The following is a 57,671-nucleotide window of genomic DNA, read 5'->3' on the forward strand; positions in this document are numbered from 1 at the left end:
CCCCCCCCCCCCCCCCCCCCCCCCCCGCCCCCTTCGGCGGCGAGGTCATGCTGAGATTTCTGACACGACGGCTGGGCGACGGGTTGCTGACGCTGGCGGCGCTTGTCACGCTGACCTTCTTCGTCATGCGGCTGACGCCGGGTGGGCCGTTCTCGTCGAACCGCAAGATCTCGCCCGACATCCTTGCCAACATCGAGGCGACCTATCACCTCGACGAACCGCTTCTCCAGCAGTTCCTGCGCTATGTCTGGGGGGTGGTGCGGTTCGATTTCGGCCCGTCGATCCGGTTTCGCGACTACTCGGTGGCCGACATCCTGATCACCGGCTTGCCCTATTCCCTGACCATCGGCTTCTGGGCTGTAGCGGTGGCGACCGTGACCGGCGTGACGCTGGGAATCCTGGGCGCGCTCAAGCGGAATTCCGTCATCGACTATTCGGCCGGGGTCATCGCGGTCATCGGGATCGCCGTGCCGATCTTCGTGCTCGCCCCGCTCATGCAGGTCTATTTCGCACTGACCCTGCGGTGGTTCCCGGTGGGCGGGTGGAGCGAGGGCTGGCGCAGCCTCGTGCTGCCGGTCGTGGCGCTTGCGCTGCCCAACATCGCCTATATCTCGCGCCTGACACGCACCGCGATGATCGAGACCCTGCGCGAGAATTACGTGCGCACCGCCCGCGCCAAGGGGATCGGCAACCGGCGCGTGATCTGGCGCCATGCCCTGACCGGGGCAATCCTGCCGGTGGTGGCCTATCTCGGCCCGGCGACGGCGGCGATCATCACCGGCTCGATCGTGATCGAGACGATCTTCGCCTTGCCCGGCATCGGCCGGCATTTCGTGGACGCAGCGCTGAACCGCGACTACCCGCTGGTGATGGGCATCACCATCCTCTACGGCGGGTTCCTGATCGTGTTCAACATCCTGGCCGATATCCTGCGCGGCTGGCTCGATCCGCGGGTGCGGCATGAGTGACGCGACGCTTGCCGCCGCGCCGCAAAGCGAGCTGTCGCTGAAGCTGCGCCGCTTCCGGCAGAACCGTCTGGCGATGGCCAGCGTCGTCGTGCTGACGTTCATCGTTCTGGCCTGCTTCGTCGGTCCATTCTTCTTTCCCTTTACCGGCGAGGACGCGAACTTCGACGCGATCAACCAGGGCGTCGACTTCACGTCGATCCATCTATTCGGAACCGACGACTTCGGGCGCGATCTTCTGGTGCGCACGCTCGAGGGCGGCCGGGTGTCTTTGACCATCGGCTTTCTGGGGGCGCTGGTGGCCGGGATCATCGGCGTCCTTTACGGCGCCATCGCGGGTTTCGTCGGCGGCAGGCTCGACCGGGTCATGATGCGTCTGGTCGAGGTGCTGTACGGCTTTCCCTACGTGATCCTGGTGATCCTGCTGTCGATGCTGTTCGGGGGCGGCAACATCGCGCTGTTCGCGGCCATCGTTTTCACGCTGTGGCTGACGCCGGCCGTGATCGTGCGCGCGCAGGCCCAGTCGCTGGCGCGGCGCGAATTCGTCGAGGCCGCACGGGCAAGCGGCATGACGAACCGCCAGATCATCGTCACCCACATCGTGCCCAACACCGTGTCGACCGTCATCGTCTACGGCAGCCTTCTGGTGCCCGAGGTGATCCTGTCGGAAAGCTTCCTGTCCTTCCTCGGTATCGGCATCAAGGAGCCGCAGGCAAGCTGGGGCAACCTCATCCAGGCCGGCACGGCGACGATGAGCACCGATATCCGGCTGCTGCTGCTTCCCGCAGGTATGCTGGCCACGGTGCTGTTCTGCCTGAACTTCATCGCCGATGGCCTTCGCGACGCCTTCGATCCCAATGACCGATAGCCTGCTCTCTGTCCGTGACCTCAGCGTCACCTTCCGCCTGCCCGAGGGCGCCGTCACCGCCGTCGACCGCGTCAGCTTCGACGTGGCCCCGGGCGAGGTGCTGGGCATCGTCGGCGAAAGCGGATCGGGGAAAAGCCAGATCCTGTTCAGCCTGATGGGCCTGCTTGCCGGAAACGGCACCGTGACCGGGCAGGCGCGGTTCGAAGGGCAGGATCTTCTGGCGATGGACCCGCGCGCGCTGGACCGCGTCCGGGGTGTGTCGATGTCGATGATCTTTCAGGACCCGATGACGTCGCTCAACCCTTACCAGCGGGTGGGCGACCAGCTGGCCGAGGGGCTTGTGGTTCACGAAGGACTGTCGCGGCGCGACGCCCTGCGCGAGGCGGTGCGGATGCTCGACCGCGTGCGCATTCCCGACGCGGCCAGCCGCGCGCGGCGCTATCCACACGAGTTCTCGGGCGGCATGCGGCAACGCGTGATGATCGCGATGGCGCTGCTGGTGAAGCCCAAGCTTCTGCTGGCGGATGAACCCACCACGGCGCTCGACGTCACGATCCAGGCGCAGATCCTCGACATTCTTGCCGAACTGGCCCGCGACATGGGCACCACGATCGTCTTCGTCACGCACGATCTGGGCGTCGTCGCCCGCCTCTGCGACCGGGTCATCGTGCTTTACGGCGGGCGCATCATGGAGGAAGGCCCGGCCGAGCCGCTATTCCAGACGCCGGCGCATCCCTATGCCGCCGGCCTGCTGCACACCACGCCCCGGATCGCCGCGCCGCTTGCGCAGCGGCTCGACACGATCCCGGGCACGCCGCGCTCGGGCGGCGCGATGCTGCCCGGCTGCCCCTTCGCCCCGCGCTGCGAGCGGCGGATCGGCGCGTGCGACACGACCGAACCTCCGCTTGTCCCCTTCGCCCCGGGGCGCCGGGCGGCCTGTCACCTGGTGGAGGGGCTGTCATGACCCCGCTTCTTCAGGTGCGCCACCTGAACGCCGGCTACCCGGTCGCCGGTGGGTTCTTTTCCCGCGCGGGGACGCTGCCCGTGGTGCGGGACGTGTCCTTCACGCTTCAGGCCGGCCGCACCCTGGGCGTCGTGGGCGAATCCGGTTGCGGCAAGTCCACGCTGGGTCGCGCGATCCTGCACCTGATCCCGCCCATTTCAGGCGAGGTTCTCTGGCAGGGACAGGACCTTGGCGCCCTGTCGCCCGAGGCACTGCGTCGCCGCCGGTCGGAGTTCCAGATCATCTTCCAGGACGCCTTTGCCGCCCTCGACCCGCGCATGACGCTGGGCCGCATCGTCAGCCAGCCGCTTGTCACCTTCGAGCCAGGGCTTACGCGCGGCGACCTGCACGAGCGCGCCGTCGAGGCGCTGCGCCTTGTCGGGCTGTCGCCCGACTTCGCCGCGCGCTATCCGCACGAGTTGTCCGGCGGGCAGGCGCAGCGTGTGGGCATCGCGCGGGCGATCGTCGGGCGGCCCAGCCTCGTGGTCTGCGACGAGCCGGTGTCGGCGCTCGACGTCTCGATCCAGGCGCAGGTCGTCAACCTTCTGATGGACCTGCAGGACAGGCTGGGGCTTGCGCTGATCTTCATCTCGCACAACCTGTCGGTGGTGCGGCACATCAGCCACGACGTGATGGTCATGTGCCTTGGCCGTACGGTCGAGGTCGCCCCGCGCGACGACTTCTATGCCGGGCCCCGGCATCCCTATTCGCGCGCGCTGATGGACGCGGTGCCCGAACCCGATCCCCTGCGCGAACGGGGGCGTCTTGGCCTGTCGTTGCCGGGCGAACTGCCCTCGGCGCTGGTGCCGCCGCCCGGCTGCGTCTTCGCCAGCCGGTGCCCCCGCGCCGAGGCGCGCTGCCGGGGCGAGCGGCCCGAATTGCGTGAGGTGGCCGCCGGGCACCTTGCTGCCTGCCATTTCGAGGAGTCCGACCGATGAGCGTGACCGAGCTTGCCCGCGCCTGGGCGGCGGTGCCCCAGATCGAGACGCTGCGCGCCTCGGGCGACGGGCGTTGGGCCTTCTGGTCATGGTCAGGTTTGGGTGAGGTGGCCGAAATCTGGGCCGCGCCCACAGATGCCTCGGCCCCGCCGCAGCCGCTGACCACGCGCAGCCGCGACCACCTGACGATCCGCGATGTCGATCAAGAAGGGCGGCGCCTGATCCTGGCCCATTCGCCCGACAGCTGCGAACACGACCAACTGCTTCTGCTCGACCGCGACAGGGGCAACGCGCTGACCCCGCTGACGGCCCTGCAGCGCGATCACTACGTCTACGGCGGGCGCTTCTCGCCCGATGGGGCGGCGATCAGCTATATCAGCGACTTCGACGACGAAAGCGGCACGGTCATCGCGGGTGCGATCCTCTATCGCCACGACCTTGCGACCGGCGCGCGGACGATCCTGTTCCGCACGCCCGATCCTTTCGGCGCGGGCACGGAATGGAGCCCCGATGGCCGCCACCTGCTGTGGCACCGCCACAGGCTTGCGCCGGGGGCCACCCAGATCTGGGTGATCGGCGCCGACGGCAGCGCCCCGCGTGAGCTTGTGTGCCTGGGCGAAAAGGCGGTGGCCGTGGGCTGGTGGCTGGACTCCGACCGTGTCGCACTGGTGGCCGACGGGCCTGATGGCGACCGCGTCGGCATCGCGGCGCTTGGCGGCGGCGGCATCGACTGGCTGGCGGGCGAGCCCGACCTGAACCCGCAGTCGCTGGTCATCGGTGCCGCAGGCCGCTTCGCCTGCCTCGCCTACGACGACAGCGTCCTGGGCGCGGTGGTCTTCGACGGGCGCGCCCACAGCCCGCTTCCCAACCTCTCGGGCCGGGGGGCGCTGCTGCCGCTTGACGGTCTGCCGGACGGTGGCTGGCTGGCCGAAGCCTATGACGCCAGCGCCCCGCACGAGGTCGTCCGTGTCGCGCCGGACGGCACCTGCACGCGGCTGGCCTCGGTCCCGAAGGGCGACCGCCGCTTCGTCGTCCCGCAATCCGTCCACTGGACCGCCCCTGACGGCGAGAGGGTGCAGGGCTGGCTCTATCGCCCCGAAGGCCCGGCGCGGGGCCATGTGACCTATGTCCACGGCGGCCCGACCTGGCATTCCGAGGACTGGGTGAACCCCAAGATCCAGTTCTGGGTCGGCCTTGGATACACGGTGCTCGACCCCAACTATCGGGGATCGACGGGGCGCGGGATGCGCTGGCGCGAGAAGGTCAAGGAAGACGGCTGGGGCGGGCGTGAACAGGCCGACATCCGCGCCGGGACCGAGGCGGTGATCGCCCTCGGGCTGGCCCGGCCCGGGCGGATCGCGGTCGCGGGCAATTCCTATGGCGGGTTTTCCAGCTGGTTCGCGATCACGCGGCACGCCGACCTTGTCACAGCGGCGATCCCGATGTGCGGGATGTACAAGCTCGACATCGACTACGACGCGACCGAGATGCCGTGGGGCCGCGCCTACAGCGAAGAGATGATGGGCGGCAGCCCCGACGAAGTGCCCGAGCGCTATGCCAACGCAAGCCCCGGCAACTTCATCGCCGACATCCGGGGTCATGTCATGGTCGTTCACGGCCTGGCCGACAGCAACGTCGGCCCCGAGAACACCCACGCCGCGATCCGCGACCTTACCGCCGCCGGCATCCCGCACGAGGCGATGCTGTTCGAGGACGAGGGCCACGGCGTGACCCGGCGCGGCAACCTCGAAGCCTATCTGGTCCGCACGGCCGTGTTCCTCGATCGCGCCTTCGACGGGGGGCAGGGGTGAGGGGGTTCTTCGTCCCCGGTCCCGCCGACGACGGCGACCCCGTTAACGGACATTACTACGAAGCCGCCTCGGACGACCCGGCGCGCCCGCAGGTCTGGGGCTATTCCGACCGGCTGAGCTATGCCCCGGGCGATGTCCTGCGCCTTCACGCCATGTCGAATGCCCCCGAGATCGCGCTGACGATTTTGCGCGACGGCCTGACGCCGCAGGAAATGCTGCACGCCACTATTCCAGGCGGCTTCGCGTCCACGCCGCCCGACTGCTCGGTCCGGGGCTGCGGCTGGCCCGAACGCGCGGCGATCGCCATTCCCGAAGACTGGCCGTCGGGTCTGTATCGCCTGCGCCTCGAGGTGCCGGGCCACGCGTCCGAGCACATGATCGTCCTGCGCGCGGGCGCGGCCACGGCCCCGCTGGTCATGGTGCTGTGCACCGGCACCTGGTGCGCCTACAACGACTGGGGCGGGTCGAACCATTATCAGGGCCTCTCCGGGCCTTCGGGGCGCGACTACGCGGCCGAGGTCTCGGTCCACCGCCCGTGGGCCACGGGCTTCGTCGCCTGGCCCGAAGGTGCGCCGCGCATTCCCCATGCCTCGCCCCTGCGCACGCGCCCGCGCTATCCGCACATGGACTTCGCGCGCGCCAACGGGGTTTCGAAGAAATACGCCTCGTCGGGGTGGGCCGCCTTCGAACGGCCTTTCGCGCTGTGGTGCGAGGCGGACGGCATCGCGGTCGACGTGATCACCCAGCACGACCTGCACCGGGACCCCGGCGCGCTTGATCGCTACCGACGGGCCGTGATCGTCGGCCACGACGAATACTGGACCTGGGAGATGCGCGACCACCTTGACGCCTGGATCGACGCGGGCGGGGAACTGGCGCGCTTTGCCGGGAACTTCTTCTGGCAGACCCGGCTGTCCGACGACCTGTCGGTGCAGACCTGCCACAAGTCGCGGGCCGAGGCCGAAGACCCGGTGACCGACCCCCAACGGCTCACGTCTTACTGGGATCATCCACAGGTCGCGCGGCCCGCCGTCGCGACCATGGGCCTGACCGGGGCGGCCGGGGTCTATGCCGGGTGGAGCCGCTGCGCCGCCCATGGCGCGGGCGGCTTCACGATCTACCGGCCGGACCACTGGTGCTTGCGCGACACGGGCCTTGGCTATGGCGACGTGCTGGGCGCCTCGTCGCGCATCTTCGGCTACGAGGTCGACGGGATCGACTACACCATGACCCATGGCCTGCCGTTCCCTGCGCCGGACACGGGGTTGAAGGGCGACCTGACCATCGTCGCGCTGTCGCCCGCGACGACACTTGCGCATGCCACCGGGCGAGAGGACGCAGATGCCTTCATCGGCACCGCGGATGCCGAAGAGGTCGCCGCCAAGATCCATGGCGGCACCGACGCCGAGGCGCTGGGCCGGGCGTCGCGCGGCAACGGCTGCATGGCGGAATACCGACGGGGCAGGGGCGCGGTCTTCAATGCCGCGTCGTGCGAATGGGTCGCGGGCCTGATCGCGCGTGATCCGGTGGTCGAGGACGTGACCCGGCGTGTCCTGACCGGGCGCTGGTCGTAGGCCGCGCCGTCAGACGAAGGCGCGCAACACCGCCTCGAGGTTGTCGCCAAGCTCGGGGCAGAGGTATCCCCCTTCCTGCACGATCACCGTGGGCAGGCCGAGGCCCGCGATGGCCGCGCCGATCCGGGTGAATCCCGGGGTGGTGACTGCCAGGCCCGCGAAGGGGTCGCCCTCGAACGCGTCGAGGCCCAGTGCCAGAACCAGCGCCGTGGGCGCGAAGGCCGCCACCCGCGAAAGCGCCGTGTCGAGTGCTGCGAGGAACCCCGCATCCCCCGTCCCGCGCGGCAGGGGCAGGTTGAGGTTGGCGCCTTCGCCCGGACCTTCGCCGATCTCGTCGGCATAGCCCCAGAAGAACGGGTAGTAGCGCACTGGATCGGCATGGATCGATACCGTCAGGACGTCGCCACGCGCGTAGAAGATGCCCTGCGTCCCGTTGCCGTGGTGCAGGTCGACGTCGAGGATCGCCACCCGCGCGCCCTGGCCGGTCAGATAGTCGGCCGCGATGGCGCTGTTGTTGAGATAGCAGAACCCGCCCGCGCTTTCTGCGAAGGCATGGTGTCCCGGCGGCCGGCACAGCGCATAGGCCGCGCGCGCCCCCGCCTGAACTAGTCCTGCGGCTGTCAGCGCCGTCTGCGCGCTGGCATAGGCCGCATCCCATGTCGCCGGTCCGATCGGGCAGGAGGTGTCGGTCATGTGAAAGCCAGCCTGACCGACGGCCGAGGCCGGATAGCCCGCGTTGCGGCTGTCGGGGTGGATGTTCGGGATCACCTCGGCGCTGGCCCCTTCGATCCGCTGCCAGCGGGGGAAGATGCCGCGCAGGAAGGTCAGGTAACGCTCGGGGTGGACGGCGCGGATCGGCGCCTCGCCCAGATCGTCGGGCGCGATCACCTCAAGCCCCATGCGGCGCGTCGCGGCCAGAAGCGCTTCGGCCCGCGCGGGTTTCTCGGGGCAGGGCTGGGGCGCGCCGGACGACAGGAAGAACTGCGGGTCGTGCGCGGCCTGGCGGGGGTCGAAGACGGCCTTCATCGGTCGGGTCCTTCCATCAGCCGGGCAAGCGCGGGCCCGTCCAGGATCAGCAGGTCCCCCCGCTCGCGCAGACCGAAACCCTGCCGTTCGTACCAGGCGCTGGCCGTGTCGTTGCGGTGGTCGACCATCAGCGTGAGGTAGGACGGCGCCCAGTCGGATGCGCTGTCCCACGCAGCCGTCAGAAGCGCCTGCGCAATGCCGCGCCCGCGCGCACCGGGCCGCACATAGAGGTCCTGCACGTAAAGGCCCACTGCGCCGCGCCAGCTTGAATACTCGGGAAAGACAAGGGCCAAACCCAGCACCTCGCCCTCGGCCTCGGCCAGGATCACGCGGAAGCGCGGGTCGGGACCGAAGCCGTGGTCGCGCAGCAATGCCCCGGTCACGGCGATGGCGCGGCCGGCCTCGGCCGCCATCTCGTGCAGAAGCTCTGCCACGGTCGGCGTGTCGTCGGTGGCGGCAAGGCGGTAGACGACCGTCAAAACGCCACCCCCGCCGCGCCCTTGAGGCCCAGCATCGCCCGCGCCCTTGCGGGCGTCGCCACTTCGCGCCCAAGGCCTTCGACGAGTCCGCGGATCAGCGTCACCTGCTCGGCGTTCGACCGTGCGAGGACGCCCTTCGACAGATAGAGATTGTCCTCGAGCCCCACGCGCACATGCCCGCCCATCGCGGCGGCCATCGTGGCCATGGGGATCTGCATCCGCCCGGCGGCAAGGACCGAGAACAGGAAGTCACCGCCGAACAGCCGTTCGGCCGTGCGCACGAGGTGGGTCAGCGTGTCGGGTTCCGCCGCCATTCCGCCCAGCACGCCGAAGACGAACTGGATGAAATAGGGCGGCTCGACCAGGCCGCGGTCGACGAAGTGCCTCAGCATCGTCAGATGCGACAGGTCGTAGCATTCGAATTCGAACCGCGCGCCGCGCTCGCGCCCCATCTCGTCAAGGACGCGGGCGATGTCACGGGGCGTGTTCTTGAAGACAAGATCGTCCGAGCCTTCGAGGAAGGGCCTTTCCCAGTCGTGCAGGAAGGTCTCGATGCGCGCCGCCATGGGATACAGCGCGAAGTTCATGGTGCCCATGTTCAGGCTGCACATCTCGGGCGCCATGGCGCGGGGCGCGGCCAGGCGCTGGTCCAGCGTCATCACCGCCGAACCCCCGGTGGTCATGTTGACCACCGCGTCGGTGCCGGCCTTGATGCGAGGCAGGAAGGCCGCCCAGTGCGCCGGGTCGGACGAGGGGCGGCCGGTCGCCGGGTCGCGGGCATGCAGGTGCAGGATCGCCGCCCCGGCCCGCGCCGCGTCGATCGCTTGCGTCGCGATGTCCTCGGGCGTCACGGGCAGGTAGGGCGATTGTGACGGGACGTGGATCGACCCCGTGATCGCGCAGGTGATGAGGATCTCGCTCATCCCGCGTCGGCAAGTTGCGCGTCGGCGGCGAAGGCGGCCAGCGCGTCGGTCAGCCGGCCCATGATGTCGTCGACCTGGGCTTCGGTGACGATCATCGGCGGGGCGACCAGAACATGGTCGCCGGCGTAGCCGCCGCGCGACCGGCGCGGATAGATGATCAGTCCGCGGGCATAGGCAGCTTCGGTCAGCCGGTCATAGGCCTTTAGATCGGGTGGCAGCGGATCGCGCGTGGCGCGGTCCGCGACAAGCTCCATCGCCAGCAGAAGGCCCATGCCCCGGACATCGCCGATGAAGGGGAAGCGGTCCATCAGCGCGGTCATGCGCGCCTTCAGAACCGCGCCCATGCGCATCGCGTTGCCCATCATGTCCTGCCGCTCGATCTCTTCGATGACGGCAAGGCCGGCGGCGCAGGCCAGCGGGTTGCCGGCATAGGTGAAGCCGTGGGCGAAGGGGCCTTCGCGCAGCACCGCCGCCACGATCTCGCCCCGGGCGACGATCGCCCCAAGGGGCACGTAGCCCGCGCCCAGCCCCTTCGACAGCGCCACGATGTCGGGCGCGGCGTCCCAGTTGCGCGCGCCAAGGAAGTGGCCAAGCCGCCCTCCACCCGACATCACCTCGTCGTGGATCAGGAGAAGCCCGTAGCGGTCGCAAATCTCGCGCACCGCCTCCATGTAGCCCTTCGGCGGGACCAGCGCCCCGGTCGAGGCGCCGCCCACGGGTTCGATCAGCACGGCCAGCACGCTTTCGGGGCCTTCCTCGCGGATCTTCGCCTCGAGAAGCCCGGCGTAATGCAGGCCGGTCGCCGGATCGTCGGGGTCACGCCCGTCGAGCCATGCACGCGGTGCGGGCACCTTGGGCATGACCTGCATCATCGGTAGGTAGGGGTCGGTCAGCGCGTCGTAGCCCGTCACCGCCAGCGCCCCCAGAGTGCAGCCGTGATAGGACGGCCAGCGCGAGATCACCTTCCAGCGCGAGGCCTGGCCAATCGCGACCGCGTGCTGGCGGGCAAGCTTGATCGCCGATTCCACCGCCTCGGACCCGCCCGAGACGAAGAACACCCGGTCCATGCCCGGCCAGGCATGGTCGACCAGCTTCCGCGCAAGGTTCTCGGACGGCTCGGTCACGAAATGCAGCCGGTAGCCGAAGGTCGACTTTTCCATCTGCGCACGCATCGCGGCCAGCACATGGGGGTTCGAATGGCCGATGTTGCAGACCATCGCCCCGGACGACCCGTCGATGAACCGCCGCCCGTCGGTGTCCCACATGTAGATGCCCTCGGCCCGGTCCAGAACGGGGCGCGGGTGGTCGGTCTGGTAGAACAGGCAGGACGGGCTGTTGACCAGCGCGGGGGATGTCATGTCAGGGCTCGCTTGGTTTCTGGCGCAGAGTGCCACGGTCATTGCAGGGTGAACAATGGGCATCGCGGGGCATGGTGGCCGCCTCAGTTCATCGGCGCGCCGCCCTCGGCCTTGCGGCGGGCGACATAGGCATCGAGCGCCTCGACGACCGAAGGGTCGATGGGGGGCTGCTCATAGTCGGCCAGCAGGCGCTTCCACAGCGTGTTGGCACGGTCTCGAGCCGTGATGCCGCCATTCTCGAGCCATTGGCCGTAATTGTCCCAGTTCGAGACAAGCGGCGCGTAGAACGCGGTTTCGTAGCGGCCCATGGTGTGCGCCGCCCCGAAGAAATGGCCCGCCGGCCCGACCTCGCGGATCGCGTCGAGGGCAAGCGTTTCGGGCGTGACGTCGATCGGATCGAAATAGGCGGCCATCATCTGAAGCATCTCGGCGTCGATGACGAGTTTCTCGAAGCTTGCCGTCAGCCCGCCGTGCATCCAGCCCGCCGCATGGTTCACCAGATGCGCGCCGCCCATGCAGGCGCCCCAGAGCGACATCTGGGATTCATAGGCCGCCTGCGCGTCGACCTCGTTCGCGGCGGTCACGTTCGACGACCGGAACGGCACGCCGACATGGCGGGCAAGCTGGCCGCTGGCCTGGGCGGCCTTGGCGTATTCCGGCGTGCCGAAGGCCGGCGCGCCCGAACGCATGTCGACGTTGGAACTGAAGCCGCCATACATCACCGGCACCCCCGGTCGGACGATCTGCGTCAGCGCGATGCCTGCCAGTGCCTCGGCGTGCTGCTGCATCAGCGTGCCGGCCAGCGTCACCGGCGACATGGCCCCGGCAAGGGTGAAGGGGGTGATCGCGTTGACCTGACCGTGTTCGGCCAGGCAGATCAGACCCTCGGCCATGGGAATGTCGAGTTGCAGGGGCGAGTTGGTGTTGATGATCCCCAGAAGGGTCGGCCGATCGCGCAGTCCCTCGAGAGTGGTGCCAAGCGCGATCGCCGCCATCTCGAGCCCGTCGATCGTGCGTGCCCGGCCTAGGGTCTGGGTCTGCCAGTTCTTGTCGAGAAGGGTGATCTGCGCGCGGTAGATGTCGAGGTGCCGGGTGGCCGCGGGCAGGTCCATCGGCTCGAACGGGCCGCCGCCTTCCTGGTGAAGGATATCAAGGTTTTGGACCACGCGCAGGTAGTCGCACATCTCGGCGAAGGTGCCGTCACGCTTGCCGCGGTCGTTGTCCATGACGTAGGCCGGCCCGCCGACCGAGGCGAAGATCAGGTCGCGCCCGCCAAGGCGCAGGGATCGCGCGGGGTTGCGCGCCTCGAGCGTGAAGTGCGCGGGCACCGTGCGCAGCAGGGCGGGGATCATCGCCGGATCGAAGCGCACCATGTCGCCCCGCACCTCGGCGCCGGCCCGGGCAAAAAGGTCACGGGCGGCGGGGTGCAGCACCTTCATCCCGATCTCGGCCAGCAGGCGCAGCGCGCTGTCGTGGATCGCCGCGACCTGGTCGTCGCTCAGCACCCTGATCGGGTCATAGGGGTTCGTCAGCTGCCGGAAGGGCGGCTGCGCCGGACTGCCCGCCGGGCCGGCCGGCTGACGCCCGGCACGCGGACCGCGGCGCGTCACTCTGCGGCCTCTGCGCGATGGGATTGGTCCCGCCGCGCGAGGGGGCCGTCCCGGCGCGCCGCAAGGTCGGCAGGCGCGCGTCCGATGGCGCGGGCGGTTTCGTGGCCACGATAGACCGCATGGACGAGGGCGCCCGGCGCAAGGGCATCGCCAGTCAGATGAAGCGAGGCGGGCGCATCGGGGCCGGCCACCAGCGCCTCGTGAAGCGCGCTTCCGCCGGCGCGCTGGCCGACGATGACAAGGCTTCTTGCCGCAATCGCGGTCGGCGCGCCCGTGAAGATCTGGGCCAGGTCGAGCGTTTCACCGTCAAAGCCCGTCACGATCTCGAGCGTGCGCAGCGCGATGCCCCGGCGCGCCAGCGCCTGGTGCATCCCTGGCTGTTCGTTCGTCATGAGGCCCCAGGCGCCGGCCGCGCCGCCCGTGGTGACGTAGGTGACCGCAAGGCCCAACTCTGCCAGCTGTTCGGCAACCGCGGTTCCCAGGTAGTAGTTGTCGAAGTCGAAGACCGCCACGGGGCCGTCCGGGACCATGCCACGGGCAAGGTCGTCCGGCGTGAAGACCCGCGGCGCCGCGACCCCCGGCATCGGCAACTCGTTGGCGCCGCACAGGTTCGTCGTCCAGCGTGCGCCGGTGGCGATCACCACGTGATCCGCGCCGAAGTCGCGCACCTCGTCCGCGGTCATCGCGCTGCCGGGGTAAAGCGCCACGTTCGGCATCCGGCGCAATTGCCCCAGCCGGTATTCGGCCACCCGCATCCAGGCCCGCAACCCGGGCAGGGCGCCTTCGAACAGAAGCCGCCCGCCGAAATCATCGCGCGCCTCGGCCAGCGCCACGTCATAGCCGCGCCGCCCCAGCGTGAGCGCCGCCTCAAGCCCCGCCGGCCCCCCGCCGACCACAAGCACCTGCCCCGCGCTGTCGCGGGTGACGACCTCGGGGTGCCAGCCGCGCCGCCATTCCTCGCCCGCGGTCGGGTTCTGCGTGCAGCGCACCCAGACGCCGTCGTGCCACTGGGCGATGCACATGTTGCAGCCGATGCATTCGCGGATCTCGTCCTCGCGCCCCTCGGCGATCTTCTGCGGCAGGAAGGGGTCGGCGATGGACGGCCGCGCGCCTCCGATCAGGTCAAGCACACCGCGCCGCACCATTCCGACCATCGTGTCGGGCGAGGTGAAGCGGCCGACGCCGACCACCGGCTTGTCGGTGATCGTCTTCACGAAGTCGATCACCGGCTCGTGGCTGCCTTCGGCGGCGAAGCGCGAGGGCGCACAGTCATAGGCCGAATAGTCCATCTTGACGTCGAAGAGGTCGGGCGCGTCCTTCAGCAGGCCAACCACCTCGTGTGCCTCGCTTTCGGCCACCTCCGAGGGGCGCGTGCGCAGCTCCTGCATCGAGAGCCGCAGCGCGACCGCGGCGCGTCCGTGAGTTGCCTCGCGCACGGCGTCGATCAGTTCCTCGACCAGCCGCACACGGTTGCGCACCGACCCGCCATAGGCGTCGGTCCGGTGATTGTAGTCCGACAGCAGGAACTGATAGGGCAGATAGCCCATGCCGGCATAGACGTAGAGGATGTCGAAACCCGCCCGTTCCGCCCGCACCGCCGCCTCGGCGTGCCAGCGGATCAGGTCACGGATGTCCGAGGCATCCATCACCTTGGGCCGCTGCGCCGACATGAAGCCCACATGCGTGGGCATCCACGGCACGCCCGAGGGGCTGAGCGGCGCGGCGCGGCTGGTGCGGTTCACCGTGGCCGCCCCGCCATGCCATAGCTCGACGCCGGCCAGCGCACCGTGGGCGTGGACGGCCTCGGTCATCAGCGCGTGGGCGCGGACGTCGTCGTCGTCCCACAGCGTCGCGCAGGGAAACGGGCTGTCGTCGGACGAGGGATCGACCGAGCAGGCCCCGGTGCAGACCACGCCCCAGCCGCCTTCGGCCTTCATCCCCCGGAACGCCGCGCGCACCTGCGGCGCGGCATTCGTCATGCCGCTGGCGTGCGGGACCTGGAAGAAGCGGTTCTTCGCGGTCTTGGGCCCGATCTTCACCTCGTCGAACAGCACGTCATAGCGGGGGGTGCGGGCCACGGGCTGCTCCTTGTTGAACGGTTGTATCATAAGGCCCCGGGGACGACGTCGTCAATCGAAAGCCGTCGCTTTCGCCGCCGGAATCGGCGTTGCGCCGCGTGCCGCACGTTGTACAGTCGTCCAACAAGAGGGAGGCCGCCATGTCCGAGGTCAGGACCGAGTTTCCGTATCCCGTGGAGGTGGTCGAGAACCTCTTCGTGCCGATGCCCGACGGGACACACCTTGCCGCGAAGGTCTGGCGGCCGGAGGGCGCCGGTCCGGTGCCGGCGATCCTCGAATACATCCCCTACCGCAAGCGCGACGGAACGCGGTACCGCGACCAGGGGCTGCACGCCTGGCTTGCCGGCCACGGCTATGCCTGCGTCCGGCTCGATATCCGCGGCACTGGCGACAGCGACGGGCTGATCGACGACGAATACACCGTGCAGGAGCAACTTGACGGCTGCGATGCCATCGCTTGGCTGGCGGCGCAGGACTGGTGCGACGGACAGGTCGCGATGATCGGAATCTCCTGGGGCGGGTTCAATGGCCTGCAGATCGCCGCCCGCCGCCCGCCCGCGCTGAAGACGGTCATCACCGTAGGGTCCACCGACGACCGCTATGCCACCGATATCCACTGGATCGGCGGATGCCTGAGCAAGGACAACTTCGACTGGTCGGCCACGATGATGGCGGGCAACGACCTGCCGCCCGACCCCGAGATCGTGGGCGAGCGCTGGCGCGAGATGTGGCAGGCCCGGCTTGAGCACCAGCGTCCCTGGATCGTCGACTGGCTGCGCCACCAGCGCCGCGACGCCTACTGGAAGCAGGGTTCGGTCTGCGAGGATTTCGGCGCGATCGAGGTGCCGGTCTACGCCGTCTCGGGCTGGGCCGACAACTATTCGGAAAGCGTCCCGCGGCTTCTGGCGGGCCTGTCGGTGCCGCGCCGGGGGCTTGTCGGGCCCTGGGCGCATTCCTATCCCCATGACGTCACGGTCGAACCCGCGATCGGCTGGCTGCAGGAAGTGCTGCGCTGGTGCGACCACTGGATGAAGGGCCGCGACACCGGCATCATGGACGAGCCGATGTACCGCGTCTGGATGCAGGACAGCCTTCCGCCCGCGACCTGCTACCGCGTCCGGCCCGGGCGCTGGGTCGGCGAGGAGGTCTGGCCCTCGCCCCGGATCGAGGCGCGTCGGATGCCGCTTGGCGCGGACGGGCGATTCACCAAGGCCGAAGGCGAGCGCAGCGTGTGCTCGCCTCTGTGGGTCGGGCTTTCGGCGGGCGAAGTGGGCCGCTACGGCGACGATGCCGACTGGCCCGGCGACCAGCGCGAGGACGACGGGGGAAGCCTGGTGTTCCTGTCGGATCCGCTGCCCGAGACGGTGGAGATTCTCGGCGCGCCCCTGGTCGAGTTGCGGTTTCACGCCGACAGGCCGCAGGCGCTGGTCGCCGCCCGTCTGAACGAAGTCTGGCCCGACGGACGCTCGACCCGCGTTGGGCTGGGGCTGCTGAACCTGACCCACCGCGACGGGCACGAGCATCCGGCGCCGCTGGTGCCCGGGCAGGTCTACGACGCGACGGTCGAGATGGACGACATCGCGCACCGCTTTCCGGCGGGACACCGGATCGCCCTGTCGCTGTCCACGGTCTACTACCCGGTTGCCTGGCCATCGCCCGAACTTGCGACGCTGACGGTGATCTGCGGCGCGTCGGCGCTGGTGCTTCCCGTCCGCCCGCCGCGGGACGCCGACGAGGCGCTGCGGCCCTTCGATCCGCCCGAAGCGGCGGAACAGACGCCGGTCATTCACCATCCGGTGCCCGACGCGGCGACGCGGCGCGTCACGCGCGACCTACTGTCGGGCGAGATCGCGGTGGAGTTCCCGCGCTGGCACTACGCGATGGAGATGACCGACATCGGCCAGACCCAGATCTCGAAGGGCACCTGCCGCCACCTGATCACCGACGGCGACCCGTTGTCGGCGGCGACGCTGACCGACAACCGGGTCGAGATCCGGCGCCCGGACACGACCATCGTGCATCATTCCACCGGCAGCCTGACCTGCGACGCCACCCATTTCATCGTGGACGTGCGGCTGCGGGTTTCGGAGAACGGACAGGAGGTCTTCGCGCGCGACTGGCACGAGAGGGTGCCCCGTGACATGGTCTGACGCATGAGCGCGGCGAAGCCGAAGTACCGCCGATACAGCGCCGAGGACCGGCGCGAGATGCTGATCGAGGCGGGGCTGGCCTGCCTTGCCCAGGGCGGGATCACGGGCTTCACCATCGACCGCATCTGCGCGGCCGCGGGCGGGGCCTCGCGCGGGCTGGTGACGCACCACTTCGGCTCGAAGCAGGGGCTTCTTCACGCCTGCTATACCGCCGCCTACGACCGGATGCTCGGGGCGGCGGCGCCGGGCCGGGCGGCCGAGGCCGACCTGACCGAGATGATCGAGGCGCTGCTGTCGGACGATTACACCACGCCCGATACGCTGAAGGCCTGGCTGGCGCTCTGGGGCGAGGTCGCCAACGATCCCGACCTCAGGGCCGAGCACCGCCGCTATTACGACCACTACCGCAACAGCGTCATCGCCGCGGTGCGCAAGGAGGCGCGCGGCAGGGCTTTGCCGATCCCCGAAACGTCGCTTGCGGTGCTGTTCATCTCGCTGATCGACGGGCTCTGGCTGGAGCGCTGCATGGACCCCGAGCGGCTGTCGCGCGAAGACGTGCGGCGCGCCTGCTATGACCTGCTTGAAGCCTTCCTCGGGCCCTTCCGCCCCGCTGTCGACTGAAACCCATGTCGAGGGTCCCGGCGGCTCAGCGCGGGGGCACGACCTCGTAACCCGGTTCCTCGGGCTCGTCGTCGACCATTTCCGAGGGAAAGCCCGGCGCGGTGATCGACAGCCCTGTCGCTTCCTCGAGGCGTTCGATGATGCGGTCGGATTGGGCGCGCTCGCCATAGCGGGCGATGCCGTCGTCGAAGATCGACACCATGAGAGGGCTGATCTCCAGCGGCACGCCCCGGTCCCGGGCGATCTTCTGGAACAGGCCGATGTCCTTCTTCACGAGGTCCATGGTGAAGTTGATGTCGCGGCATCCGTTCAGGATCATCTGGCTTTCGGTCTCGTGCACGAAGGACGTGCCCGACGAGATGCGGATCGCCTCGTATGTGGTCGACAGGTCCATGCCCGCGGCCTTCATCGTCACCAGCGCCTCGCAGCAGGTCAGCAGGTTGGCGGTGGCGAGGTAGTTCGTCATCACCTTCAGCGTGCTCGCCGTCCCAAGGGGGCCGGTGTGCAGGATCCGCCGCCCAAGGATGCGCAGAAGCGGGAAGACCCGGTCGAAGGTGGCGCGCTCGCCGCCCATGAAGATCGAGATATTGCCGGTGTCCGCGCGGTGGCAACCGCCCGAGACGGGGCATTCGGCCGCCTCGCCGCCGCGGGCTGTGACTTCGCCCCCAAGGCGGACCATCTCGCCCGCGTCGGTGGTCGACATCTCCATCCAGATCTTGCCGGCGCCGACCTCGGGCAGCATCTCTTCCACCACGGCGCGGCAGGCCGCGGGCGAGGGCAGACAGGTGATGACCACGTCGCAATCGCGCATCATCGCGGCGGGGCCGCCGCCGTCGCGCGCGCCCCGCGCGACGAACTCCGCGACCGCCGCGGGGTCGAGGTCGTGAACCCGCAGGTCGATCCCGTTGCGCAGAAGCGATCCGGCAAGCTTTCCGCCGACGCTGCCCAGACCTATGAACCCGACCTTCATCTCGTCTTTCTCCCTGTTCCGTGATCCATGTCAGAAATCCGTGGGCGCCCCGCCTTCGGCCTTGCGACGCTTGACGAAATCGCCAAGCTCGTCGCGGATCGCCGCGTCCATCGGTGGCGGCGTGAAGCCTTCGACGATCTGGCGATAGATGCCGTGGGCGCGCGCGATCGTGTCGACCGCGCCGTCGCGTTCCCACGCCTCGAAGTTGCGCCAGTCGGACACGAAAGGCGCGTAGAAGGCGTGCTCATAGCGGGCCTGGGTGTGGGCGATCCCGAAGAAATGCCCGCCCGCGCCGACCTCGCGGATGGCCTCGAGCGCAAGGTCATCGGGGCCGGTCGCGGTCACGACCGGGTCGAAGTAGCGCTGGATCATCTGCAGCATCTCGCAGTCCATCACGAACTTCTCGGGGCTGGCGATCAGGCCGCCCTCAAGCCAGCCGGCCGCGTGATAGACAAGGTTGCTGCCCGATTGCACCGCCGCCCACAGGCTGTTGCAGGTCTCCCACATGGCCTGGGCGTCGGGAATGTTCGCCGTGCAGACCCCCGACGAGCGCAGCGGCAGGCCATAGCGCCGCGCAAGCTGCCCGGTCATCTGGGTGGCGCGCATGTATTCCGGCGTTCCGAAGGCCGGCGCGCCCGAACGCATGTCGACGTTCGAGGTGAAGGTGCCGATCGCCACCGGCGCGCCGGGGGCGGCGTATTGCAGAAGCGCGATCGCCGACAGCGCCTCGGCGATGGACAGCGCCACGGCGCCGGCCATCGTGACCGGGGCCATCGCGCCGGCCAGGGTGAAGGGCGTCACCACCACTGGCTGACCGCGCCGCGCCAGACGAAGCGCGCCGTCGATCATCGGGAAATCGTGGCGCAGCGGCGAGACCGAGTTGATGTTGGTGAACATGCGCGGGGCGGCATCGAAGTCCGCGTGGCTGAGGCCGGCGGCGATCCGCACCATCTCCATCGCGTCCTCGACCCGCTCGCGGCCAAGGCTGTAGGCGTGGCAGACCTTGTCGGTCAGCACGAGCTTCTGCTCGATGCAGTCCAGATGCCGGACCGAGGCGTGGATATCCACCGGCTCGACAGGATAGCCGCCCGCGACGTGGATGCAGTTGAACGCCTGCGTCAGCATCAGGAATTCGCGGAAGGTCTCGAAATCGCCGGTGCGCTTGCCGCGCACCATGTCCCAGGCGCTGGGCGGGGACGAGACGTTGACGAAAGCCAGGTGACCGTCGCCGATCGGGACCGCGCGTTCGGGGTTGCGGGGCGTGATGGTGAAGGCGCCCGGCGCACGGGCCAGCATCTCGGTCACGAAATCCGAGTCCATCCGCACGTTCTGCCCCTCGACGCGGCAGCCTGCGGTACGGAAAAGGCCAAGCGCCTCGTCGTTCAGGAACTCGATCCCGATCTCAGACAGGATGCGCATCGCCGTAAGGTGCAGCGCCTCGACGCCCTCGTCGTCCAGTGGTTCGGTGGGCCGGTCGGTGTTGAGCGGCACACGCCAGGGCATCTGGTCAAGCCGGAAGACGTCGGTCCGCCGCTGGTTGCCGCCGCGACCCCCGCCCCGGCGGCGGCGCTCCGGCGCGGATCCGGACGTCGGCTCAAACGTGGGCTCGGGCACAGCCTCCGGTACGGGCTCCGGCAAGGACCCGGGGGCAGAGATGTCCTGAGGCTGCATCGTCGGGCCCTTCTGGCGTCTTTCCGGACGAAGGCTAGGGGCGTGCGCGGGGCGGGGGCAAGGTGACTGTAGACAACAGTGCGCGGCGTGGAGGGGGCAGGAACTCAGTCGTCGCGGACCTTGACCTTGCGGACGAACGCGGCCGCCTCGTGGGCGTGGACTTCGGCCGCCCGGATGTGGCCGTCGAAGCTTTGCGCGATCTCGCGGATTAGCCGCTTGGAGCGGACCAGCAAATACACCTCGCCCGCATAGATCGCCGCGCGGTGATAGCCGAACAGTGTCATCGGCGGCGCGAAGCGGCTGCGCCCGTCGAAAAGATACATTCGGAAGGCGGGGTAAAGCTCGTCCACCGTGTCGGCGATATGCGCAAGCTGCGCCGCACGCGCCCGCGCGCCAAGCCCGCGCCAGACGCCCCGGCCTTCGGCGAAGATCTCGAAGGTCTGGAAGGGCATGCACATCTCGATGTCGGCCTCCGGCGCGCGCGAATAGCTCAGCCGGCTGCGCGTCTGCGCCTGGAGCCTGCGGTGTTCCTGTTCGGAGGCGCGCGCCTGGAAGGCGATGATCTCGGGCGTGCGCATCAGGTCGGGCAGTTGCGCGGGGACATAGCGGATCTTGTGGCCCATCGCCTCGCGGTGCCAGCGCTCCATCGCGGTGCGGCTTTCCTCGTCAAGCGCGGCCTCGGTCTCGACCGCGTCAAGCATCTGGGTCACCGACCCGGTGTCCTCGCTGAGGCCCAGCAGCCAGTCGGTCGAGATCTGGAAGCGGTGCGACAGGGCAAGCAGCGTCTCGGCGCGCGGCAGACGCGGCGACTGGCCCGACATCAGTTGCGACAGAGCCGACCGATCGACCCCGATCGCCGCGGCGAAGGCCGAGCGGCTGAGACCCGACTGTTCCTGAAGCCGGGTCAGGCGGGCGCGGAACAGGGCCGAGGCGTCACGTTTTCCCATGCGGACCTTCCTTCCAGATTGTAGAGTTCAGTAAACGAAATTCATTGAACTCTGCAAATGTTCCGTGAAGTGGTGAGAACACTCGTGTTGTCGCGCGATGGGAAAGGCGTAACAGTTTCGTCATGTTTCCGGACCTGAAGGTGCCGCGTGCCGCGCGTTGAGTGGCTGACCCTTGCGATGCTGCTGCTCTGCTATGGTCTGTGGACTGTCGCCGGGCTGGCGATCTGGCCCGTCGCGCCTGTGGCGGCTCTGGCGCTGATGGCGGTGATGGCGGCACTGCATTCGTCGCTGACGCACGAATGTCTGCACGGGCATCCGACCCGAAGCCGGCGCGCGAACGAGCTTCTTGCCAGCCTGCCGCTGACGATCTTCTATCCCTACCGCCGTTACCAGGCGCTGCATCTTGCGCATCACAACGACGAACGCATCACCGATCCCTTCGAGGATCCCGAAAGCTACTACGTCGCAAGGTGGCGGCACGCGCGGATGCCGGGCTGGCTGCGGGCGGTTCTGGTGGTCAACAACACCTTTGTCGGCCGCGTCGTCCTTGGCCCCGTCCTTGGCGCAGCGGGCTTCCTGCGCGACGAGGCGCGACTTCTGGCGGATGGGCGTCGTGATGTGCGGCGGGCCTGGCTTCTGCACCTTGCCGGGCTTCTGCCAGTGCTGGCGCTGGTCCAGGCCTTCGGCATCCCGATCTGGGTTTACGTGGTGGGCGTGGCCTGGCCCGCGCTGTCGCTGATCTCGATCCGCACCTTCGCCGAACACCGCTGGCACGAGGCGCCCGAAGGCCGGACGATCATCGTTGAACGCTCACCCCTGTCGTGGATTTTTCTCAACAACAACCTCCACATCGTGCATCACCAGATCCCCTCGGCGCCCTGGTATGCCTTGCCCGCGCTGTACGCGGCCCGCGCGGCGCACTGGCGCGACCTCAACCGGGGCTACGTCTATCCGGGCTACGGCGCGCTGTTCCTGGCCCATGCCCTGCGCCCGAAAGAGCCCGTGGTGCATCCCGCGTTGCAACGCGAGGCCCCCGTGACCGACATTGGGCCCGAGACGCTTCTGGCCCCGGCGCAGGATCTGATCTCAGGCCTGTCGCCCGACAACGACCCCGGCGCACCGCGTCCGGGCGGCGAGCGGGCGGCATGAGCGTCGTTGCCACTCTGCCGATGTATGACTGGCCCGAGACACGAGGGGCGGTCGAGGCCTTCTATGCCGCGCTGCGCGCGCAGGTGCCCGAGCTACCGCCACAGATCAGCCGTCCCGACAGCGAGGCGGCGCTCAACGCGCTCTGGCGCGACCCGGCCCTGCTTCTGGGCCAGACCTGCTGGGGGCCGCTCCGGCACGGCCTGTCCGACCATGTCGAGGTACTGGCGCAGCCGACCTACGACGACGTGCCGGGCGGACGCGGGATCTTCTACCGGTCGGCCATCGTGATGCGCGAGGGTCCGGAGCGGCATCCGCCAGTGGCCGCCGGGGCCGTGCTGCCCCAGGGCCTTGCCGCGCTGCGCCCGGCGATCAACGGGCCGCGATCCCTGTCGGGCGCGATCGCCCTGTCCGAGGACCTGTCCGATCCCGGGCTTGCGGCGCGGGCGCTGGTCACGGGAAGCCACCGCGCTTCGGTCCGGGCCGTGGCCGATGGCCTGGCCGACTTCGCGGCGATCGACTGCCGCAGCTGGGCCCTGGCGCTGGCGCACGAGCCCGCGGCCCGGGGCCTGACCGTCGCGGGCTGGACTGCGCTGCGTCCGGGACTGCCCTTCATCACCAGTCGCCGGACGCCACCGGCGCTTCGCGTGCGCCTTGCCGCCGCTCTTGTCGGGCTTGGCGCCGAACGACCGGCCTTAGCGGCCTGACCACGCCCCGGCCCACCGGCCGGAAGGAGAGAGACGACCATGACACGAACCTACCGCGCAGTGGTCATCGGTGGCGGCGTCGTCGGATGCTCGGTCCTGTACCATCTTGCGAAGGCCGGCTGGACGGACGTGCTGCTGATCGAGCGGTCGGAACTGACCTCGGGGTCGACCTGGCACGCGGCGGGGGGCTTTCACACGCTGAACGGCGACCCGAACGTGGCCCGCCTTCAGGCCTACACGATCTCGCTTTACGAGGAGCTCGAGCGGATCTCGGGGCAGTCCTGCGGCCTGCACCTTGTCGGCGGCGTGCAGATGGCCGACAGCCCCGAGCGCATGGACTTCCTGCGCATGGCCCATGCGCGTGGCCGCTACCTGGGCATGGAGACCGAACTCATCACCCCGTCCGATGCGAAGGCGATGTTCCCGCTGATGGACGAACGGCACTTCGTCGGCGCGCTCTGGGATCCGGTCGAAGGGCACCTTGATCCCTCGGGCACGACGCAGGCCTACGCGAAGTCCGCCCGCATCCTTGGCGCCGAGATCGAACTGCGCAACCCGGTGGTCGAGCTGACGCAGGACGCCGACGGCATGTGGAACGTCGTCACCCGGAACGGCACGATCCGGGCCGAGCACGTGGTGAACGCGGGCGGTCTCTGGGCGCGCGAGGTCGGTCGGATGGCCGGGCTCGAACTGCCGGTCCTGGCCATGGAACACATGTACCTGCTGACCGAACCGATGCCCGAGGTGATCGAATTCAACCAGTCCACGGGGCGCGAACTTGTCCACGTGATCGACTTCAAGGGCGAGATCTACACCCGCCAGGAAGGGCAGGGGATCCTGCTTGGCACTTACGAAAAGGCCTGCAAGCCCTGGTCGCCGGTGCAGACGCCCTGGGAGTTCGGGCACGAGCTTCTTCAGCCCGACCTCGACCGGCTTGCGCCCTCGCTCGAGATCGGGTTCCGCCACTTCCCGCCCTACGAGAAGGCCGGCATCAAGCAGATCATCAACGGCCCCTTCACCTTCGCGCCCGACGGCAACCCGCTGGTCGGGCCGGTGCCGGGCCTGACGAACTACTGGTCGGCCTGCGCGGTCATGGCGGGCTTCAGCCAGGGCGGGGGCGTGGGGCTGGTGCTCGCCAACTGGATGACCACGGGCGACCCCGGCCACGACGTGTTCGGGATGGACGTGGCCCGGTTCGGAGACTGGGCGACGCTGCGCTATACCAACGCCAAGGTGCGCGAGAACTATTCGCGCCGCTTCTCGATCCGGTTCCCGAACGAGGAACTGCCCGCGGGCCGGCCGCACCGCACGACGCCGATCTACGATCTTCTGGTGCGCGACGCCCATGCGGTGATGGGCGACAGCTGGGGGCTCGAGGCGCCCTTGTGGTTCGCGCCCAGCGCCGACGAGGCGCATGACGTGCCCAGCTTTCACCGGTCGAACGACTTCGCCCATGTCGGCGCCGAGGTGCGCGCGGTGCGCGAGGGCGTCGGCGTGACCGAGATCGCCAACTTCGCGAAATATGAGGTCACGGGGCCGGGGGCCGAGGCTTTCCTCGACCGGCTGATGACGAACCGCCTGCCCAAGCCCGGGCGGCTTGTCCTGACCCCGATGCTCAACCCGCAGGGCAAGCTCATCGGCGATTTCACCATCGCCCGCGCGGGGGACGAGCGGTTCCTGATCTGGGGCTCTCTCGCCGCCACGAAGTATCACTTGCGCTGGTTCGGGGCGCATCTGCCGAAGGACGGATCGGTCCGGGTGACAGCGCTGGAGACCGATCTTGTCGGCCTGTCGATCGCCGGGCCGAAATCGCGCGAGGTGCTGGCCGCGCTGGTCGATGGCGATGTTTCCAACGGCGCGTTCCGTTTCCTCGATTTCCGCGAGATGGACGTGGCCGGGGCCCCCGCCATGGTCAACCGGATCACCTATACCGGCGATCTCGGCTACGAGATCTGGATGAAGCCCGCCTTCGAGCGGCGGATCTATACCGCGATCAAGACGGCCGGCGCCCCGCACGGCATCCGCGATTTCGGGCTGCGCGCGCTTCTGTCGATGCGCTTCGAAAGGAACTTCCCGACGTGGTTCGCCGAGCTTCGCCCGATCTACGGGCCGATGGAGGGGGCGATGGAGCGTTTCGTGGCCTACGACAAGCCGGGCTTCGTCGGACGTGAGGCCGCCCTGGCCGAGCGCGACGCCGGCCCCCGCCTGCGACGGGTGACGCTGGTCGTGGACGCCGACGGGGCAGACGCGATCCACGACGAGCCGATCTGGGCGCGCGTGGGCGACCGGGACTTCGGCACCATCGCCGCGCCCCATGGCCACGGCGCCCCGCGCTTCGACGCCACCGGAAAGACGTTGCCCGCCCCGATCCCCGCCCGCGACGGCGACTGGCGCGTCGTCGGCTGGGTCACCTCGGGCGGATACGGCCATTCGGTGGCGCTTTCGCTGGCCCAGGGCTATGTGCCCTCTGCCCTCGCCACCCGGACCGAGGCGGGGGTCTTCGAAGTCGAGATCCTTGGCCAGCGCCGCGCTGCCCGGATCATGCCCCAGCCCCCCTTCGACCCGACCGGCGCACGGATGCGCAGCTGACACGCCCACACTTACCCCTGGACCGGACACATATCCCCATGAAAGCCGCCCTCTGCCTCGCCTTCAACCAGCCCCTCAGCATCGAGACCGTCACACTTGCCCCGCCCCGGCCGGGCGAGGTCGAGGTCACGCTTGGCGCCTGCGCGATCTGCCATTCGGACATCCATTACATGGACGGCGCCTGGGGCGGCAGGCTGCCGGCGGTCTATGGGCACGAGGCTGCGGGCTGGGTCACGGCGCTTGGCGACGGGGTCACCGCCTATGCGAAGGGCCAGCGCGTGCTGGTCACGCTGATCCGGGCCTGCGGCCACTGCGCGTGCTGCGCCTCGGGGCGGCCGACGGTCTGCGAGGACCCGCACTACCGTGACACGCCGGTCAGCCTGCCGGACGGCACGCCGGTGACGCAGGGCATGGCGACCGGCGCCTTCGCCGAGAAGGTCGTGGTGCACACAAGCCAGCTTGCGCCCCTGCCCGACGACATGCCGCTGGACGTCGCCTCGCTTCTGTCCTGCGGGGTCATCACCGGGACGGGCGCGGTCTTCAACAGCGCGAAGATGCCGGCCGGCGTGACTGCGCTGGTCATCGGCGCGGGCGGGGTCGGGCTGAACGCCGTCCAGGGTGCGCGGATCGCCGGGGCGCGGCGGGTCATCGCCATGGACGTGGCCCCCGAGAAGCTGGCCGCGGCCGCCGAATTCGGCGCGACCGACGGCGTGCTGGCGACCGCCGGCGACGCGCGCGATCAGGTGCGTGCGCTGACCGGCGGACGGGGCGCCGACTACGTCTATGTCACCGTGGGCGCGGTTCGCGCCTACGAGCAGGCGCTGGGCTTCTGCGCACCGGGTGGTTCGGTGGTGATGGCCGGGATGACGGCAAACGACGAGGTGATGCACCTCAACCCCGGCAACACCGCCTATCTCGAGCAAAGCCTGGTGGGGTCGCGCATGGGCTCGACCGTGCTGGCCCGGGACATCCCGCGGCTGATCGAGCATTACCGCCAGGGCCGGCTGAAACTCGACGAGCTGATCTCGAACCGCTATCCGCTCGAGCGGATCAACGAGGCGATCGAGGACGCGCGCAAGGGCGTGTCGCGGCGCAACGTGATCCTGTTCGACGCCTTCGGGAAGGGCGCGCCGTGAAGCTCGACACGCTCGAAATCTTCGTGATCGGCACCCCGCCCCCTGGGTGGGGCGGGCGCTACTGGATCGTGGTGAAGCTTTCCACGGCCTGCGGCATCCATGGCTACGGCGAGGTCTATGCCGCCGCAGTCGGGCCGGCCGCGATGAAGGCGGTGATCGGCGACGTCTTCGCGCGCCACATGGCGGGCGAGGACCCCGAGAACGTCGAACTGATGTTCCGCCGCGCCTATTCGTCGGGCTTCACCCAGCGTCCCGATCCCACGGTCATCGGCGCCTTTTCGGGGCTTGAGATGGCCTGCTGGGACATCCTCGGCAAGGCGCGGGACCGCCCTGTGTGGGCGCTGCTGGGCGGACGCATGAACGACCGGTTGCGCGCCTATACCTACCTCTATCCGCTGGCCCACCACGATCCCAAGGCGTTCTGGACCAGCCCAAAGATGAACGCCGAGTCGGCCTATGCGGCGGTCAAGCAGGGGTTCACGGCGATCAAGCTTGATCCGGCGGGGCCCTACACGATCCGCGGCGGGCACCAGCCCGGGATGCGCGACATCGCGCAGTGCGAGGCCATGCTTGGCGCCGTGCGCGACGCGGTGGGCGACCGGGCCGACATCCTTCTGGGCACCCACGGCCAGTTCACCGCCGCCGGCGCGATCCGCCTGGGCGCGGCCGTCGAACGGTTCCGCCCGCTCTGGTTCGAAGAGCCGGTCCCCCCCGACGACATCGCAGCCATGGCCGAGGTCGCCCGGGCCAGCCGCATTCCCGTCGCCGCTGGCGAGCGTCTGACCACCAAGGCCGAGTTCACCGCGGTTCTGCGCGCCGGCGCCGCGGCGATCCTTCAGCCCGCGCTGGGCCGTTCCGGCGGGATCTGGGAGACAAAGAAGATCGCCGCCATCGCCGAGGGCTTCGGCGCGCAGGTCGCGCCGCATCTCTATGCCGGCCCGGTCGAGTGGGCGGCCAACATCCATCTGGCCGCGACACTTCCCAACCTTCTGATGATCGAATGCATCGGGACGGGCGGCGACTTCCACCGCCCGCTCATCGGGCAGACCCTGAGCGTCGAGGAGGGCTTCCTCACGCCGCCCGACGCCCCGGGTCTGGGGATCGACTTCGACGAGGCGCTGGCCCGGGCCAACGGGTACGACGACTCTGCCCTGCATCTTCAGATGCAGGAGGCGCCGTGTGACTACGTGAACGGCAATTCTTTCGGGGGAGGTGCGCAAAGAGACTGAAATATCAGTGACTTGCGCTAAAGCGGTTGAATGCTGGCCGCAAGTCGGATTTGTTGAACACGATGCAAACGCCCATCCGCCGGTTCATCCGAAAGCGGCAACAGCCAAGAAACGGCGCAGAAGCGACAGCTTCCGCAAGCGCCGAGACACACACAAGGGGAGATGCCATGACCAAACCAACCAAGAACGGGCCGCGCGTGCACGACGCCGCGCGGATGTACGCGGACGAGTGCAAGGGCGGCAAGCTGAGCCGTCGGGAATTCCTGACCCGCGCCACGGCGCTGGGGGTCGCGGCGCCGACGGCCTACGGGCTTCTGGGGCTTGCCGCGCCGCGCGCCTTCGCGCAGACCCCGCAGATGGGCGGCACGCTGCGGATGCAGATGGACATCAAGGCGCAGCGCGACCCGCGGACCTGGGACTGGTCGGAACACTCCAACGTCTGCCGCGGCTGGCTTGAGTACCTCGTCCATTACGAGCGCGACGGCTCGGTTCAGCCGGTCCTGCTGGAAGGCTGGGAAGCCAACGAAGACGCCACCGTCTATACGCTGAGGGTGCGTCCGGGGGTGACCTGGAACAACGGCGATCCCTTCACGGCGGCGGATGTCGCCCACAACCTCGAGCGGTGGTGCGACGCCTCGGTCGAAGGCAACTCGATGGCTTCGCGGATGGCCGCGATCTCGCAGGACGGAAAGCTGCGCGAAGGCGCGGTCGAAGTGGTCGACGACCTGACCCTTCGGGTGATCCTGTCGAGCCCGGACATCGCCTTCATCGTCAGCACGGCCGACTACCCGGCCGCCGTGGTGCACCCCTCCTTCACCGGCGACGATCCGGTCGCCAACCCGATCGGCACCGGCGCCTATCGCCCGGTCAGCCACGAGCCGGGCATCGGCGCGGTGATCGAGCGCAACCCCGATCACACCTGGTGGAACGAGGGCAACGGCGCCTGGCTTGACCGGATCGAGTTCGTCGATCTGGGCACCGATCCCGCGGCCTGGCTGGCCGCCGCGGAAGGCGGCGAGATCGACATCCTGTACCAGACCACGGGCGACTTCGTGGACATCTTCGAGTCGATCGGCATGCCGTCGACCTCGGCGGTGACGGCCTCGACGCTGGCGGTGCGCTTCAACCAGACCCAGCCGCCCTATGACAACGTCAACGTCCGCCGCGCCCTTCAGATGGCGGTGGACAACACGATCGTGCTTCAGCTTGGCTACAACGACCGCGGCACGGTGGCCGAGAACCACCATGTCTGCCCGATCCACCCCGAATACGCCGAGCTTCCGCCGCCGGTGTTCGATCCGGCCAAGGCCGTCGAGATGATCGCCGCAGAAGGGCTTGCCGATCACGAGTTCGAACTGATCTCGATCGACGACAGCTGGCAGGCCGCGACCTGCGACAACGTCGCCGCACAGATCCGTGCGGCCGGGATCAACATCAAGCGGACGATCCTGCCGGGCGCGACGTTCTGGAACGACTGGCTGGTCTATCCGTTCTCGTCGACGGAATGGAACATGCGCCCGCTCGGGGTGCAGATCCTGAACCTCGCCTACCGCTCGGGCGTGGCCTGGAACGAGGCCGGCTATGCAAATGCGGAGTTCGACGCGCTTCTCGATCAGGCAAACGGCATCGCCGATGCCGATGCCCGCAGAGAGGTCATGGCGAAGATCCAGACGTTGATGCAGGAAGATGGCGTGCTGATCCAGCCGTACTGGCGGTCGCTCTACCGCAATGCGCGGCCCGAAGTGCAGGGGGCGGAAATGCACCCGACGTTCGAGGTCCGCTACCAGTCCTACTGGATGTCCTGAGGCGACGGGCGCGCGGGGCCGGGTCCCCGCGCGCCTCTCCGGATGCCGGAGAATCCGATCCGTCGCACCGCCTGGTCCGGGGGAAAGACCCGTCCGCCCGGACCGCGCCACCGAAGACAGGAGTCAGGATGATCTTCTTCCTTGCCCGGCGCGTCGGCGTCATGATCGTTTCGGCGATCTGCCTGACCTTCGTGGTCTTCTACCTGACGAACCTTCCCGCCAAGCTCGAGACCCTTGCAAAGACCCAGGCAGGCTCGCGGATCAGCGATGCCGAGGTCGCAAGCTGGCTTCAGGCCAATGGCTATGGCGCGCCGATGCTGGTCCGCTATGGCGAATGGCTGGGCGTCATGCCGGGCTGGGTCGTCGAGGCGGAAGACGGCACGCTGCGCGGGCGCTGCATCGACCCCGCCGAGGCGGACGCGGCCGCGCCGGCGCGCTGCGGCGTTCTTCAAGGCTACTGGGGGCATTCGACCCGCTTCCGGGCCGATGTCAGCGAGGTTCTGGGCAACCGGTTGGGCGCCACGGGCATGCTGATGCTTTGGGTTCTCATCGTCATGGTCCCGATGGCGCTGATCGTGGGGGTGCTCGCCGGCATGCGTGAAGGCTCGAAGCTTGACCGCAGCCTGTCCACCTTCGCGATCATCACCACCGCCACCCCCGAATACGTCTCGGGCGTCGTTCTCATCGCGCTTTTCGCGTCGTCGACGGTGGGCCTTTCGCCGCTTCTGGTGACGTGGGGCGTGATCGAGGGGCCGGTCCTTTTCCAAGGCAACGCGCGCTCGGCGCTGGAGCAGATCACCTTCTGGAATTTCACGCTGCCGGTGATGACGGTGGCGCTTTACGGCATGGGCTATGTGGCCCGCATTACCCGCGCCTCGATGACCGAAGTGATGACGCAGCAGTACATCCGCACCGCGCGGCTCAAGGGCGTGAGCTTTCCCAACATCGTCCTGCGCCACGCGCTGCGCAACGCGCTGATCGCGCCCTTCACGGTCATCATGCTTCAGATCCCCTGGCTTCTGAACGGCGTCGTGATCGTCGAGGTGCTGTTCAGTTACCCGGGCTTCGGGTGGACGCTGTACGAGGCCGCGGTGAACAACGACATCGACCTGCTTCTGGCCTGCTCGGTCGTCGCCGTGATCGTCGTGCTGGTGACGCAGCTGATTTCGGACATCGGCTATGTCTATCTCAATCCACGCATCCGGATTTCTTGAGGAGTCCCCGGAATGACTGAGCCTCTGGGCTGGTTCGAGATCCTGGCGGGAATGGCGGTGCGGCTCTGGCCGGTGTGGGTCGCCATGGCGCTGGTCTTCGCAGGGTCGCTGGGCTTCAGGCGGCACCTTGGGCTTTACGGCAAGCTCTTCGATTCCACCGTCGGCATGATCGGCTATGCGATCGTGCTGTTCTGGCTGTTCACAGCGCTCTTTGCGGGCGTGATCATCACCCACGATCCGCTGGTCCAGCTCAGCGGGATGCGCAACGCGGTGCCGGGCGCGGCGGTCGCGATGCCCGCAGAGGGGGTCTATCCGCATTACCTTCTGGGCGGCGACGCCCTGGCGCGGGACGTCTTCTCGCGCATGGTCATGGGCGCGCGCGAAGTGCTGCGCATCGCCCCCTTCGCCGCCATCATCTCGTTCATGATCGGGATCTCGCTGGGGCTTCCGGCGGGCTATTTCGGCGGGCGGCTCGACACGGTGCTGACCTTCGTCGCGAACCTCGTGCTGGCCTTCCCGGTGATCCTTCTGTTCTTCCTGCTGGTCGCGCCCGAGATCCAGTCGACGCCGATCCCCGGCGTGATGGCCGCGATCCTGTTCCTTGTGCCGATCCTCTTCGTGATGGTCCTGCTGAACGCACGGTTCTTCACGCAGCCGGCCAAGCGGAACCTCTACCTTGGGCTTGTGGCCGTGGTCGGGCTCTGGGCGTATTCGGGGCTCGCGTTCAACGCCGATCCGCTGGGCGTCTGGGGCATGTCGCCGAACCTTCTGAACGTCTTCGTGGCGGTCGTCTTCGTGAACGCGCCCACGGTGTTCCGGATCGTGCGGGGGATCACGCTGGACATCAAGACGCGCGACTACGTCGCCGCGGCGCAGACCCGGGGCGAGGGGCCGTGGTACATCATGATGTGGGAAATGCTGCCCAACGCGCGCGGGCCGCTTATCGTCGATTTCTGCCTGCGCATCGGCTACACGACCATTCTGCTGGGCACGCTTGGCTTCTTCGGTCTGGGGGTCACGCCGGAAAGCCCCGACTGGGGCTCGACCATCAATGCCGGGCGCAGGCTGCTGACCGTCTATCCCCATGCCGCGGTGGTGCCCGCGGTGGCGCTGATGTCACTGGTTCTTGGCCTCAACCTGCTGGCTGACGGCCTGCGCGAAGAAAGCCTGAAGGACTGACGATGCCCCTCAGCCAACCCGGCCGCCACCGCTGCCGCGCCCCCCGTAAGGAGACCCGCCGATGACCGACTGGGACCCCTCGACCCCGATCCTCGAGATCGACCGGCTGTCGATCTCGTTCTTCACGCGCGGGGGCGAGATCCCGGCGGTGATGGACTTCTCCTGCACCGTCATGGCCGGCGAGGCGATGGGCCTGGTGGGCGAATCCGGCTGCGGAAAGTCGACCGTCGCGCTGGGGGTGATGCAGGACCTTGGCGTCAACGGCCGGATCGTCGGCGGGTCGATCCGCTTCAAGGGGCGGGATCTGACCACCATGACCGCGGGCGAACTGCGCGCCCTGCGCGGATCGCAGATCGCCATGATCTATCAGGAGCCGATGGCCAGCCTGAACCCCGCCATGCGGGTTGGGCGACAACTGATGGAAGTGCCGATGATCCATCAGGGCATGTCGGCCGAGGAGGCGCGCGCCCGGGCGCGCCAGCTTGTCGTCGACGTGCGCCTGCCCGATCCCGACCGTATCCTCGACGCCTATCCGCACCAGCTGTCCGGGGGCCAGCAACAGCGCATCGTCATCGCCATGGCTTTGATGGCGAACCCCGCGCTTCTGATCCTTGACGAACCGACGACCGCGCTCGACGTCACCGTCGAGGCCGGGATCGTCGAGTTGGTCCGCGAACTGGGCGAGAAGTACGGCACCTCGATGCTGTTCATCAGCCACAACCTTGGCCTGGTGATGGAGGTCTGCGACCGGCTGTGCGTGATGTATTCCGGCGAAGCGGTCGAAACCGGCGACATCCGCGACGTCTTCAACCGGATGCGCCATCCCTATACCCAGGCGTTGTTCCGGGCGATCCCGCTGCCCAGCGCCGACAAGCGCGTGCGCCCGCTGCGGGCCATCCCGGGAAGCTTCCCGCTGCCGCATGAACGCCCGCCCGGCTGCAACTTCGGGCCGCGCTGCGACTACTTCGCGGCGGGGCGCTGCGACGGCGCCGACATTCCCATGGCGACCGTGGAAGGGGGCGAACGCCACCAGAGCCGGTGCCTGCGCTTCGCCGAGATCGACTGGGACGCGCCCTGGACCGCGGACAAGGACGTGCCGGCCTCGGAGATCGGCGAAGTCGTGCTGCGCATGGACGACGTGCGCAAGTACTACGAGGTCGCCTCGTCCGCGCTGTTCGCGGGCGGCGCGACCAAGGTGGTGAAGGCCAACGAGACGCTGTCCTTCGACGCCCGCGAGGGCGAGACGCTGGCGATCGTGGGCGAATCCGGCTGCGGCAAGTCGACCTTCGCGAAGGTGCTCATGGGGCTTGAGACGGCCACGGCCGGCAAGATCATGCTCTTTGACGAGAACGTGCAATCGACCCCGATCCAGCAGCGCAACATGGACACTGTCTCGTCCCTGCAGATGGTGTTCCAGAACCCCTTCGACACCTTGAACCCGTCGATGACGGTGGGGGCGCAGATCATGCGGGCGCTGGAGATCTTTCGGGTCGGCAATTCGCAGGAAGAACGGCGGGCGCGGATGCTCGAGCTTCTTGACCTTGTCAAGCTGCCGCGCGCCTTCGCGACGCGGATGCCCCGGCAGCTGTCGGGCGGTCAGAAGCAGCGCGTGGGCATCGCCCGCGCCTTCGCTGGTGATGCCAAGGTCGTGGTCGCGGACGAACCCGTGTCGGCACTGGACGTGTCGGTCCAGGCGGCCGTGACCGAATTGCTGATGGACATCCAGCGCAAGAACCACACCACGCTTCTGTTCATCAGCCACGACCTGTCGATCGTGCGCTATCTCGCGGACCGGGTGATGGTGATGTACCTTGGACATGTGGTCGAGTTGGGCACCACCGAACAGGTCTTCGCGCCGCCCTATCACCCCTATACCGAGGCGCTGCTGTCGGCGGTTCCCGTTGCCGACACCTCGATCGAGAAGCAACGGATCGTGCTTGAGGGGGATATCCCCTCGGCGATGAACCCGCCCCCGGGCTGCCCGTTCCAGACGCGGTGCCGCTGGAAGGGGCAGGTGCCCGAAAACCTCTGCGACCGCGAGATGCCGCCGATGCGGACGCTTGACGGCGGTCACCAGATCAAGTGCCATCTGACGGAAGACCAGATGGCCGGCATGGCCCCGGTGTTCCGCCTTGCGGCCGAGTGACCGATCCCGCCGGCCGATGCCCCTGCAGGAGTAGCGGATGCGATTTTCGGGGATGCGCGTGCTGGCGGAAGGTCTGCGCGGCAACCGCGGCTGGCGGCCGCACTGGCGCCGGCCCGACCCGAAACCTGCCTATGACATGGTGATCATCGGCGGCGGCGGGCACGGCCTTTCGACGGCCTACTACCTGGCGAAGAACCACGGCGTCACCGACATAGCGGTGCTCGAGAAGGGTTATCTTGGCGGCGGCAACGTCGGGCGCAACACCACGATCGTGCGCGCCAACTACATCCTGCCGGGCAATTCCGAATTCTACAGCCACTCGCTGAGGCTGTGGGAAGGGCTCGAGGACGACCTGAACTTCAACGTGATGCATTCGCAGCGCGGGCTGATCAACCTGTTCCATTCCGACGGGCAGCGCGACGCCTTCGTGCGGCGCGGCAACGCGATGCTGGCACAGGGCGACGACGCGATCCTTCTTGGGCGCGACGACTTGCGCGAAATCCTGCCCTATCTCGACTACGACCAGGGCCGGTTCCCGATCTACGGCGGGCTTTACCACAAGCGGGGGGGGACCGCGCGGCACGACGCGGTGGCCTGGGGCTATGCCCGGGGGGCCGACCGGCAGGGCGTCGACCTGATCGAGAACTGTGAGGTCACGGGCATCCGGATCGAGGGCGGGAAGGTCATGGGCGTCTCGACCACGCGGGGCGAGATCGCCGCGCGGAAGGTGGGCATCGTCGCGGCCGGACGGTCGGGTCAGGTGGCGGCGCTGGCTGGGCTGCGCCTGCCGATCGAAAGCCACGTCCTTCAGGCCTTCGTGACCGAGGGGCTGAAGCCCGCGATCGACCATGTGATCAGCTTCGGCATGGGGCATTTCTATATCAGCCAGTCCGACAAGGGCGGCCTCGTCTTCGGCGGCGACCTTGATTTCTATGCCTCCTATGCCGCGCGCGGGAACCTGCCCATGGCCGAGCACGTGATGGAGGCCGGCATGACGCTGATGCCGATGATCGGCCGCGCGAAGGTGCTGCGGTCCTGGGGCGGAATCATGGACATGACGCCGGACGGATCGCCCATCATCGACCACATGCCGGTCGAAGGGCTCTATCTTGACGCGGGCTGGTGCTATGGCGGGTTCAAGGCCGTTCCGGCATCGGGGTGGTGCATGGCGCACCTGATGGCTACCGACGTGCCGCACCCCGTCGCCCGCCGCTTCCGGCTTGACCGCTTCGCGACCGGCCATCTTCTTGACGAAGAAGGCACCGGCAGCCAGCACAACCTGCATTGACCTGAGCCATGCGCATTCCTTGTCCCTGCTGCGGCCCCCGCGATCTGCGCGAGTTCACCTACCTCGGCGCGGCGACATACCTCGACCGACCGGCAGCAGATGCCCCGGACGGCGCCTGGGACGCCTACCTCCACCTGCGCGACAACCCTGCCGGGCCCACGCGCGACCTGTGGTACCACGAGCCCTGCGGCACCTGGGCCTGCGTGAGCCGCGACACCGTCACCCATGCCGTCACGGGCGCCGTCCCGCTGGAGCGCGCGCGATGAGGCGCCGCGATGGCAAGGGGCATTCGATCGACCGGGGCAACGCCGTCGGCTTTCGCTTCGAGGGCCGCGCCTACCTTGGCTTTGAAGGCGACACGCTGGCCTCGGCGCTTCTTGCGAACGGGGTGCGGGTGGTGGGGCGGTCCTTCAAGTATCACCGCCCGCGCGGCGTGATGACCGCCGGCTCGGAAGAGCCGAACGCCCTGGTCGAAGTGCGCCGCGACGGCGCCTTCCATCCCAACATCCGCGCCACCCTCCAGGAACTACACCGCGGCCTCGAGGCACGGGCGCAGAACTGCTGGCCCGCGCTGCGCTTCGACGTCATGGCGCTGAACGATTGGGCGGCCCCCTTCATCGGCGCAGGCTTCTACTACAAGACCTTCATGTGGCCGCGCGCCTTCTGGGAAAGGCTTTACGAGCCCGTGATCCGGCGGGCGGCCGGGCTGGGCCGGCTTCCTGCCACGCCCGAGGCGGGCGTTTACGAAAAGGCCTTCGCCTTCTGCGACCTCCTGGTGATCGGCGCCGGGCCCACAGGGCTAATGGCCGCGATGACTGCCGGCCGTGCGGGACTTCGCGTCATCCTTGCCGAGGAAGACCGCGAGCCGGGCGGGCAGCTGCACACGGCCACCGGCGCAATTGGCGGCCTGCCCGCGCGCGACTGGGCCGCGGGCGTCCTGGCCGAGCTTGCCGCGCTTCCCAACGTCCGGCTGATGACGCGCACCACGGTGACCGGGGCCTATGACGGCGGGGTCTTCGGCGCGCTCGAACGCGTTGGCCAACATGTGGCCCGACCGGGCGATTTGCCGCGCGAGTGCTTCTGGCGGATCACCGCGCGCCGCGCGATCCTGGCCGCCGGCGCGCTTGAACGTCCCTTGGCCCATCCAGGCAATGACCGGCCGGGCGTGATGCTTCTGGGCGCGGTCGCCGCCTACTGGCACCGCTGGGGCGTCGATCCCGGGCGGGTCGTGGTCTTCGGCAACACCGATGCCGCTTTCGAGACGGCGCGGGCGCTGGCCGGGCAGGGGGTGCAGATCGCGGCTTACGTCGACCCGCGGCCCGAGATCGGCGGGACGGCGCCCTTCGAGGTACGCACCGGGGCCGAGGTCGTGGACACCGCCGGGCGCTTCGGCCTGCGCGAAGTCACGATCCGGCAGCGCTCGCGCGTCTTCAGGATCGAGGCGCGGACCCTTGCGCTGTCGGGCGGCTGGAACCCGACCCTGCACCTGGCCTGCCATATGAACGCACGGCCGGACTGGACCCCCGAGATCGCCGCGTTCGTGCCAAGGGATGGCATGGTTCCGGGTCTGGCGGCGGCGGGCGCGGCGCGCGGGCTGTTTTCGACCGCGGCCTGCCTTGCGAGCGGACGCCGGGCCGCTCTCGAAGCGGCGGCCGAGTTGGGGGTTAGGGCGCAGGCGGCCCCTGTGCCCGAGGCCGAGGACGCGCCCTACCGGATCGCGCCGCTCTGGGAGGTGAAAGGCCACGGACGGCGCGGCACGCGCGCCTGGCTCGACCTTGCCAATGACGTCACAACCAAGGATGTGGCCCTTGCCGCGCAGGAAGGCTATGCCTCGGTCGAGCACATGAAGCGCTATACGACGCAGGGCATGGCGCCCGATCAGGGCAAGTCGTCGAACGTCGCGGCCCTTGCGGTGCTTGCCGACGTCACAGGACGCGGCATCCCCCAGACCGGAACGACGACCTTTCGGCCCCCCTTCGTGCCGGTGACGATCGCCGCGATGGGCGCGGGCGGGCGCGGATGGGGCTTCGCGCCCGAACGCCGCATGACCTCGGACATGGCAACACGCGCCATGGGCGCACCGATGATCGAGGCGGGCCTGTGGTTCCGGCCGTCGTATTTCCCAAGGGCCGGTGAGACGCACTGGCGCCAAAGCTGCGACCGCGAGGTCGCGATGGTGCGCAATGCGGTGGGTGTCTGCGACGTCTCGACCCTGGGCAAGATCGACGTTCAGGGGCCGGACGCGGGGCGCTTTCTCGACTTCGTCTATACCGGCACGATGTCGACGCTGAAGCCGGGGCGCGTGCGCTATGGGCTGATGCTGCGCGAGGACGGCCATGTCCTTGACGACGGCACCTGCGCGCGGCTTTCCGGGGAACGGTTCCTCGTCACCACGACCACCGCCGCCGCCGGACCGGTGATGCGCCATCTCGACTTCGTGCAGCAGGCCTTCTGCGCCGACTGGAAGATGCGCATTGCGTCGGTGACCGAACACTGGGCGCAGTTCGCCGTCGCCGGCCCCCAGGCCCGCGCCGTTCTCGACCAGGTGCTCGATGCCCGGGTCGATCCCGGCGACCCGCCCTTCATGGGCGTCCACGAGGTCACGGTCGGGGGTGTCGTGTGTCGGCTGTTCCGGATCTCGTTCAGCGGCGAACTCGGCTATGAGATCGCCGTTCCGGCAGGGTATGGCGCCGCGCTTTTCGACCGTCTCGTGGCGGCGGCGGCCGACGCCGGCGGCGGCCCCTACGGCATGGAGGCGCTCAACGTGCTTCGGATCGAGAAGGGCTACCTGACGCATGCCGAGATGGATGGGCGCACCACGGCCTTCGACCTTGGGCTCGAGCGGATGCTGGCGACCGGCAAGGACTTCATCGGCAAGGCCGCCAGCCGGAGGCCGGGCCTGACCGGGCCCGAGCGGCTGCAACTGGTCGGCATCCGCGGGCGCGACCCGGCGATCGAGATCACGGCGGGTGCGCATCTTTATGCGCCCGACGCGCCAGCCCGAGCCGATGCGGGGCAGGGCCATGTCAAGTCGGTGTGCCGATCGCCCACCCTCGATGCGTGGATCGGCCTTGCGCTGGTCCGCGACGGGCGCGCCCGGCACGGCGAGACGCTGCGCCTTGACGACGGGCTGCGCGGCATCCGCGCCGAGGTCGAGCTCTGCGATCCCGTCTTCTTCGACCTGGAGGGAGGGCGGATGCGTGGCTGACCTGACCAGGACCCCACCCTTCGACGGCGCGTCCCTGCCGCTTGCGCTGGGTGAAAGCCGGCTCGAGGCGCTGACGGCCGGCATCATCCTGGCGATCGCGCCCTATCCCGGGCACGAGGACGACGCCGCCCGCGCGCTGGGCGCCTTTCCCACGCCAGGCGACTGCCTGACGCTGGGGGGCGGGCGGCTGGTCTGGGCCGGGCGGGCGGTGGCCTTTCTCTTCGATCCCGACGACCCGTCCGAGGAGGTCGTCGCGAGACGGCTGGCCGGTCTGGCCGCAGTGACCGAGCAGTCGGACGGTTGGGTGGGTCTGCGCCTTTCGGGCGCCGATGCGCCTGAAGTGCTGGCGCGTCTCGTGCCGCTCGATCTGGCCGGGATGCCCGACGGAACGTCGGCGCGTTCGGTTCTGAACCATGCGCCGCTTCTTCTGGTCCGCCGCGACGGCGCCTTCGAGATGTGGTCGTTCCGCTCGATGGCGGGAACGATCCTGCACGAGGTCGAAGGCGCGATGCGCGCGGTCGCGGCGCGGCGCGGCAGCAGGCCAGGCACGTAATCGACGTGAAATGACGCAGGCGGACGCGCAACGGCCCTTTCGGCTGCGATCATGGCGGCGGAAGTCTCGAGGTCGTCCCAGTGTTCGAACGCCGCATTCCCGAATGGGTCCGCCATGCTCCGGTGGCGGGGGCGTCGGGCTTCGCGATCCTGTCGGCGCTGGATGCCGGCGCCCGGGCGATCCTCGTGTCGGTCTTTCCGCTGCTGATGTATCGCACGCTGGGCAGCGCCGAGGGCGTGTCCGCCGTCTATCTGGGGGTCGGCGTCATCGCGCTGGCGGCGGCGCTGCTGATCCCCTGGGCGATGCGGCGCCTGCCGCGGCGCTGGATGTTCACGGCCGGCGCGCTGACCTATGCGCTGGGCGCGGCCGTGATCCTTGCCGGCGGTGTCGCCGCCTCGCCGGCGGCTCTGGCCCTTGCCTCGGTCGCGTCGGTGACGGTCTTCGTCTGCCTGAACGCCTACGTGCTCGACTTCATCTCGCAGGCCGAACTGGGCCGGTGCGAGACGATGCGGATGTTCTACTCGGCCCTCGCGTGGAGCCTTGGCCCCTTCATCGGTGTCTGGCTTGTGTCGATCTGGACGCCGTTGCCTTTTCTGGTCTCGGCCGGCTTCGGCGTGGTGCTGTGCCTTGTCTTCTGGAAGATGCGCCTTGGCGACGGCAAGCTGATCCGCCGCAGCCGCGCCCCGGCGGCGAACCCCTTGGCCTATCTTGCGCGCTTCGCGTCGCAGCCCCGTCTGGTGGCCGGCTATCTCTTCGCCATGCTCAGGTCCTGCGGCTGGTGGGTCTATGTCGTCTATCTTCCGATCTTCGCGATCCAGAGCGGTCTGGGCGAGCGCACGGGAGGCATCGCGCTGTCGCTGACGAACAGCATTCTGTTCCTGACACCGCTCATGCTGCGCTGGACGCGACCGCGCCCCGTGCGTGTCGCTGTTCGCGCGGGCTTCCTGTGGAGTGCGATCCTGTTCACCGCCGCGACGGTGCTACATGCCAGCCCCTGGGTTGCGCTGGCGTGCCTGTTTGTCGGATCGGGCTTCCTCGTGCTGCTCGATATTGCGGGCGGGCTGCCCTTCCTGATGGCGGTCAAGCCGTCGGAACGTACCGAGATGTCGGCGGTCTATTCGAGCTTTCGCGACGTGTCGGGGATCTTGACCCCCGGCGTGGCGTTCCTCGTTCTGCTCTTCGTGCCGGTTCAGGGGTTGTTCGCGGCGGCGGGGGCGGGGCTTCTGGTCGGGTGGGGCATCGCCGGGCGAATCCCGCGTCGCCTTGGCGCCGCGCGCCCTCCGCATGGGGCCGCGGCCCAGTGACACCCGTGCGGTTGCCGCCTGTCCTGCCATCGGCATGGCCCTGCCCGTCGCCCTGGGAGCGACATGATATTGCCTAGCAGCGCCAGAAAGGCCAAATCCGGTGTCATCGCGACCGGCTGAAGGTGGTCTTGGGCATCGGGCGATTCGAGACAGGCCGCGGGCCGCGACAAGGTGATCACACCGGCGCCCGCATGATCAAGAAAGTGGAGATCCCGATGCGTTCCGGCTTCCGACTGACCTGCGTTGCTTCCCTTTTGACCGTTGCCGTGGCCGGCGCCGCTGGCGCTCAGGAGTCGGACGCCACGCAACCTCCCGAGTGCGTTGCCGAAGGCGGTGTGGACTGCCCCGAGGTTCTTTTGGAGCCCGCCACGGGCGAGGCTGCCGCAGGAACCGATGCCGACGCCTCGGTCGAGGCCGACGGGGCCGCCGACGTGGCCGGCGACGCCGACGTGGCGGCGGAACCCGCGGTCGTGCCCGAATTGCCCACGGAAGAGCCGATGGCTGAAGATCCGGCGACGGAAGATCCGGTGACGGACGAGGCTGTGACGGACGAGGCCGTGGCGGATGAGCCGGCATCGGACGAGGCCGCGACCGAGGATACCGTCAACGCCACCGATCCCCTTCCTGCCGAAGATACCGGCGCCGAATCGGCCCCGGCAGAGGGTGTGGAAGAAGCCCCGGCCGAGGCCTCCCCTGAGGTCCCGGGCGCGGCGACCTCCGAAAGCAGTGCCGGTGCCGTCGATGACGCCGTGGAGCAGGAGTCGGTCGGCTCGCCGGTCGAAGACACGGCCGACGGGGCAGAGGAAGGCGGGACCGTTCCGACCCCGTCCGCCGAACCGGACACCGCTGCCGCGGAAGACCAGCCATTGCCCGAAGCGCCGGTGTCGGCCGACGCGGACCAGCCCGCCATGGATCAGGGTGCGGCCGAGGACCCCGTGACCCAACTGCCGGTCACGGCCGCGCCTGCCGAACAGGCCGCCGAAGTCGACGAGGCTGTCCGCGCCGAGGTCGCCGAAGATCCCGAGGTGCAGGCGGCCGTGACGGTTCTGGAAGGGGCCCTTTCGGGCGATCCCGAAGCGGCGCAGCCGACCGATACGAACCTGTCGCCCACCCAGACCGTCACCCGCGAGATCGTCGAGACGCGCAGCGCCGCCGAGGAGTTCAGCGGAGCGGTGCTGTCAAGCCCGGCCGGCAATGCCGGCTCTTCGGCACAGGCGCAGGCCGAGGCGCGCGCGCAGGCGGACGAACGGCGTGACCGGCTTGAGGCCGCCGGACTTGGCGCTCTGGCCGGCCTTGCGGTCGGCGCGCTCCTCTTCGATCGGCAGGAGGTGGTCGCAACCACGCCCGAGCGCGTCGTGGTGGTGGATCGCGACACCAACGTCCACCAGGTCTGGCGGGACGACGACGCCGTCCTGCGCCGCCCGGGCACGCGGCAGGAAACGACGACCTACGCCGACGGTTCGACCCGCACGGTGCTGAGCTACCCCGACGGCGTGCGGATCGAGACGCTGCGCGATGCGACCGGACGGGTCCTTCGCCGGGAACGGATCGAGGCCGGTGGGCGGGTGACCCTGCTTGACGATACCCGGCGTTTCGCCCCGGTCGAGGTCAGCCGTCTTCCGCCCGCGCCGACGGTCCCGGTCGTCCGCCTTCGGCCGGGGACCGATCCGGTGTTCGGCGCCGAACTGGTCCGCGCTGCGACCGTGCCGCTTGACCGGACCTTCTCGCTTGCGCAGATCCGCAACATCGTAGAAGTGCGCCGACTTGCACCCGTCCTGTCAAGCGATCCGGTTCTTTTCGACACGGGGTCGGCCGCCCTTGCCCCACAGCAGGCGGCGACGCTTTCGGGCATCGCGGCCGTGATGCTGGAACTTCTGCGCGCCAGCCCGCGTGAGGTCTTCCTGATCGAGGGCCATACCGATGCGACCGGGTCGGCCGCCTTCAACCTTGCCCTGTCCGACCGCCGGGCCGAGACCGTGGCCCAGGCGCTGGTCGACTATTTCGGCGTGCCGCCCGAGAACCTGGTTTTCCAGGGCTATGGCGAGGCGCTTCTGGACATTCCCACGCAGGCGGCCGAACCGCGCAACCGGCGGGTCGAAATTCGAAGGATCTCGACGCTTCTCCACCCGTGGGAAGCCTAAGGCCGTGGCCGTCCGCCACCTGCGCGGGCGGCCACGCCTGATTTCGTGAACCACAAAGCCGTTGTCGATCTCCCCCGGGTCGGGGTAGCCTTCCTTTGAAACCTTCCTTTCCCCGAAAGTCGCCATGTCCAGGTCCCAAGACGCGAAGCCCATCACCCTCGCCCTTCAGGGCGGGGGCTCTCATGGCGCCATGACCTGGGGCGTGCTTGACCGGTTGCTCGAGGACGAGCGTCTGGCGATCCGGGCGATCAGCGGGACAAGCGCGGGGGCGATGAATGCCGTCGTGCTTGCCGACGGGATGGCGAAGGGCGGGCGCAAGGGCGCGCGTGAGGCGCTGGGACGCTTCTGGAAGGCGGTCAGCGATTCGGCGCGCTTCTCGCCCATTCAGCGCAGCCCGCTTGACCGGCTGACGGGGAACTACAGCCTGGACACTTCGCCCAGCTACCTGTTCTTCGAAAGCCTCACGCGGATGTTTTCGCCCTATGACCTGAACCCGATGGGCATCAACCCGCTGCGAGGGCTTCTGGACGAGATGGTCGACTTCGACCTCGTCAACGCGCAGACCGACCTTGCCGTGCATGTCACCGCGACCAACGTGCGGACCGGTCGGTCACGCGTCTTCGGGCCGGGGGAACTGGGGACCGAGGCGGTGCTTGCCTCGGCCTGCCTGCCGCAGATGTTCCCGGCCGTCGAAATCGACGGCGAGGCCTATTGGGACGGCGGCTTCAGCGGCAATCCGGCCCTTTACCCACTGCTGACCAGCACCGAGGCGCCCGACATTCTGGTGGTGCAGATCAACCCGATCGTGCGGGCCGAACTTCCCCGGACGGCGCGCGACATCATGAACAGGGTCAACGAGATCAGCTTCAACTCGAGCCTCGTGAAGGAATTGCGGGCGATCGGCCTGATGCAGCGCATCGCGGCCGAGCGTGGCATCGACCTTGGGGTCTATACCCATACCTACCTGCATCTGATCCATACCGATCTCGAAGTGAAGGACCTTGTCGCCTCGAGCAAGCTGAACGCCGAATGGAGCTATCTGCGCCTGCTGTTCGATCTTGGCCGCGACTGGGCCGATGGCTGGCTGACCGCGAACTTCGATGCGATCGGGAACCGTTCGACGCTTGAACTGGACGAGCTTGACGGCGAGGCCCGGCTGCCGTCGCCCGGACTGACAGCCCGCCCGGCCGCCGAGTAGCCCGGATGCAGGCCGCGCCCGCACCCGGATGCGACGGTCCCGCGGGGGGTCGCGTGCGGGCGCCGGGCGCAGGCGTGCGATGACATGACGCCCGGGGGTCTTGCCGCCTTCGGCGCCTTGGGTCCTGCCGAAGTCACACTGATCGACGGCCTTGGCAATGGCATGCTCGACACCCTTGGCACCAGCGGTCTGCCGGAGGCCGGCGACGACAGCCGGCGGGTGCGGGCCGATCTGATCCGCTTTCTGCTTCTGGGCGGACCCGATGCCCCCCGGATGCACGAGAAGGGCCTGAGACTGGGCGGGGCCTGGATCGTCGGCACGCTCGACCTCGAGGGGTGCAGGGTCCCGCGCGACATCGGTCTGCTCGACTGCCGGTTCGACGCGACGCCGGTCCTGCTGTCGGCGATCATCGACACCCTTGCCTTTGACGGCTCGGACCTTCCCGGGCTGACCGCCAACCGACTGGACGCGCGGGGCGACCTTCTGTTCCGCGCAGCCACGATCCGCGGCCGGATCGAGTTGCGCGGCGCGCGGATCGGCGGCGACATGATCCTCGACGGCGCGCGGCTGGACAGCCCCGGCGACCGGGCGCTGCAGGCCGAGCGGATTTCGGTTCGCGGTGGTGCACTTTTCCGGGGGGCGTCCGTTCGCGGCGGCATCGCCTTGCCCGGTGGACGCATCGGAGGCAACCTCGACCTGATCGGGGCGACGATCGAAAGCCCCGAGGGCCTGGCGATCGAAGCGGACTCGGTGCAGGTCGACGGGGACGTGACCTTGCGCCTTGCGCGCGTGACGGGTGCGGTGTCACTGGTCACGGCCCGGATCGGCGGGGACGTGGACCTGAGCGAAGCGACCCTCGGCGCGTCGCAGGAAGTCACGGTCGACCTTGGCCGAACCACCGTCGCGGGTGCCTTCTTCCTCAGACAGGGGGCGAAGGTGACGGGGACGCTCAGCCTGAACGGCGCGACCCTTGGCGCGATCGTCGATGATCCCGAAAGCTGGCCCGCCAAAGGCGACCTGCGGCTCAACCGCTGTCTTTACGGCGCCATCCTTGGCGGCACGGTGGACGCGCGTGCGCGGCTCGACTGGCTTGCGCGCCAGACGCCGGAACGCTGGAACGAGGATTTCTGGCCCCAGCCCTATGAACAGCTGGCCAGTGTCCTGGGCGCGATGGGCCACGACGAGGACAAGCGCCGCGTCCTGATCGAAAAGGAACGGCTGTCCCGCCGCGCCCGTCGCCACCGCGCCGGCTGCCTTCCCACCCGCCTGATGCTTCGGCTGAACGACGGCCTCATGGGGATGACCACCGGCTATGGCCGCCTGCCGCTTCTGGCCCTTGTCTGGATCTTCGCCCTCTGGGGTGCCGGAGCGGCGTTCTACGCCCATCTCGACCGGACAAGCGCGTTGCGCCCGAACGCTCCGGTGGTGCTGCGCGCGCCCGAGTGGGTGCTGTGCGCGACCCCGCGCACGGACAGCGCCTTCCTGCCGTCGCTTGGAGCCGAGCGTGCGGGTCTGGCGGACCCGGGCGAGGCACAGCTTGTCTGCTTTCGCCGCCAGCCGGAAGCCTCGGCCTATCCTGCGTTCAATGCCGCGATGCTGTCTGCGGACGCGATCATTCCGGGGCTGGCCAGCGGACAAAGCACCTATTGGTCGCCGGACACGCGCACGCCTGCGGGATACGTCGGAAAGTGGTTCATGTATGTCCAGAGCATTGCGGGGATCGCCCTTGGCCTGCTGGCCGTCGCGGGTTTTTCCGGGATGGTGAAGTCGAATTGACCCGGCCCGAGTCGGGGGTGTCTGCGGCGCCCCCGGCAGGGGATCGGGGCGACGCCGGCCCACCTGATGCCCCTGAGTTGGCGGCGCAAATTCCGATGGCGAGGTGTCCCGAAGTATGGTCAACTACAACTGTTGGTACCGCTGACTCCGGCAGGAATCGGGCGCCGCTTTCTCCTCTTCGGTATCGGGAGGAAGCCTGGGGGTGTTCGTCGTGGATAGGGGGATTGGCATGTTCGTAAGGCTTCTCTTTACGGGGTCAATGCTTCTCGCGGCCGGCGCGGGGCTTGCGCAGACAAGTGTTCTGTCGGAGGCCGACGAGGGCGAAGAGACCATCACGCTTCCCGAGGACGGCGAGAGGTTCGTCTTCCGCAACCGGTCCGGCGGGGACGTCACGTTCTACGGGCAATTCACGCCGACCTACCAAAGCTTCGACGATGGCGAGGCGACCACCGACGGGCTGGTGGACAACGGCAACTGGAACACCCGCCTTGGCTTCCGGATCCTTCAGCCGCTTGACGGCGCGACCCTGCGGCTGCGCTTCGAGACCGGGCTCAGCCTGCGCAACAGTGCCTTGATCTCGCAGACCGACAGGCCGCAATGGATCGACTGGGACCGCACCTGGCTGCGCTGGTTCGAGGCAGCCTTCGACACCGATTACGGGACGCTGTCGCTTGGGCAGGGCAGCACGGCGGCCGACGGGGCGGCGGGTCTCGATTCCTCGTTCACCTTCGTAGTCAGTCCGACCGACGCGTCGGATGGCTTCGGGTCGTTCCAGTTCCGCGACACGAACGGCAATCTCACCGGCGTGACCGTGGGGCAGGTGAACAGCAGCTTCAACGTCGCCCGCCTGTTCCGCGCCCGCTATGACACGCCAAGCCGGTCGGGGTTCGTCTTCTCGACGTCCTACGGCATCAACGTGCTGAACGAGAACGACGACGCCGATTACGCCGACGTCGCGCTGCGCTGGACCGGCGATGTGGGCGATGTGTCGATCCAGACCGCGCTGGGCTATGGCTGGCAGTTCAACGACAATGCCGACGACCAGGAGCGGGTGATCGGGTCGGCGACCGTCTATCACGATCCGAGCGGGCTGAACCTCAGCGTCGCCGCGGGGTCGCGCATCGACGGGCCGCAGTACGGCTACATCAAGGCGGGCTGGCGGGCCGACTTCGTCGCGGCGGGCAAGACGTCACTGTTCGTGGACTATTACCGGGGCGAGGATTTCGTCACCGACGGCGCGCGGACCAGGACCTATGGCTTCGGCGCGGTGCAAAGTTTCGACGACCTGTCGATCGACGTTTACGCGGCCATGCTACAGTTCGAATATGACGACGATACGGGGCGCAGCTATCAGGATGCGACGGGCGTGCTTCTTGGGGCGCGATGGTTCTTCTGACCGGGTCGGCGGGTGCGTGACGGGCGAGTGACGGGCGATTTTTCCTCACAGAGCGGGCCGAATGGCCAGGGAGACGGGACATGGCGGCGAAAAATCAGGGCAATCCCGAGGATCAGGGCTCGATGGGCGGGTTCCTCGGCGCGGTCGAGCGGGTGGGCAACGCGGTTCCGCATCCGGCGATCATCTTCCTGATCCTCATCGGAATCGTCATCGTCCTGTCGGCGATCTTCGGGATGCTCGGCACGTCGGTGACCTACGAAGGCTATGACATGGCTCTCGGCGACATCGTCGAGCAGGAAGCGGCGGTGCGCAGCCTGCTGTCGCCGGACGGGATCCGCTTCATGGTGACGAGCCCGGTGGCGAACTTCCTCGGCTTCACCGGGGTGGGCGTCATCCTGGTGGCCATGATCGGTGTGGGCCTGGCAGAGGAATCGGGCCTGATCGCGACGCTGGTGCGCAAGCTCGTCGCGGTGGCGCCCACGGGCATCTTCACCTTCATGATCGTCCTGGTGGGCGTGGTCTCGTCGATCGCGGCGGATGCCGGCTATCTCGTGCTTGTTCCGCTGGCCGCCGCTGCCTTCCACAGCCTCGGACGGCACCCGCTGGCGGGGCTTGCCGCCGGCTTCAGCGGCGTCGCGGCGGTCTTTCTCGTGAACGTCTTCGTCACGCCGACCGACGCGCTTCTGGTCGAGGTGACGAACGATGCGATCCGGGCGGTGAACCCGGCGCTTCAGATCACCCCGGTCGGCAACCTGTTCTTCATGATCGCCTCGTCGATCGTGATGGCGATCATCTGCACGCTGATCACCGAAAAATACGTGGAACCGCGGCTTGGCCCCTACACCGGGGGCGTTCCGGTGGACGCGCACGAAGGCCTGACCGAGGCCGAGCAGGCCGGGCTGAAAGCCGCCGGGCGCGCCCTTCTGATCGTGGGTGTGGTCCTTGCCGCGCTGACCGTGCCGCCGATTCCCTGGGGCATCCTGCGCAACCAGGAGACCGGGGGGATCATGGCCGGCTCGCCGTTCATGAGCGGCCTCATCATCCTGATTTCCGTCGTCTTCCTCTTCGTGGGCTATGCCTACGGCCGGGCGGCCGGGACCATCGCCAACGTCACCGCCGCGATTGGCCTTATCGTCAAGACCTGGGGCAACCTCGCTGGGATGATCTTCCTGCTCTTCGTGATCGCCAACTTCATCGCCTTCTTCAACTACACGAACCTTGCGACGGTGCTTGCGGTGAACATGGCCGACTTCCTGCAGACCACGGCGCTGAACGCCCCGGCCTACATCGTACTGTTCGTGGTCGTGGTGGCGATCATCGACATCATCCTGACCGGCGCGCTGGCGAAGTGGGCGATTCTTGCCCCGGTGTTCGTGCCGCTCTTCATGCGGCTTGGGGGCGATCCGGACCTCGTGCTGGCGGCTTACCGGGTGGGCGACAGCCCGATGAACGTGATCACGCCGCTCAACGTCTATCTGGCGGTCATGGTGGGCTTCGCGCAGAAGTACCAGAAGGACGCAGGCATCGGGACCATCGTCGCTCTGATGCTGCCCTACACGGCGATCCTTCTGGTTCTCTGGACGCTCATGCTGGTCGGGTGGTACCTGATCGGGCTTCCGCTTGGGCCGGCATAGGTGGATCGTCGAAGTCGGCATCGCATGGGCGGTCTGCCTTATCTGAACCTGCCGCGATCCGCCGCTGCGGCGGGTCGTGGCGTTTACGCCAGGCGCCTTGGAACCCGGCGCGAACGTAACCGATCAATCCTGGGAAGAACCCTCATGTCCTCAGACCGGCCTGCATCTCGTGGCATCCTTCTGGCCCTTTGCCTGACCATGGTCCTTGCGGGCTGTCGCGAGGAGGACGGGACCGCCGCGACCCCCGAGCTTCGTCCGGTTCGCACGGTTGTCGTGGCAGAAAGCTTCGCCGGCGAATCCTTCACGCTGTCGGGAACCGTCGAAAGCCAGATCGAGGTGGACCTTGCCTTCCGGATCGGCGGTCGGCTGGTCGAGCGTCTGGTGAACGTGGGCGACACGATCGCACCGGGCCAGATCATCGCGCGGCTTGATCCAGCCGACGAGGAAAACGCCCTGCGCGGTGCCGAGGCGGCGCAGATCGCCGCAGCCGCCCAACTGTCCGAGGCGCGCTCGACCTACGAGCGTCAGCGCCAGCTCTTCGAGCGTGACTTCCTTTCGCAGGCGGGACTCGAGCGCGCCGAGCAGCAGTTCACCTCGGCTCAGAGCGCCTTCGACTCGGCCGAGGCGCAGGTCGGCATCGCCCGCCGCCGGCTGGCCGACACGGTTCTGACGGCCGACGCGCCGGGCGTCGTCACGGCGGTGGGCGCCGAGGCGGGCGAGGTGGTGACGGCCGGCCGCCGCATCGCGCAGCTTGCCCGCGACGAAGGGAAGGACGCGGTCTTCGACGTCCCGGCCGCCGTGGTCGCGGTGAGTCCGCCTGATCCCGAGGTCGTCGTGACCCTGGCGCTGAACCCCGGGATCACCGCCCTGGGCCGCATCCGAGAGGTTGCGCCGCGCGCCGACGCGTCGACCGGCACCATCCGGGTGCGCGTCGGCCTGATCGACCCGCCCGACGAGATGCGGCTTGGCTCGACCGTGAACGGCCGGGTCCATATCGGCGGCTCGGGGGGCATCGAGCTTCCCGCCTCGGCGCTGACCACCATGGACGGGGCGCCGGCGGTCTGGGTCGTCGATCCCGACAGCCGCACCGTGTCGCTGCGCCCTGTCGAGGTGGCGCGCTTCACACCGGCCGCCGTCGGCATCGACGGGGGCGTCGCGGTCGGGGAGCGCGTCGTGACCGCCGGGGTGCAGGCGCTGCGGCCGGGGCAGGAGGTTCGCCTTCTCGGGGAGGGATCATGATCGGTCCCAACCTGTCGGAATGGGCCACCCGAAGCCGGGCGCTGACGATCTATCTGATGCTCGTCGCGGTCTTTGCCGGGGCGATGTCCTTCGTCAGCCTCGGCCGCGACGAGGACCCGAGCTTCACGATCAAGACGATGCTGGTCACCGCGGTCTGGCCGGGCGCCACGATCGAAGAGACGCAGCGCCAGCTGACCGACCGGCTCGAGCGCAGGCTTGAAGAGACGACCGGCCTCGACGCCGTCCGCTCGATCACCCGGCCGGGGATCGTGACCGTCTATGTCGACCTCGAAGGGACCTTCCCGCCCGAACGCGTGCCCGAGGTCTGGCAGGAGGTGCGCAACAATATCGGAGACATCCGCCATACCCTGCCGCAAGGGGTGCTCGGGCCCTTTTTCAACGACAATTTCGGCGACGTCTTCGGCATCGTCTATGGCTTCACCGCGGACGGCTTCACCGACCGCGAACTGCGCGACTATGTCGATTTTGTGCGCACCCGCCTGATGGCCGAGGTCGACGGGATCGGCAAGGTCGAGTTCATCGGCGTCCAGGACGAGGCGATCTTCATCGAGTTCCAGGCCGATCGCGTCGCGGCGATGGGGCTGGACTACGGCCAGGTCTTCGCCGCGATCGCGGCCCAGAACGTGGTGCGCCCGTCGGGAACGATCAACTCGGGGACCGAGAACCTGATCCTGCGCGTCACCGGCGCCTTCGAGACCGAGAACGACATTCTCGAGGTGTCGCTGATCGCCGATGGTCGGGCGATCCGCCTCGGCGACATCGCCACCGTGCGGCGCGGCTTCGTCGATCCGCCGCAACCGCTCCTGCACGTCAACGGCGAGCGTGCGATGGCGATCGCCATCTCGATGCGCGAGGGGGGCGACATCCTGGAACTTGGGGCAGATGTCGACCGCGCGATGCAGGGCATCGTGGCCGACCTGCCGATCGGGATCGAACCGCACCTGATTTCCGATCAGCCCAGCGTCGTGACCACCGCGATCGGCGACTTCATCACCTCGCTCTATCAGGCCATTGCGATCATCCTCGTGATCAGCTTCGTCACCCTCGGGGTGCGGCCGGGCGCGGTCGTGGCGGTGGCGATCCCGGTCACGCTGGCCACGGCCTTCCTGGTGATGGAGATGATGGGCATCGACCTGCACCGGGTATCGCTGGGCGCGCTGATCATCTCGCTGGCGCTTCTGGTCGACGACGCGATGACGACGACCGACGCGATCCTGCGCAGGCTTGCCGCCGGTGACACGGTCGAAGCCGGTGCCTCCTATGCCTACAGGCGCCTCGCCGCTCCGATGCTGACGGGCACGCTCATCACAATCGCGGGCTTCGTGCCGATCGGCTTCGCCGAAAGCCAGGCGGGCGAATACACCATCTCGCTTTTCCAGGTGGTGGCGATCGCGCTGATCGCGTCGTGGATCGTGGCGGTGGTGTTCACGCCGATCGTCGCGGGCGTGCTGCTCAGGCCGCCGGCCGCCGACGCCTCCACCGAGCCGGGCAAGCTTCTGCGCACCTACGGGCGGTTTCTCGATCTTGCGATCCGGGCGCGCTGGATCACCGTGGCGGTGACCGTCGCCGTCTTCGTGGTTGCGCTTGGCGCGTCGCAGATGCTGAACCGGCAGTTCTTCCCGCCGTCGGACCGCAACGAACTCATCATCGACTTCCAGTTGCCGCGATCCAGTTCGATCTTCGCCAGCGAAACGGCCATCGCGAAGGTCGAAACCTACCTCGCGGCAAGCGAGGATGTGGACTTCTGGACCAGCTACATCGGCCGGAACGTCATTCGCTTCTACCTGCCGCTGGCGATCCGGCCGCCCAGCGACAATCACAGCCAGATCGTAGTGATGGCCAAGGACATCGACGCCCGTCTGCGCCTGGAAGAGACGCTTGACGCTTTCCTGGTCGAGACTTTCCCGGAGGCGGTCGTGCGCGTCAGCCCGCTTGAGATGGGGCCGCCGATCGGATGGCCGGTGCAGTACCGCCTGAGCGGCCCGGACCTCGAGGTGCTGCGCGCGCAGGCGCTGCGCCTGGCCGAGGTCGTCGCCTCGCACCCCGGAGCGCGGCGGGTGCATTTCGACTGGATCGAGCCCGCCCGCCAGCTTGTGATCGACATCAACCAGGATCAGGCGCGCCGGCTTGGGTTGACCAGTTCGCAGCTTTCCAGCGTGCTCAACACCGCGATCTCGGGGTCGACGGTGACGCAGTTGCGCGACGACATCTACCTCGTCAACGTGATCGCGCGCGCGCAGGCCGAGGACCGCGTGTCGCTCGACGGTCTGGCGACGCTGCAGGTTCCGGTCCCCGGCGGGCGCACCGTGGCGCTGAGTTCCTTCGCGACCTTCGAGTTCACACAGGAACAGCCGCTGATCTGGCGCCGCGACCGGGTGCCGACGCTGACGGTGCTGGCCGACGTGGCGCCGGGCCTTCTGCCCGAGGCGGTCGTGGCCGCCCTCGAAGACGACATCGCCGCGCTGAACGACACGCTGCCGTTCAACTACCGGATCGAGGTCGGCGGTACGGTCGAGACCTCGGCCGAAAGCCAGGCGGCCGTCTTCGCGGTCGTGCCGCTGATGGTGTTCCTGATGGTCACCCTGCTGATGGTGCAGCTGAAGAACTTCCGCAAGGTGGGCATCGTGCTGATCCTTCTGCCGCTGGGGCTGATCGGGGTGGTCGGCGCGCTGTTGCTGTTCGGCCGTCCCCTTGGCTTCGTCGCCATCCTCGGCATCCTGGCGCTGCTCGGGATGATCGCGAAGAACGCGGTGATCCTGATCACCCAGATCGACGACGAGCGGCGCGCCGGGCGCGATGTGCGCGAGGCGGCGGTGTCGGCCTCGATGAACCGCCTGCGCCCGCTGATGCTGACGGCGCTGTCCACGGTGCTTGGCCTTCTGCCGATCGCGCCCACGCTGTTCTGGGGGCCGATGGCCTTCGCGATCATGGGCGGCCTGATGGTGGCCACGGTCCTGACCCTGATCGTGCTGCCGGTGCTGTACGTGATCTTCTTCAGCGGAAACGCCGGCGCGGCCGCGCCGGAGGACGCGGAACAGGATGGTCTGGCGCGCGATGGCTGACAGCGGCCATCCGCCCCGGCCCGAGGACGCGCCCCTCGCCTGGACGGGAACCGCCGACAAGGCCAGCTACTACTGGCTGTTCGTGGCCTATGTCCTTGCACTTCTCGCGACCGGGGTGGCGACGGTGGCGCTGGCGCTTCTGGCGTATGACCTGGCGGGCGAGGAGTCGGGGACCGTTCTGGGCACCGCGCTGTCGCTCAAGATGCTGGCCTATATCGGCGCGGCCCCCTTCGTCGCCGTCCTGATCCGCCACGTGCCGCGCAAGCTGCTTCTGATCGTGCTCGATCTCTTGCGCGCGGGAAGCCTTCTGGTTCTGCCCTTCGTGACCGCCACCTGGCAGGTCTTCGCGCTGGTCTTCGTCTTCGCGCTGGCCTCGGCCATCTTCACCCTCGTCTATCAGACCGTGGTGCCCTACCTGCTGGCCAATCAGGACGACTATACCCGGTCGCTGGCGCGGTCGCGGATCGCAAGCGAGCTTGAAGCCTCGGTCAGCCCGCTTCTGGCGGCGGGCCTGCTGCTGGCCTTCGCCTCGCGGGGGGTCTTCGTCGTCGCGGCCGTGGCGTTCCTGCTGTCGGCCTGGCTGATCGCGCGGATGCGCATTCCGCAGGCCCGTGGAGGCCGCACCGAGCGGCTGATGTCGGGCTTCCTGCGCGGGCCGCGCCTGTTTCTGGCGACCTCGGACCTGCGCGGGCTCATCGCGCTCGATGTCGCCGTGGCCTGCGCGACCGCGATGGTGACGGTGAACACCGTGGTGATCGTCCAGGGCCTGTTCGAGCTTGACCGCCAGGCCAGCGCGATCGCCTTCGCCGTCTTCGGCTTCGGCTCGATCCTGGGCGCCATCGCGCTGACGCCGGCGCTGCGCGCCGTGCCGGACCGGGCGGTCATGCTGGTCGGGGCAGCGCTGCTGTCAGTCGGCCTTCTGGCGGGCACGGTGATCGCGACCCTGCAGGGCCTGCTGGTCGTCTGGTTCGTGATCGGGCTGGGCACGTCGCTGGCGCTGACGCCCGCGACCTACCTGATCCGCCGCATCGGCAGCCCCGGCGATCTGCAGTATCTTTTCGCTGCCCAGTTGTCGCTGGCAAGCGCCTGCCTGCTCGTCGCCTATTCGGCGGCGGGCTGGCTGGGCGCATCGCTGGGGTTGACCGCCACCTTCGCCCTCTTCGGCCTTGTCGCCGCCGCGGCCTCGGTCGTCGCGAGCCGGCTTTGGCCGACGGGCGGCAGGCCTACTTCTGACCCGGCAAGACAACCTCGGCAACGCCCGTCACCGCGTTGACCGTCGCCTCAAGGACGTTCGCCGGGCGTTCCTGGTCGCGCAGCATGGTCGTGCCGAAGCGGTCGAGCCCGCTGATGAAGGCGATCATCGCGGGCGAGGTGGCGACCGCGAAGTGGTTGAGCGGATCGCCCGACCCCTGCACGTTGCTGACGTCGATGACAAGCACGCCGGGAAGGTCGGCGATCACATCGGTGTTCTGGATCGACCCCAGGCGTCCGCCGGCCTGCCCGCGCAGCAGGGCCGAGGCCCGCAGCGCCCGGTCGCGCCCCGAAACCGAGATGTAGATCGGAAGCTCGCGCGGCGCCAGCGCAAGGACATCGGCCCGGAACAGATCGGGATCGATATCGGGCGCGATAAGGACCACGGCCTGCACCTTGTCCAGCGCCCGCCCGGTGCCACGGATCTGCATCTGGCGCAGCGCCTCCATGACGACGATCGTGCCCATCGAGTGGCCGGCGACGACGATCCGCTCGGCGTTGCTGCGCGCCAGAAGTTCCAGCGTTTCTTCCAGGCCGTCGCGCGCGAACAGCGCGCTTTCCCGGTCAAAGCCATAAGACCGGACGCTGCCCGCCGACGGCCAGGCGTAGGAGACCGAGATCCCGGGCGACCGGAAATCATGCGCCATCTGCGCGTGGCGATAGATGCCCTCGGCGAAGTTGGAGTTGAACCCGTGGACGAAAAGCGTGATCTCGCGGTCGCCGCGCGGGCGCTCGGCGAGCCGGGCGTTGACCGCGCGCAGGAATGCCGTCTCGTCGGCGAACTTCCGGGTCGCGACGGTCAGGAAGTCGGTCTTCGGATCCACCCGTGACGTGCTTGGGAAGGTCACGGTTCCCAAGGTCCGCTCGGGCGGGATCGAGACGGCGACCGATGCCCAGCGCACGCTGTCCGCGCGCGCGCGCGCCGCGATCGTCGCATCGTCCGTGGCGCCGCGTGAGGTTGCGACGAGGATCTCGACGACGGTGCCCGTCCGGGCCGCCTCGGGAAGCACCGTGAGCGAGCCGCGGGGCGCGCAGCCGGGAAGCACAAGGCAGACGGCGAAAACCGCGAACAGGATGTTCCGCATCATGCGTTGCCCGAACTGCCCTTGCTGGCCGGCATCGTCCGCCTCGTCCCCTTGGCCCCGGAGGCCTTGTCATTGGGGAACGCCGCCGGAGCGACGCCGTTCCCCGTGTCGTCACAGCGCCGCGAGGATGCGCGCCCAGGAGCGGATGCCCTTGTGGAAGCTTTTCAGCTCGTACTTCTCGTTCGGGCTATGGATGCGGTCGTCGCTGAGGCCGAAGCCAGCCATCACCACGTCCATGCCCATCTTTTCCTTGATCATGGTCGTCACCGGGATCGACCCGCCGCCACCCACGAAGGCGGCGTCCTTGCCCCATTCGGCGGTGAGCGCCGCCTGCGTGTTCTGGAACGCCGGGGCCGAGGTGTCGAAGGCGACCGCCCGGCCCGCGCCATGTGCGATGAACTCGACGCGGCAGTCCGCGGGGATGCGCGCCTTGACGAACTCGCGGAAGGCGGCGCGCACCTTGTGGGGGTCTTGGTCGAACACCAGCCGGAACGAGATCTTGGCCGAGGCCATGGCCGGGATCACGGTCTTGAAGCCCGCGCCCTGGTAGCCGCCGCCCATCCCGTTGACCTCGCAGGTCGGGCGCGACCACACCATCTCGAGCGCCGAGCGCCCCTTTTCGCCCGCCGGGACCGACAGGCCGATCTCGCCCAGGAACTCCTTTTCCGAGAAGTCGAGCTTGGCCCAGCTTTCGCGCAGCGCCTCGGGCAGTTCGGGAACGCCGTCGTAGAAGCCCGGGACGGTGATCCGCCCGTCCGCGTCGCGCAGGTCGGCAAGGATGCGGGCGAGGACGTGGTTGGGGTTCGCGGCGGCCGAGCCGTAGAAGCCCGAATGCAGGTCCCGGTCCGAGGCGTGGATGATGATCTCTTCGCCGCAAAGCCCGCGCAGCGTGGTGGTGATCGCCGGCGTGTTCTTGTCCCACATGTTGGTGTCGCAGATCAGCGCCACGTCGGCCCGCAACTCGTCGGCGTTCGCGTCGAGGAACGGCGGAAGGTTGACGCCGCCCGATTCCTCTTCGCCTTCCAGAAGGATCGTGACCGGGATCGGCAGCTTGCCCGTCACCGCCTTCCAGGCGCGGCAGGCCTCGACAAAGGTCATGAGTTGCCCCTTGTCGTCGGCGGCGCCGCGGGCGACGATGTATTTCGATCCGTCGGGCCGTGTCTCGATCGAGGGCGCGAAGGGATCGTGGTCCCACAGCTCGAGCGGGTCGACCGGCTGCACGTCGTAGTGCCCGTAGAACAGGACCGAGGTGCCGCTGGCCGCGCGGTCGTGTCCCACCACCATCGGATGGCCGGCCGTGTCGCGCACCTGCGCGTCGAAACCGATCGACGCAAGGTCCCTGGCGTGCCATTCCGCACAGGCGCGGGTTTCGCCGGCATAGGCCGGATCGGTCGAGATCGACTTCATCCGAAGCGTCTCGAACAGGCGGGTCACCGCGTTGTCGAGGTCGGCGTCGATATGGGCGAGAACGGACTCGAGGTCATTCATTTCCAATACTCCTCCTCAGGAAAAGGTGGTGGCGTCGAACGGGACCGCTTGCACCCAAGGGCGAAGGGCAGGCGGCGGGCAGGTGGCAGGCAGCGCCAAGGCGGTCATCAGAAGCCCCAGATCAGCGGCACAAGAAAGACGGCGACCACGAAATACCACGCGGTCAGGGGCAGCCCAAGCGGCCAGTAGTCGGCAAAACGGTAGCCGGCGGGGCCCATCACCATGGTGTTCGACGTGGTCGAGACAGGTGTCAGGAACGACGCCGAGGTCGCCACGCTCAGCGCCATCAGCGCGGGCATGGGCGACACCTCGAAGGCCGCCGCCGACAGGATCGTGATCGGCAGCAGGATCATGGTCGTCGCCGTGTTCGACACCACGACCCCCATGACGACCGCAAGAAGGAAGATCATGGCGAGTAGCAGGCGCGGAGAGCCTGCGCCGATCGTTTCGACCACGCTGTCGGCGACAAGCTGCGCCGCTCCGGTCGCGACCAGCGCGGTGGACAGCGGAAACATCGCCGCGATCAGGATCACTGTCGTCCAGTTGATCGAGCGGAAGGCTTCGTCGACGCCGATCAGCCGCAGAACGAGCATGGCGCCGGCCGCAAGCACCGTCGCGACTGACGGGGCCACGACCCCAGACGCGATCGCCACGACCATGGCCGCGACGATCAGAAGCACGGATTTCGCGCCGTTGCCCAGCGGCACAAGCTGCCGGCGAAGGGCGTCGGGTCTGTCCACGATCAGGACGCCGGCCCGGGATTCGTGCCGCCGCAACGCGGACCATGTTCCCTGGACCAGCACGTGATCCCCGGATTCCAGCGTGACCTCGCCCACAAGGTCCTCGCCCCGGCGCTGCACCGCCATGATCACAAGATCGCCGGT

At 68.6% G+C, this 57,671-nt stretch carries 42 protein-coding genes (1 of these 42 running past the window's edge); 30 read left to right on the forward strand and 12 right to left on the reverse strand.

All coding sequences use genetic code 11. The features are described from left to right. The first annotated feature begins 47 nt into the window (after window positions 1-47). Genes ACRDNQ_RS00005 through ACRDNQ_RS00030 form a run of 6 tightly spaced genes read left to right on the forward strand, consistent with a single transcriptional unit; the run spans window position 48 to window position 7,159 of the window. Window positions 48-968: an ABC transporter permease gene (locus ACRDNQ_RS00005; RefSeq protein ID WP_431826566.1), complete on the forward strand. Its 921-nt coding sequence runs from the start codon at window positions 48-50 to the stop codon at window positions 966-968. Beyond that, complete coding sequence (locus ACRDNQ_RS00010) at window positions 961-1,833, forward strand: ABC transporter permease (protein WP_431826567.1); 873 nt, start codon at window positions 961-963, stop codon at window positions 1,831-1,833. The genes ACRDNQ_RS00005 and ACRDNQ_RS00010 overlap by 8 nt, the downstream gene beginning before the upstream one ends. Continuing rightward, window positions 1,823-2,797 carry an ABC transporter ATP-binding protein gene (locus tag ACRDNQ_RS00015; RefSeq protein ID WP_431826568.1) on the forward strand — a complete coding sequence of 325 codons (975 nt, stop codon included), beginning with the start codon at window positions 1,823-1,825 and terminating at the stop codon, window positions 2,795-2,797. The genes ACRDNQ_RS00010 and ACRDNQ_RS00015 overlap by 11 nt, the downstream gene beginning before the upstream one ends. After that, on the forward strand, window positions 2,794-3,774 hold the full coding sequence (locus ACRDNQ_RS00020; RefSeq protein WP_431826569.1) for an ABC transporter ATP-binding protein: 981 nt from the start codon (window positions 2,794-2,796) through the stop codon (window positions 3,772-3,774). The genes ACRDNQ_RS00015 and ACRDNQ_RS00020 overlap by 4 nt, the downstream gene beginning before the upstream one ends. Beyond that, window positions 3,771-5,585: a S9 family peptidase gene (locus ACRDNQ_RS00025; protein WP_431826570.1), complete on the forward strand. Its 1,815-nt coding sequence runs from the start codon at window positions 3,771-3,773 to the stop codon at window positions 5,583-5,585. Before ACRDNQ_RS00020 ends, ACRDNQ_RS00025 begins: the two co-directional genes overlap by 4 nt. After that, window positions 5,582-7,159, forward strand: a complete 1,578-nt coding sequence (locus tag ACRDNQ_RS00030) for a N,N-dimethylformamidase beta subunit family domain-containing protein (RefSeq protein ID WP_431826571.1) — start codon at window positions 5,582-5,584, stop codon at window positions 7,157-7,159. The genes ACRDNQ_RS00025 and ACRDNQ_RS00030 overlap by 4 nt, the downstream gene beginning before the upstream one ends. Window positions 7,160-7,168: 9 nt before the next feature. Here ACRDNQ_RS00030 and ACRDNQ_RS00035 read toward each other — a convergent pair whose 3' ends face one another. The 6 genes from ACRDNQ_RS00035 to ACRDNQ_RS00060 form a co-directional block, all read right to left on the reverse strand. Beyond that, the gene (locus ACRDNQ_RS00035; RefSeq protein WP_431826572.1) at window positions 7,169-8,185 is read right to left on the reverse strand and encodes a histone deacetylase family protein; all 1,017 of its coding nucleotides are present in this window, start codon (window positions 8,183-8,185) and stop codon (window positions 7,169-7,171) included. Then, on the reverse strand, window positions 8,182-8,664 hold the full coding sequence (locus tag ACRDNQ_RS00040) for a GNAT family N-acetyltransferase (RefSeq protein ID WP_431826573.1): 483 nt from the start codon (window positions 8,662-8,664) through the stop codon (window positions 8,182-8,184). Before ACRDNQ_RS00040 ends, ACRDNQ_RS00035 begins: the two co-directional genes overlap by 4 nt. After that, the gene (locus ACRDNQ_RS00045; protein WP_431826574.1) at window positions 8,661-9,587 is read right to left on the reverse strand and encodes a beta-keto acid cleavage family enzyme; all 927 of its coding nucleotides are present in this window, start codon (window positions 9,585-9,587) and stop codon (window positions 8,661-8,663) included. Before ACRDNQ_RS00045 ends, ACRDNQ_RS00040 begins: the two co-directional genes overlap by 4 nt. Beyond that, window positions 9,584-10,945, reverse strand: coding sequence for an aminotransferase family protein (locus tag ACRDNQ_RS00050; protein WP_431826575.1), 1,362 nt, complete (start codon window positions 10,943-10,945; stop codon window positions 9,584-9,586). Before ACRDNQ_RS00050 ends, ACRDNQ_RS00045 begins: the two co-directional genes overlap by 4 nt. Before the next feature lie 83 nt (window positions 10,946-11,028). Continuing rightward, a complete protein-coding gene (locus ACRDNQ_RS00055; protein ID WP_431826576.1) occupies window positions 11,029-12,555 on the reverse strand; it encodes a trimethylamine methyltransferase family protein in 1,527 nt (508 codons plus the stop codon). Continuing rightward, window positions 12,552-14,633: an oxidoreductase gene (locus ACRDNQ_RS00060; RefSeq protein WP_431826577.1), complete on the reverse strand. Its 2,082-nt coding sequence runs from the start codon at window positions 14,631-14,633 to the stop codon at window positions 12,552-12,554. Before ACRDNQ_RS00060 ends, ACRDNQ_RS00055 begins: the two co-directional genes overlap by 4 nt. 140 nt (window positions 14,634-14,773) lie before the next feature. Between ACRDNQ_RS00060 and ACRDNQ_RS00065 the strand changes: the two genes are divergently transcribed. Beyond that, on the forward strand, window positions 14,774-16,783 hold the full coding sequence (locus ACRDNQ_RS00065) for a CocE/NonD family hydrolase (RefSeq protein WP_431826578.1): 2,010 nt from the start codon (window positions 14,774-14,776) through the stop codon (window positions 16,781-16,783). 3 nt (window positions 16,784-16,786) lie between these two features. Then, the gene (locus tag ACRDNQ_RS00070) at window positions 16,787-17,404 is read left to right on the forward strand and encodes a TetR/AcrR family transcriptional regulator (RefSeq protein ID WP_431826579.1); all 618 of its coding nucleotides are present in this window, start codon (window positions 16,787-16,789) and stop codon (window positions 17,402-17,404) included. A gap of 25 nt (window positions 17,405-17,429) precedes the next feature. Here the strand turns inward: ACRDNQ_RS00070 and ACRDNQ_RS00075 are convergent, their stop codons facing one another. The 3 genes from ACRDNQ_RS00075 to ACRDNQ_RS00085 form a co-directional block, all read right to left on the reverse strand. After that, complete coding sequence (locus ACRDNQ_RS00075) at window positions 17,430-18,374, reverse strand: NAD(P)-dependent oxidoreductase (RefSeq protein ID WP_431826580.1); 945 nt, start codon at window positions 18,372-18,374, stop codon at window positions 17,430-17,432. A 30-nt stretch (window positions 18,375-18,404) separates the two neighbouring features. Beyond that, complete coding sequence (locus ACRDNQ_RS00080; protein WP_431826581.1) at window positions 18,405-19,988, reverse strand: trimethylamine methyltransferase family protein; 1,584 nt, start codon at window positions 19,986-19,988, stop codon at window positions 18,405-18,407. Between the two features lie 161 nt (window positions 19,989-20,149). Beyond that, window positions 20,150-20,992, reverse strand: coding sequence for a helix-turn-helix domain-containing protein (locus ACRDNQ_RS00085; RefSeq protein WP_431826582.1), 843 nt, complete (start codon window positions 20,990-20,992; stop codon window positions 20,150-20,152). 147 nt (window positions 20,993-21,139) lie between these two features. On the opposite strand from ACRDNQ_RS00085, the gene ACRDNQ_RS00090 reads away from it, so the two are divergent. The 22 genes from ACRDNQ_RS00090 (at window position 21,140) to ACRDNQ_RS00195 (ending at window position 54,236) form a co-directional block, all read left to right on the forward strand. Continuing rightward, the gene (locus tag ACRDNQ_RS00090; RefSeq protein WP_431826583.1) at window positions 21,140-22,141 is read left to right on the forward strand and encodes a fatty acid desaturase; all 1,002 of its coding nucleotides are present in this window, start codon (window positions 21,140-21,142) and stop codon (window positions 22,139-22,141) included. Continuing rightward, window positions 22,138-22,845: a phosphate/phosphite/phosphonate ABC transporter substrate-binding protein gene (locus ACRDNQ_RS00095; protein WP_431826584.1), complete on the forward strand. Its 708-nt coding sequence runs from the start codon at window positions 22,138-22,140 to the stop codon at window positions 22,843-22,845. The genes ACRDNQ_RS00090 and ACRDNQ_RS00095 overlap by 4 nt, the downstream gene beginning before the upstream one ends. A 39-nt stretch (window positions 22,846-22,884) precedes the next feature. Continuing rightward, on the forward strand, window positions 22,885-25,434 hold the full coding sequence (locus ACRDNQ_RS00100) for a GcvT family protein (RefSeq protein ID WP_431826585.1): 2,550 nt from the start codon (window positions 22,885-22,887) through the stop codon (window positions 25,432-25,434). A 38-nt stretch (window positions 25,435-25,472) separates the two neighbouring features. Then, window positions 25,473-26,570 carry a Zn-dependent alcohol dehydrogenase gene (locus ACRDNQ_RS00105; RefSeq protein ID WP_431826586.1) on the forward strand — a complete coding sequence of 366 codons (1,098 nt, stop codon included), beginning with the start codon at window positions 25,473-25,475 and terminating at the stop codon, window positions 26,568-26,570. Then, entirely contained in the window at window positions 26,567-27,799 is a 1,233-nt protein-coding gene (locus ACRDNQ_RS00110) for a mandelate racemase/muconate lactonizing enzyme family protein (RefSeq protein WP_431826587.1), read from the forward strand. The genes ACRDNQ_RS00105 and ACRDNQ_RS00110 overlap by 4 nt, the downstream gene beginning before the upstream one ends. A 167-nt stretch (window positions 27,800-27,966) precedes the next feature. Beyond that, window positions 27,967-29,604 (forward strand): ABC transporter substrate-binding protein, encoded by a 1,638-nt coding sequence (locus tag ACRDNQ_RS00115; RefSeq protein WP_431826588.1) that lies wholly within the window; start codon window positions 27,967-27,969, stop codon window positions 29,602-29,604. 128 nt (window positions 29,605-29,732) lie between these two features. After that, window positions 29,733-30,818, forward strand: coding sequence for an ABC transporter permease (locus tag ACRDNQ_RS00120; protein ID WP_431826589.1), 1,086 nt, complete (start codon window positions 29,733-29,735; stop codon window positions 30,816-30,818). 12 nt (window positions 30,819-30,830) lie between these two features. Beyond that, the gene (locus ACRDNQ_RS00125; RefSeq protein ID WP_431826590.1) at window positions 30,831-31,997 is read left to right on the forward strand and encodes an ABC transporter permease; all 1,167 of its coding nucleotides are present in this window, start codon (window positions 30,831-30,833) and stop codon (window positions 31,995-31,997) included. 61 nt (window positions 31,998-32,058) lie between these two features. Further along, window positions 32,059-34,143: a dipeptide ABC transporter ATP-binding protein gene (locus ACRDNQ_RS00130; protein ID WP_431826591.1), complete on the forward strand. Its 2,085-nt coding sequence runs from the start codon at window positions 32,059-32,061 to the stop codon at window positions 34,141-34,143. Between the two features lie 37 nt (window positions 34,144-34,180). After that, the gene (locus ACRDNQ_RS00135) at window positions 34,181-35,431 is read left to right on the forward strand and encodes a sarcosine oxidase subunit beta family protein (protein ID WP_431826592.1); all 1,251 of its coding nucleotides are present in this window, start codon (window positions 34,181-34,183) and stop codon (window positions 35,429-35,431) included. Window positions 35,432-35,439: 8 nt separating this feature from the next. After that, complete coding sequence (locus ACRDNQ_RS00140; RefSeq protein ID WP_431826593.1) at window positions 35,440-35,697, forward strand: sarcosine oxidase subunit delta; 258 nt, start codon at window positions 35,440-35,442, stop codon at window positions 35,695-35,697. After that, on the forward strand, window positions 35,694-38,639 hold the full coding sequence (locus ACRDNQ_RS00145) for a sarcosine oxidase subunit alpha family protein (RefSeq protein WP_431826594.1): 2,946 nt from the start codon (window positions 35,694-35,696) through the stop codon (window positions 38,637-38,639). The genes ACRDNQ_RS00140 and ACRDNQ_RS00145 overlap by 4 nt, the downstream gene beginning before the upstream one ends. After that, window positions 38,632-39,192, forward strand: a complete 561-nt coding sequence (locus tag ACRDNQ_RS00150; RefSeq protein WP_431826595.1) for a sarcosine oxidase subunit gamma — start codon at window positions 38,632-38,634, stop codon at window positions 39,190-39,192. The genes ACRDNQ_RS00145 and ACRDNQ_RS00150 overlap by 8 nt, the downstream gene beginning before the upstream one ends. 80 nt (window positions 39,193-39,272) lie before the next feature. Continuing rightward, window positions 39,273-40,496 carry an MFS transporter gene (locus tag ACRDNQ_RS00155; RefSeq protein ID WP_431826596.1) on the forward strand — a complete coding sequence of 408 codons (1,224 nt, stop codon included), beginning with the start codon at window positions 39,273-39,275 and terminating at the stop codon, window positions 40,494-40,496. Window positions 40,497-40,762: 266 nt separating this feature from the next. Then, entirely contained in the window at window positions 40,763-42,637 is a 1,875-nt protein-coding gene (locus ACRDNQ_RS00160) for an OmpA family protein (RefSeq protein WP_431826597.1), read from the forward strand. 124 nt (window positions 42,638-42,761) lie between these two features. Then, on the forward strand, window positions 42,762-43,835 hold the full coding sequence (locus ACRDNQ_RS00165) for a patatin-like phospholipase family protein (RefSeq protein WP_431826598.1): 1,074 nt from the start codon (window positions 42,762-42,764) through the stop codon (window positions 43,833-43,835). An 84-nt stretch (window positions 43,836-43,919) separates the two neighbouring features. Continuing rightward, the gene (locus ACRDNQ_RS00170; RefSeq protein ID WP_431826599.1) at window positions 43,920-45,611 is read left to right on the forward strand and encodes a translocation/assembly module TamB domain-containing protein; all 1,692 of its coding nucleotides are present in this window, start codon (window positions 43,920-43,922) and stop codon (window positions 45,609-45,611) included. 229 nt (window positions 45,612-45,840) lie between these two features. Then, window positions 45,841-47,007, forward strand: a complete 1,167-nt coding sequence (locus ACRDNQ_RS00175) for a porin family protein (RefSeq protein WP_431826600.1) — start codon at window positions 45,841-45,843, stop codon at window positions 47,005-47,007. 80 nt (window positions 47,008-47,087) lie between these two features. After that, a complete protein-coding gene (locus ACRDNQ_RS00180; protein WP_431826601.1) occupies window positions 47,088-48,641 on the forward strand; it encodes an AbgT family transporter in 1,554 nt (517 codons plus the stop codon). A gap of 144 nt (window positions 48,642-48,785) precedes the next feature. Then, window positions 48,786-49,880, forward strand: a complete 1,095-nt coding sequence (locus ACRDNQ_RS00185) for an efflux RND transporter periplasmic adaptor subunit (protein WP_431826602.1) — start codon at window positions 48,786-48,788, stop codon at window positions 49,878-49,880. After that, window positions 49,877-52,963 (forward strand): efflux RND transporter permease subunit, encoded by a 3,087-nt coding sequence (locus ACRDNQ_RS00190; RefSeq protein ID WP_431826603.1) that lies wholly within the window; start codon window positions 49,877-49,879, stop codon window positions 52,961-52,963. Before ACRDNQ_RS00185 ends, ACRDNQ_RS00190 begins: the two co-directional genes overlap by 4 nt. Beyond that, a complete protein-coding gene (locus tag ACRDNQ_RS00195; protein WP_431826604.1) occupies window positions 52,956-54,236 on the forward strand; it encodes an MFS transporter in 1,281 nt (426 codons plus the stop codon). Before ACRDNQ_RS00190 ends, ACRDNQ_RS00195 begins: the two co-directional genes overlap by 8 nt. Here the strand turns inward: ACRDNQ_RS00195 and ACRDNQ_RS00200 are convergent. From ACRDNQ_RS00200 to ACRDNQ_RS00210, 3 genes are all read right to left on the reverse strand, one after another. Further along, window positions 54,187-55,302, reverse strand: coding sequence for an alpha/beta hydrolase (locus ACRDNQ_RS00200; RefSeq protein ID WP_431826605.1), 1,116 nt, complete (start codon window positions 55,300-55,302; stop codon window positions 54,187-54,189). The genes ACRDNQ_RS00195 and ACRDNQ_RS00200 overlap by 50 nt on opposite strands. 108 nt (window positions 55,303-55,410) lie before the next feature. Continuing rightward, a complete protein-coding gene (locus ACRDNQ_RS00205) occupies window positions 55,411-56,787 on the reverse strand; it encodes a M20/M25/M40 family metallo-hydrolase (protein ID WP_431826606.1) in 1,377 nt (458 codons plus the stop codon). Between the two features lie 107 nt (window positions 56,788-56,894). Further along, window positions 56,895-57,671, reverse strand: the 3' portion of a protein-coding gene (locus tag ACRDNQ_RS00210; protein WP_431826607.1) for an SLC13 family permease. 1,020 nt of this gene lie beyond the right edge of the window; 777 of the gene's 1,797 nt are visible here — the last part of the coding sequence; its start codon lies off the right edge, out of view — the gene reads right to left on this strand; it ends in the stop codon at window positions 56,895-56,897.

Origin of the sequence: Saliniferula longa, assembly GCF_050789285.1 — a bacterium.
In the GTDB taxonomy this organism is placed as follows: Bacteria; Pseudomonadota; Alphaproteobacteria; order Rhodobacterales; family Rhodobacteraceae; genus CAVPWP01.

What these genes read in the sequence shown, in the direction of transcription:
- ACRDNQ_RS00005 (WP_431826566.1), top strand. Translation starts at nt 48, where the DNA reads ATGCTGAGATTTCTGACACGACGGCTGGGCGACGGGTTGCTGACGCTG.
- ACRDNQ_RS00010 (WP_431826567.1), top strand. Translation starts at nt 961, where the DNA reads ATGAGTGACGCGACGCTTGCCGCCGCGCCGCAAAGCGAGCTGTCGCTG.
- ACRDNQ_RS00015 (WP_431826568.1), top strand. Translation starts at nt 1,823, where the DNA reads ATGACCGATAGCCTGCTCTCTGTCCGTGACCTCAGCGTCACCTTCCGC.
- ACRDNQ_RS00020 (WP_431826569.1), top strand. Translation starts at nt 2,794, where the DNA reads ATGACCCCGCTTCTTCAGGTGCGCCACCTGAACGCCGGCTACCCGGTC.
- ACRDNQ_RS00025 (WP_431826570.1), top strand. Translation starts at nt 3,771, where the DNA reads ATGAGCGTGACCGAGCTTGCCCGCGCCTGGGCGGCGGTGCCCCAGATC.
- ACRDNQ_RS00035 (WP_431826572.1), bottom strand. Translation starts at nt 8,185, where the DNA reads ATGAAGGCCGTCTTCGACCCCCGCCAGGCCGCGCACGACCCGCAGTTC.
- ACRDNQ_RS00045 (WP_431826574.1), bottom strand. Translation starts at nt 9,587, where the DNA reads ATGAGCGAGATCCTCATCACCTGCGCGATCACGGGGTCGATCCACGTC.
- ACRDNQ_RS00050 (WP_431826575.1), bottom strand. Translation starts at nt 10,945, where the DNA reads ATGACATCCCCCGCGCTGGTCAACAGCCCGTCCTGCCTGTTCTACCAG.
- ACRDNQ_RS00065 (WP_431826578.1), top strand. Translation starts at nt 14,774, where the DNA reads ATGTCCGAGGTCAGGACCGAGTTTCCGTATCCCGTGGAGGTGGTCGAG.
- ACRDNQ_RS00070 (WP_431826579.1), top strand. Translation starts at nt 16,787, where the DNA reads ATGAGCGCGGCGAAGCCGAAGTACCGCCGATACAGCGCCGAGGACCGG.
- ACRDNQ_RS00075 (WP_431826580.1), bottom strand. Translation starts at nt 18,374, where the DNA reads ATGAAGGTCGGGTTCATAGGTCTGGGCAGCGTCGGCGGAAAGCTTGCC.
- ACRDNQ_RS00085 (WP_431826582.1), bottom strand. Translation starts at nt 20,992, where the DNA reads ATGGGAAAACGTGACGCCTCGGCCCTGTTCCGCGCCCGCCTGACCCGG.
- ACRDNQ_RS00095 (WP_431826584.1), top strand. Translation starts at nt 22,138, where the DNA reads ATGAGCGTCGTTGCCACTCTGCCGATGTATGACTGGCCCGAGACACGA.
- ACRDNQ_RS00100 (WP_431826585.1), top strand. Translation starts at nt 22,885, where the DNA reads ATGACACGAACCTACCGCGCAGTGGTCATCGGTGGCGGCGTCGTCGGA.
- ACRDNQ_RS00105 (WP_431826586.1), top strand. Translation starts at nt 25,473, where the DNA reads ATGAAAGCCGCCCTCTGCCTCGCCTTCAACCAGCCCCTCAGCATCGAG.
- ACRDNQ_RS00115 (WP_431826588.1), top strand. Translation starts at nt 27,967, where the DNA reads ATGACCAAACCAACCAAGAACGGGCCGCGCGTGCACGACGCCGCGCGG.
- ACRDNQ_RS00120 (WP_431826589.1), top strand. Translation starts at nt 29,733, where the DNA reads ATGATCTTCTTCCTTGCCCGGCGCGTCGGCGTCATGATCGTTTCGGCG.
- ACRDNQ_RS00125 (WP_431826590.1), top strand. Translation starts at nt 30,831, where the DNA reads ATGACTGAGCCTCTGGGCTGGTTCGAGATCCTGGCGGGAATGGCGGTG.
- ACRDNQ_RS00130 (WP_431826591.1), top strand. Translation starts at nt 32,059, where the DNA reads ATGACCGACTGGGACCCCTCGACCCCGATCCTCGAGATCGACCGGCTG.
- ACRDNQ_RS00135 (WP_431826592.1), top strand. Translation starts at nt 34,181, where the DNA reads ATGCGATTTTCGGGGATGCGCGTGCTGGCGGAAGGTCTGCGCGGCAAC.
- ACRDNQ_RS00140 (WP_431826593.1), top strand. Translation starts at nt 35,440, where the DNA reads ATGCGCATTCCTTGTCCCTGCTGCGGCCCCCGCGATCTGCGCGAGTTC.
- ACRDNQ_RS00145 (WP_431826594.1), top strand. Translation starts at nt 35,694, where the DNA reads ATGAGGCGCCGCGATGGCAAGGGGCATTCGATCGACCGGGGCAACGCC.
- ACRDNQ_RS00165 (WP_431826598.1), top strand. Translation starts at nt 42,762, where the DNA reads ATGTCCAGGTCCCAAGACGCGAAGCCCATCACCCTCGCCCTTCAGGGC.
- ACRDNQ_RS00170 (WP_431826599.1), top strand. Translation starts at nt 43,920, where the DNA reads ATGACGCCCGGGGGTCTTGCCGCCTTCGGCGCCTTGGGTCCTGCCGAA.
- ACRDNQ_RS00175 (WP_431826600.1), top strand. Translation starts at nt 45,841, where the DNA reads ATGTTCGTAAGGCTTCTCTTTACGGGGTCAATGCTTCTCGCGGCCGGC.
- ACRDNQ_RS00180 (WP_431826601.1), top strand. Translation starts at nt 47,088, where the DNA reads ATGGCGGCGAAAAATCAGGGCAATCCCGAGGATCAGGGCTCGATGGGC.
- ACRDNQ_RS00185 (WP_431826602.1), top strand. Translation starts at nt 48,786, where the DNA reads ATGTCCTCAGACCGGCCTGCATCTCGTGGCATCCTTCTGGCCCTTTGC.
- ACRDNQ_RS00190 (WP_431826603.1), top strand. Translation starts at nt 49,877, where the DNA reads ATGATCGGTCCCAACCTGTCGGAATGGGCCACCCGAAGCCGGGCGCTG.
- ACRDNQ_RS00195 (WP_431826604.1), top strand. Translation starts at nt 52,956, where the DNA reads ATGGCTGACAGCGGCCATCCGCCCCGGCCCGAGGACGCGCCCCTCGCC.
- ACRDNQ_RS00200 (WP_431826605.1), bottom strand. Translation starts at nt 55,302, where the DNA reads ATGATGCGGAACATCCTGTTCGCGGTTTTCGCCGTCTGCCTTGTGCTT.
- ACRDNQ_RS00205 (WP_431826606.1), bottom strand. Translation starts at nt 56,787, where the DNA reads ATGAATGACCTCGAGTCCGTTCTCGCCCATATCGACGCCGACCTCGAC.